Source organism: Pseudonocardia cypriaca (assembly GCF_006717045.1).
GTDB classification, from domain to species: Bacteria; Actinomycetota; Actinomycetes; order Mycobacteriales; family Pseudonocardiaceae; genus Pseudonocardia; species Pseudonocardia cypriaca.
The window spans coordinates 2,057,535-2,114,342 of sequence record NZ_VFPH01000002.1; the positions used below are offsets into that span (position 1 = coordinate 2,057,535).

A 56,808-nucleotide genomic window follows, 5' to 3' on the forward strand; every position below is an offset into this window, starting at 1 on the left:
TACGACCTGACCGCGTTCACCGCCGGCACCGCTTCGGTGGGCAAGGCCCTCGCCGGGTCCGCCGCCCGCCACACGGTCGTCGTGCGCTCCACCGTTCCCCCGGGCACCACCGAGGGCCTCGTCAAGGAGACCCTGGAGGAGAACTCCGGGATGGTGGCCAACGAGGGCTTCGGCCTGGCGTCCAACCCCGAGTTCCTGCGCGCCGTCTCGGCCGCCGAGGACTTCGCCAACCCGTGGATGACGATCATCGCCAGCCGCGACCCGCAGAACGTCGAGCGGCTGCGCGAGGTGCTCGCGCCGTTCGGTGGCGAGCTGCGCACCTTCTCGAACCCGGCCGAGGCCGAGTTCATCAAGTGCGCGCACAACATCTTCAACGCCACCAAGATCAGCTTCTGGAACGAGATGTGGCTCGTCGCGCAGAAGCTCGGTGTCGACCTCGACCCGATCGCCGCCACCGTGGCGCGCTCGGCCGAGGGTTCGATCAACCCCGAGTACGGCATCCGCGGTGGCGCCCCCTACGGCGGCGTCTGCCTCCCCAAGGACACCTGCGGCTTCCTCGGCTTCGCGGCCAACATCGACGTCGACATGCCGCTGCTCTCCGCGGTGGTTGAAACGAACGACCGCCTTGCCGCGATCGTTTCAGAAGAGGTCGACACCGCGACCCACGCCGCGTCGCACGCCCAGCTGCGCCAGGCTGCCAGTGGAAAGGAGACGGCTGCTGCAGTGGTGAACGGACAGCAGCAGCACGAGCCGGCATGAACCTACCTGCGTACTACTACGTGCTGGGCACCCCGCTCGGGGTGCTCGGCCTGATCCGGTGGGCCACTTGGCTGGTCCGCCGGATCCCGGCAGTGCTCTACAAACCGGTGGTCAACAACTACCGGCTTCCGATGAGCATCGTGGTCCCCACCTACCAGGAGGACCCGGAGATCTTCGCGATGGCGATCGAGTCATGGCTCGCCAACCGGGTCGCGGAAGTGATCCTCGTCATCGACGCCTCGGACACGACCTGCCAGGAGATCGCACGCAGGTACCCGGTCCGGATCGTCATCACCGACGTCCCGGGCAAGCGGGACGCGTTGCGCCGCGGTTGGCGCGCCGCCCGCACCGAGCTCGTCGCGCTCGTCGACTCCGACACCATCTGGGCCCCCGACGTGGCCGCCGAGGTGTGCAAGCCGTTCGCCGACCCCCGCATCGGCGGGGTCGGCACCCGGCAGTGCGTCTACGGCACCAAGGGGTTCCTGGCGCGGATCACCGACATGTTCCTCGACAACCGGTACTTCGACGAGAACGCCAGCCAGACCCTGCTGGGTCAGGCGGTGGCGTGCCTGTCGGGTCGTACCGCGATCTACCGGCGCAGCCTGCTGCTGGAGATCGAGGCCGAGTTCATGGAAGAGAAGTTCTGGGGCATCCCCTGCCTGTCGGGCGACGACAAGCGCCTCACCACGCTCACGCTCGAGCACGGCTACCTCACCTACATGCAGCGCACTGCGGTGGTGTGGTCGACGTTCCCGGACAAGTGGAGCATCTTCTTCAAGCAGCGGGTGCGCTGGGCGCGCAACACGTGGCGCTCGGACATGCGGGCGCTGTCGAAGCCCTGGATCTGGAAGCACCCGTTCCTCGCCTACACGATGATCGACAAGGCGCTGTCGGGCTTCACGGTGCTGCTCGGTCCGATCTTCCTGGTCACGGCGTTGATCGCGCAGGAGTGGATCGTCGCCGCGATCCTCGTGTCCTGGTGGCAGATCAGCCGCGCCGCGAAGTTCCTGCCCCACATCGTGCGACGGCCTTCGAGTTTCTTCTTCGTGCTGGGCTACGTGGTCGTCTCCTGGCTCATGGCGCTCATCAAGATCCGCGCCCTGATGACGATCCGCTACCAGAAGTGGGGCACCCGCCAGGTCGCCGTCGAGAACGGTCAGGTCGTACGCACAGCGGGCGCTGGCGGCGGCATCGAGGACGACGCGACCATCCCGATGCGGGTGGTCGGTGTGGGGAGGGCCGCATGACCAGCTCCCGGACGCGCAGGCAGGGCATCGCCAGGATCATCCTGGCGAGCCTCGCCATCAGCGCGCTCGCTCTTCCCGCCACGGCCGCATCGGCCGCGGCGGCAGCGCCTGCGCCTGGTGGCGTGGCGATGGTCCAGTCCTCTCCGCCTGCAGGCGACGGCGGCAGCAGCGACCCGGGCGGTGGTGGCGGCGGCGCCAGCGAGCCCGAGCCCGAGCCCGAACCGGAGCCCGAGCCCGAACCGGAGCCCGACCCCCAGCCGGACCCCGACCCCGCCCCGGCCCCGCGGCCCAGCGGCCCCTCCCAGGCCGAGCTCGAGGAGAAGCGTCGGGCGGAGCAGGAGCGCAAGGCGGCGGAGAAGGCGGAGAAGGAAGCGGCCGAAGCGGCCGCGAAGGCCGCCGAGAAGGCCCGCAAGGCCGAGGAGCGCGCCCGCAGGGAGGCCGCCGAGCGCGCCGAGCAGGCCGCGAAGGCCCGCTCCTCGTGGGACGAGCGCGGCAGGCCCCGCCAGATGGTCACCGTGCGCGTCGACCGCGTCGAGGTGGTCGACAACGGGCGGCTCACCACCCTCGTCCCCCGGCGTCCCGGCGTGCTGTCGCTCAAGGAACTCGACCGGATGCTGCCGGCCGACTGGGTCACCATCGACGGCGACACGGCCACGGTGAACATGGCCATCGTCCTGACGCCCGGCGTCAACTTCGAGATCGCCGACATCCCCACCGTGAAGGTGCTCGGCGGCCCCGAAACGCCGGATGCCTGTCCGATCTACACCGGCAGCGGCCGGCTGACGCTGAAGAACACCACGCTCTCGGGCGTCGACCGCGGCGGGCAGCCGCTGCCGATGGAGGCGGCCGGCCGGCCGTTCCTCGAGGCGGCGACCGGCGGTGAGATCCACGCCACCGACGTCACCATCACCGACATGGGCGTCCCCGAGCACGGCCAGGTGACCGCGGAGCCCGCCGTGGGCTTCAACCCGAACAGCACCGGGTCGCTCGTGCGCACCACGCTGCAGCGCAACAACATCGGCGTGGAGGTCTCGCGGGCCCAGAACGTGAACCTCGACGGGGTCACGGTCACCGAGTCGCAGACCGACGGCATCGTCCTCAACGCCGACAAGGGCACCCGCATGGCCAACCTGCGCGCCGAGAACAACGGTGGCAACGGGATGTTCGTCGGTGGGGCGAACTCCAACCGATCGGTCAGCGGGCTCACCACGAAGAACAACGCGCTCTACGGCCTGGTCGTCACCCAGCAGGACGGCGCCAAGGTCAGCGGCATCGCCACCGAGGCCGACAAGGCGGGCGGGCTGCGGCTGAACCAGGTGAAGAACATCGAGATCACCGACTACACGGCAACCGACCAGCCGATCGGCATCTTCACCCACGTCGGCAGCACCGGCATCGTGCTCGACAACATCCGCACGAGCGGAGGCCGCCGGGGCGTGGTGATCGAGAAGAGCACCCTGAACCTCGAGCTGAAGAACTCGACGATCGAGGGTTCCCGCGTCGCCGGTGTCAACGTCGGTGGCAAGGAGGTCCGCATCAACGGCGTGCAGATCACCGACGCCAAGGCGGGCGTTCGCCTCGAGCGCGGGGCCGCGCACGTCCAGCTCACCGGCATGACGATCGACGGCGGCCGAGACGGGGTCGTCAGCTCGGCCGGTGCGGCGGACGTCACCATCACCGACCTCACGGCGAACAACGTCTCGGACGGTGCGATCCGGCTCGCCACTCCGAACGCCGTCGTCAACGGCGGCACGATCACCGGCGGTTCCACGGGCATCCAGGTCACCGCCCCGGCCACGATCAGCGCGGTGGCGATCAACGGGCCCAGCGCGGGCATGCGGGTCCGCTCACCCGAGATGGTGCGCGCCGAGAACGTCGCGATCGAGGCCACCAGCCTGGGCCTGGACGTCGCGCCCGGTAGCCAGCTCGTCCTCGCCAACTCGAGCGTGCACGCGCTGGAGGCGGTCCGGGGGGTGTTCGTCCCGGAGGGCGTGAACAACATCAGCCTCCCGCCGCTCAACCTGCTGGCCGCCATGGGCGTGCCGCTGATCCTGCTGGCCATCGTGCTTGAGCAGGTGCACTCCTTCCGGCAGCGCAAGGTGGGCGGCAACAAGAAGCGCCTGCCCCCGGCGATCCCGGTGGGAGCCGGCTAGCCGGACCGATGTCCCAGTCCACGTCCCGGTGCTCCGCCTCCGCGCTGCGGCGGCGGGGCACCGTCCTCGGAAGAGGAGCCCGCCGCCCCGGGCGCCACGGGCGCATCACGACGACCGGCCGCGACGCCGGTGCCGACCCGAGGATGACCCAGACGATGTCTCGACAGATCGCTTCCCGTGCTGCCCACCCCCGCGGCCGGACCGCCGCGCTCGGGGTCCTCCTGGCCGTCTCCGCACTGCTGGCGAGCGCCTGCGCCAACCCGACGCCCGAGCCGGTCGCGAAGAAGGAGGCCCCGCCTTCCGAGAAGGTGGACCCCGCCGCGCCGTGCTCCAGGGAGCCGTGGACGGGAGGCGAAGGCGGTGGCGGCGGCGGCGCCCCCACCGTGCGCATGGACCCACCGGCGAGCCCCGGCGGTCCGCCGACGATCACGCTGTCGGCCGGCGAGAACGTGCCCCTCCCGGCGCTGGCCCCGCGGTCGGGCGGCAACCTCCGCGAGGTCGGTGACGGCGTGTGGGAGCTGCGCGCCGACATCTCCATCGTCCCGGGGGCGTCGCTGCGGATCGCGGCGCCCGAGGTGAAGTGGCTCAGGCTGATCAGCGAGAACGGCAAGATCGCCGCGGTGAAGGCGTCCGGCGGTGGCCTCGACGTAGTCGGCAGCTGCATCACCACGTGGGACCCCGGCGCGAACACCGCGGACACCAACCTCGACGACGGCCGCGGCTACCTGCTCGCCCGCGACGGCGCGCGGATGGAGATCGACCACGCCGAGCTCCGGTTCCTCGGCAACGGCACCGTCGAGTCCTACGGGATCTCCTGGCGCACCGAGGGCACGACCGGGAAGATGACCAACAGCGTCTCGTCCCACAACTACTTCGGCATGTACAGCTACGAGGTGGCCGGGCTCGTCGTCACCAACAGCGAGTTCCACGACAACAAGCTGTACGGCATCGACCCGCACACCGGGTCACACGACATGCTCATCGAGGGCAACGTGGCCCACGACAACGGCAAGCACGGCATCATCCTCGCCGAGGACTGCACCGACAGCGTCATCCGGAACAACGTCGTCTACCGCAACGCGCACCACGGCATCGTGCTGTACCTGCGGTCCGACCGGAACACGATCGAGGGCAACGACAGCTTCGCGAACGCTTCGCAGGGCATCAACGTCAACGAGTCCAACGACAGCACGATCCGCAACAACCGGGTCTACGACAACAACGAGGCCGGGATCAGCGTCACGCAGACGTCGCGGAACATCGGCGTCGAGAACAACCAGGTCCGTGGGAACAAGCAGGACGGCGTGCGTGTCGTGAGCGAGTCGAGCGGCACGAAGGTGAGCGGCAACACCATCGGCGAGAACGGGCGGTACGGCGTCTACGTCGACATCGACGGCGACGACCTCGACATCTCGGACAACCTGATCTTCGCCAACCGTTCCGGGATCCTCCTGAAGGGATCAGCGGTCGTGCCCGACGGCAGCAACTCGATCTTCGAGAACCAGAACGGCGCGATCCTCAGCGACTGACATCCTCCGCGGGGAGCACCTCGCACCCGAACGAGCCACCCGAACGAGCCGCCCGACCGCGGGCGCAGCCGGCCCGGGCGCATCTGGTCTGATGCGCCCGGGCCGCTCTCGTTTCGCTCGATCGACGTCCGACCGGGGCTCTCGTGCCGCGCACCTCCCCCTGCTCGACGCGCTGGTCGGTAGAGCTCGCGGCCCCGAGCCGGACGCCGTTGCCGAGGCTGTCCGCTGCTCCCCGGAGGTCGAGCACTCTGGGTGAAGGCGACCGCCCGACGGAGCCGGTCGGCAAACGCCGCTCCCGCGCGGGGGATGCGCCCGTCCGAGCGGCAGGTCGCCGAACGGTCACACGCCGGGTAGGTTTTGCGCCGGGCGGCGCCCGAGGCCACCCGAACGGCTGTTTCCGGGATGGATACGGGTGCCCCGATAATTGCTCCGGATTCACCGGACCAGGTGCATTTCCCGGTGACCCACGTCACAAAGCTGGTTACGCAAAGTTGAACGACACAGGTCGGGCCTGCCGCGCGCGAAGCGGCTGTGACAGCCATATCGCACGGCTGAGCTGCCCGAACAGGCTACCGAGCCACCGATAGCCCACCGTGGCCGGATACGCCGTGTAATCAGCGCATACACGATCGTGGAGCCGCTGGATTGCGGAACCATCTCCCCTGACGCGACAGGTTCGACCGCCGAGAAATAGGGGAAGGTGCAATTCCATGCAGTCGTCGAGGATCTTCATCATGGGTTCGGGCGTCGTGGGAACGGCGACGGGTGAGGGCTTCCTGGCGGCCGGTCATGACGTCACGTTCATCGACATCGCGCCCGAGCGGGTGCGGGAGCTGCGGAAGCGCGGCCTGGACGTGCGCACCGAGATCGACCTGACCGGCGAGCCGGATTCCCTGATCTTCCTGACCCTGCCCACGCCCAACGACGGGCACCGCTACGACCTGTCGGCCTTCACCGCCGGTACCGCCGCAGTCGGACGCGCCATCGCGGCGGCGCCAGCGCACCACACCGTGGTCGTGCGCTCCACGGTGCCGCCGGGCACCACGGAGAGCCTGGTCCGCACGGTGCTCGAGGAGCAGTCCGGCCGCACCGTCGGCGAGGGCTTCGGCCTCGCGTCCAACCCGGAGTTCCTGCGCGCCGTGTCGGCGGCGGAGGACTTCGCGCACCCGTGGATGACGGTGATCGCCAGCCGCGACCCGCAGACGGTGGAGCGGCTGCGCACCCTGCTCTCGCCCTTCGGTGGGGAGCTGCGCACCTTCGCCGACCCGGCCGAGGCCGAGTTCGTCAAGTGCGCCCACAACATCTACAACGCCACCAAGATCAGCTTCTGGAACGAGATGTGGCTCGTCGCCCAGAAGCTCGGCGTGGACCTCGACCCGATCGCCGCCACCGTGGCCCGCTCGGCCGAGGGCTCCATCAACCCGCAGTACGGCATCCGCGGCGGCGCCCCGTACGGCGGCGTCTGCCTGCCCAAGGACACCTGCGGGTTCCTCGGCTTCGCCGACACCATCGGGGTGGATATGCCGCTGCTCTCCGCGGTGGTGGAGACCAACGACCGCCTCGCCGCGATCGTCTCGGACGAGGTCGACACCGCCACCCACGCAGCAGACGCCGACCAGCTGCGCGCTCGCGCCATGGCGGGCACCCACCGGCAGCAGCACGGGCCGGCATGAACCTTCCCCTCTACTACTACGTGCTGGGCACCCCGCTGGGGATGCTCGGCCTGTTCCGCTGGGGCTGTTGGCTCGTGCGGCGCATCCCGGCGGTGCTCTACCGGCCCGTCCTGGACGAGCACCGCCTGTCGATGAGCCTGGTCGTGCCGGTCTACCAGGAGGACCCGCACGTCTTCGCCGCGGCAATCGAGTCGTGGCTCGCCAACGACGTCGACGAGGTCATCCTCGTCATCGACGCCTCCGACCGGGTCTGCCAGGAGATCGCCCGCCGCTATCCGGTGACGGTCGTGGTCACCACCGTTCCCGGCAAGCGGGACGCACTGCGTCGGGGCTGGCGCAAGGCGACGACCGACCTCGTGGCGCTGGTCGACTCGGACACCGTGTGGGCGGCCGATGTCGCGTCCGAGGTGTGCAAGCCGTTCGCGGACCCGCGCATCGGTGGCGTGGGCACCCGGCAGTCCGTCTACGGGGCCCGCGGGTTCCTCGCCCGGATCACGGACATGTTCCTCGACCACCGCTACTTCGACGAGAACGCCAGCCAGACCTACCTGGGCAAGGCCGTCTCGTGCCTCTCCGGCCGGACCGCGATCTACCGCCGCGAGCTGCTGCTGGAGATCGAGGACGACTTCATGGACGAGGCGTTCTGGGGCGTGCCCTGCCTCTCGGGCGACGACAAGCGCCTCACCACGCTCGTCCTCGAACGCGGCTACCTGACCTACATGCAGCGCACCGCGGAGGTCTGGTCGACCTTCCCGGACCAGTGGCGGATCTTCTTCCGCCAGCGGCTGCGCTGGGCGCGCAACACCTGGCGGTCCGACCTGCGGGCGCTGTCGCGGCCATGGGTGTGGAAGCACCCGTTCCTCGCCTACACGATGGTCGACAAGGCGGTCAGCGGTTTCACGCTCCTGCTGGGCCCGATCTTCATGGTGGTCGCCCTCGTCAACCACAACTGGATCTTCGCGGTCGTGCTCGCGTTGTGGTGGCAGATCAGCCGCTCGGCCAAGCTGCTGCCGCACATCCGGCGCAGGCCGTCGAGCTTCTTCCTCGTACCCGGCTACGTGTTCGTCTCCTGGGTCATGGCGCTGATCAAGATCCAGGCACTGCTCACGATCCGCCGCCAGCGCTGGCTCACCCGCCAGGTCGCCGTCGAGAACGGCGAGGTGGTGCGCACGTCCGGAGCCGGGACGCAGCTGGAGCCGGAGCAGCAACCCGAGGCACCACCGGAGGCGGCAGCCGTGGACGAGGAAGAGGCAGCGGCCGACGCCCCCACCGAGACCGTGAAGTTGAAGACCCCGAGCGAGCCACGCACGGAGGCACCGGTATGAGCCGCCGAGCCTGGTTCAGCAGGCTCGCCGCCGCGGGCGCGGTGCTCGGGACGGTCGGCGTCCTGCTGAGCGGCGAGCTCTTCGGAGGGGTCGCGTACGCGGCCCCGGCGGTCGTCGCCCCGACTGCCGCGACGCAGCCGGTCCAGGTGCCCGATCCGAACCCGGAAGGGCCGTCGGCCGCAGAGCGGGCGGCCGCGCAGGCGCGTGCCGAGGCCGCCCGGCGGGCCGCCCGGGCGGCCGCCAAGCGCGCGGAGGCTGCGCGGAAGGTCCGCATCACGTGGGAGAAGCGGGGCAGGCCGCACCGGATGGCCGTCGTGCGTTCGAACCGGATCGACGTGGTGACCGACGGCCGCCTCACCCGCCAGGTCGGCGGGGGTGGCACGGTCACGATCAACACCCTCGATCGGGCGCTGCCCAGCAACTGGCTCGCGACGTCCGACGGCACCGCCACGCTGAGCGCGGCGATCGTGCTCACCCCCGGCACCGCGCTGGAGGTCGGGAACCCGATCAAGCGGCTCGAGCTGATCGGCGGGCCCACCCCGCAGGACGCGACGGCGATCTACACCGGCAGCGGCCGGGTGTCGCTGAACGGCGTCACGGTCACGTCGGCCGATCCGACCACGCGCCAGGCCGTCGCCCCCACGTCGCCCGGCCGGCCGTTCTTCGCCGTCTCCGCCCGCGGCAGGTTCGAGGCCGTCGACTCGACGATCAGCGACCTCGGCACCCCGTCGACCGGGATCGACGGCGGGCGCGCCGGCGTGACGTTCAACCAGGGCGCCACCGGTTCCCTGGTGCGCACCACGGTGCAGCGCAACACCACCGGCGTGGAGCTGTCCCGCTCCGACGGCGTGCACCTCGAGGACGTCACGTTCACCGGGTCCGTCGGTGACGGGCTCGTCCTCACCGGAGACCGCGGAACGACCATGAAGGGGATCCGGGCCCTCGGCAACGGCGACAACGGGGTGGTGGTCGCAGGCGAGAGCACCGACCGCCCGGTCACCGGCATCACGACGAAGGGCAACGGCGGCTACGGCGTGGTGGTGGTCGGGCAGACGCGCGGCCAGCTCGCCGACATCGACACCACCGGCGACCAGTCCGGCGGTCTGCGGATCAACCGCTCGACCGACGTGCACGTCACCGACCTCACCGCCACCGACCAGCCCGCCGGCGTGTACGTCCACGTCAGCAGTGCGCGGATCGTGCTCGACCACCTCCGGACGTCCGGCGGCCGGCGCGGTGTCGTGATCGAGAAGAGCACGGACGGGCTCGAGCTGCGGGACTCGAAGATCGACGGAGCCCGCGTGGCCGGCGTCGGGATCGGTGGCAAGCACGTGCTGCTGAGCGGCGTGCAGGTCAGCGACTCGCGCGCCGCCGTGCGCGTCGAGCGCGGCGCGGAGGGCATCCGCCTGGCGGGGCTGGTGCTCGACGGCGGGCGCGACGGCGTCGTGGCGACGGCGGGCACGACCGGCGTGGTGATCGCGGACCTGTTGGCCCGCAACGTCGCCTCGGACGCCGTGCGGAGCGCCAGCGCCGACGCGGAGATCATCGGCGGCCGCATCACCGGCGGCGCCACCGGCATCGACGTCGCCGCAGCCACCACGATCTCCGGCGTCACGATCGACGGTGCGGCCGAGGGCATCCACTCGCGCTCATCGGACCTCGTGCGCGCCGACGAGGTGAGCGTCGACGCGCTCAACCTGGGCGTCAACGCGCTGCCGGGAAGCCGGTTCCACCTGACCGGGTCCAGCGTGCACGCGCTCGAGGCGCTGCGCGGGCCGATCCAGCAGCACGGCACCAACGACCTCAGCCTGCCACCGCTCAACCTGCTCAGCGCGATCGGCGTGCCGCTGATCCTGCTGGCCATCGTGCTCGAGCAGGTGCACGCCACGCGGCAGCGGCGGGCGGGCATCCGCAGGCGCCGGCTACCGCCGGTGCCCGTCGGCGCGACCGGCTGACCGCGCGCCGCCGCCCGAGGAGAACCATGAACACCTCACAGATCCCCGCCCGGGCCGCCCTCCTCGTGGCGACGCTCGGGGTACTCGGCAGCGCGGTCGCGCTCGCCGTGATCGGGAGCATCCCGCCGGAGCCGCAGCAGCTCGTGCGGCACGAGGCCGTTGCCGCGGTCCAGATCGACCCGGCGCACCCCTGCACCCGGGAGGCGCCCGAGGGGCCTGCGTCCCCACCGCCTGCCGGCGTCCAGGCCCAGTTCGACCCCGCTCAGAACGCCGTGGTGCTCTCGGCCGGGCAGGGCGTGACCCTGCCGGCGCTGGCGCAGGCACTGGGCAACCCGGACCTGCTGCGGGAGGAGGCGCCGGGCGAGTGGCTGCTCGGCGCGGACCTCGCGGTGCTGCCCGGGACGTCCGTGCAGATCGCCGCCCCGGCCACCCGCTGGCTCAAGCTGCTGAGCACCGCCGGCCGGTACGCCTCGGTGAAGGCGTTCGGGGGCGGGATCGACGTGAGCGGCGCCTGCATCACGTCATGGGACCCGGCCAAGGGCACCGTCGACACCGACCCCGCGGACGGCCGCGGCTACCTGCTCGCCCGGGACGGGGCCCAGATGGCCATCGACCGCGCCGAGCTCCGCTACCTCGGCCACGGCGAGGTCGAGTCCTACGGCCTCTCGTGGCGCACAGAGGGCACCGGCGGGAAGATCACCAACAGCCTGGTGTCGCACAACTACTTCGGGCTGTACACCTATGAGGTGGGCGGGCTCGTCGTGGCCGACAACGAGTTCCACGACAACATCCTCTACGGCATCGACCCGCACACCGCGTCGCACAACCTGACCATCGAACGCAACATCGTCCACGACAACGGCAAGCACGGCATCATCCTCGCCGAGGACTGCGTCGACAGCGTGATCCGCGACAACATCGTCTACCGCAACAACCACCACGGAATCGTGGTCTACCTGCGGTCCAGCGGGAACACGATCGAGGGCAACGACAGCTTCGCCAACGCGGCGCAGGGCATCAACCTCAACGAGTCCAACGACAACGTCATCCGGAACAACCGCGTGTACGACAACAACGAGTCCGGCATCGGGATCACCCAGACGTCCCAGAACAACCTCGTCGAGAACAACCAGAGCCGCGGCAACAAGCAGGACGGGATCCGCGTAGTCAGCGAGGCGGCCCTGACCACGCTGCGCACCAACACGCTCGGCGAGAACGGGCGCTACGGCGTCTACGTCGACATCGACGGCGACGTGCAGATCGCCGGGAACCTCATCTTCGCCAACCGGTCCGGAATCATGCTGAAGGGCTCGGCGATCGTTCCCGACGGCGACAACGCGATATTCGACAACCGCGAAGCGGCGATCATCGCGGGGTAGCCGGCGCCCGTCGCGAGCGGGGGGGTGTTGTTGTGTGCCCCAGAGGCCCTCCGTAGGGTTGAACAGCGGCCCGAGGACAGACCGCACCCCGAGTCCACGACACCCACATCGAGGAGCCGGTGCGCATGAGCGGCGACATCCCCGCCGATCACGGGACCCCCGAAGAGAGCGACGACATCGGCGAGGTCATCCGGTTCGACGTCGTCAGCCACGGTCCGGACGCCCGGGTCGTGCACGTCGTCGGGGAGATCGACACCCTCACCGCACCGGTGTTGCGCACCCGCCTCGACGAGCAGGTCGCGGCCGTGCCGCTGCTGGTCCTCGACCTCACCGACGTCACGTTCCTCGGCTCGGCGGGCCTCGCCGTGCTCGTCGCGGCCAAGGACGAGGCCGACCGCAGGCGGCACACGCTGCGCCTCGTGCCCGGCTCCCGGATCGTCACCCGCGCACTGGAGGCCACCGGCCTGCTGGGGATCTTCGACATCGCCGAGGGCGTGCCGCAGGCGCTCGAGCACGCCGGCTGACCGTCCCCGCCAGGTAGGTTTCAGCGGCTGATCACCGGGGAACCGGGCCGCGTGGGTGTGCGCCGATGGCTCGAGCTCTGGCCCGTCGTCCGGCAGGCGACCGGGCCGGACCACACCGCGCGCGGCGAGGCCGTCCGATCTCCCCGTACCGACGCGCTGCGCCCGCGCCTCGCCGACGCCGACCGCGTCGTGCCGTCGATCTGCCCGTTCTGCGCGGTGGGCTGCGGGCAGCGCGTCTTCGTGCGGGACGGCGAGGTCACCCAGATCGAGGGTGACCCCGACTCCCCCATCTCGCTCGGCAAGCTCTGCCCGAAAGGCGCGGCCTCCAAGCAGCTCGTGACCCGGCCGGACCGGCTCACGAAGGTCCGCTACCGGCGCCCTGGCGGCACCGAGTGGGAGGACCTCGACCTCGAGACGGCGATGCAGATGATCGCCGACCGCGTCCTGGACACCCGCCGTCGGACCTGGCAGGACACGGACGAGAACGGCCGGCCGCTGCGTCGCACGATGGGCATCGCCCACCTCGGGGGCGCCACGCTGGACAACGAGGAGAACTACCTCATCAAGAAGCTGTACACGGCTCTCGGCGCGATCCAGGTCGAGAACCAGGCCCGCCTTTGACACAGCTCAACGGTTCCCGGTCTGGGAGCCTCCTTCGGTCGCGGCGGCGCCACGACGTTCCAGCAGGACCTCGCCAAGAGCGACTGCATCGTGATCCAGGGCTCGAACTTCGCCGAGTGCCACCCCGTCGGGTTCCAGTTCGTCATGGACGCGAAGCTGCGCGGGGCGAAGATCATCCACGTCGACCCCCGCTACACCCGCACCAGCGCCCTGGCCGACCTGCACGTCCCGATCCGGGCCGGCACCGACATCGCGCTGCTCGGAGGCCTCATCAACCACGTGCTCTCGGAAGGACTCGAGTTCCGGGAGTACGTCGTCGCCTACACGAACGCAGCGGCGATCATCTCCGAGGACTACCTCGACACCGAGGACCTCGACGGGCTGTTCAGCGGCTGGGACGAGGACGAGCACGCCTACGACCCGTCGTCGTGGACGTACGAGCCCGGCTCGGACGACAGCGACGAGGAGGACGCCCACGGGGGCGAGCACCAGCGCGAGACCGCGGGCGGTGACAAGTACGGCAGCGGCGGCGCGTCCGTGCCGCACAAGCCGCACCGCGACCCCACGCTGCGGCACCCGCGTTGCGTGTTCAAGATCCTCAAGCGGCACTACGCGCGCTACACACCGGAGTTCGTCGAGGACGTCTGCGGCATCCCGCAGGAGACCTTCCTCGAGCTCGCCCGCGCCATCACCGAGAACAGCGGCCGGGACCGCACCACCAACTGGTCCTACGCCGTCGGCTGGACCCAGCACAGCGTCGGCGTGCAGTACATCCGCGCCGCGTCGATCCTGCAGACGCTGCTGGGCAACATCGGCCGCCCGGGTGGCGGGATCCTCGCGCTGCGCGGCCACGCGTCGATCCAGGGCTCCACGGACATCCCGACGCTGTTCAACCTGCTGCCCGGGTACCTGCCGATGCCGGCGGGCGAGCGGGGCGGTTCCCTGGCCGACTACGTCGAGCCGGACGCCGGCAAGGCCGGTTTCTGGGGCGACATGCCCAACTACGTGGTGAGCCTGCTGAAGGCGTGGTTCGGCGACGCGGCCACCGCGGAGAACGACTACGGCTTCGACTGGCTGCCGCGCCTGTCCGGCGACCACAACAACTACGCCACCGTGCTCGACATGCTCGAGGGCAACGTGCCCGGCTACATCGTGGCGGGCGAGAACCCCGCCGTCGGCGGAGCCAACGCCCGGCTGCAGCGCCTGGCACTGGCGAAGGCGGAGTGGGTGGTCGTGCGGGACATGTCCTGCGTGGAGACCGCCACGTTCTGGAAGAACTCCCCCGAGGTCGAGAGCGGCGAGCTGCGCACCGAGGACATCGCCACCGAGGTGTTCCTCATGCCCGCCGCCTCGCACGTGGAGAAGGACGGCACGTTCACCAACACCCAGCGGCTGCTGCAGTACCGGCACAAGGCCGTGGAGCCGCCCGGGGACGCCCGCAGCGACCTGTGGTTCTTCTACCACCTCGGACGCATCGTCAAGGAGCGCCTGCGCGACTCCGACGACCCCAGCGACGCCCCGGTGAAGGCCCTCACGTGGGACTACGAGACCCACGGGCCGAAGGCGGAGCCGTCCGCCGACCACGTGTTGCGCGAGATCAACGGCTACGGCCCCGACGGCGAGCTGCTCAGCGCCTACACCCAGCTCACCGACGACGGCTCCACCCGCTGCGGATGCTGGATCTACTGCGGCGTGTACGCGGACGGGGTCAACCAGGCGGCGCGGCGCAAGCCAGCCCGGGAGCAGGACTGGGTGGCCGCGGAATGGGGCTGGGCGTGGCCGGCCAACCGGCGCCAGCTCTACAACCGCGCCTCCGCCGACCCGGACGGGAAGCCGTGGAGCGAGCGGAAGGCGCTCGTGTGGTGGGACGGCGAGCGCTGGACCGGCCGCGACGTCCCGGACTTCCCGCCCGACACCGCCCCGGACTACGAGCCGCCGCTGGACGCCAAGGCCGGTGAGGCGCTGGCGGGCACCGACCCCTTCATCATGCAGACCGACGGGAAGGCCTGGCTCTTCGCGCCGAGCGGACTGGTGGACGGGCCGCTGCCCACCCACTACGAGCCGATCGAGACGCCCTACCGCAACACGCTGCACCCGCACCACAACGGCAACCCGGCGGTGAAGCTCTACGAGGACCCGGAGAACCGCCACCACCCCGTTGGATCGGACGTGTTCCCGTTCGTGCTCACCACCTACCGGCTCACCGAGCACCACACCGGCGGCGGCATGACCCGGTTCGTGCCCTACCTCGCCGAGCTGCAGCCGGAGGCGTTCTGCGAGGTCTCCCCCGAGCTCGCGCGGGAGCGAGGGCTCACGCACAACGGCTGGGCCACGGTCGTGACGGCGCGGAGCGCGATCGAGCTCAAGGTGCTCGTCACCGACAGGATGAAACCGCTGCGGGTGGAGGGTCACGAGACCCACCAGATCGGCGTGCCGTGGCACTACGGCCACAACGGGCTGGCCACCGGCGACAGCGCGAACGACCTGCTGTCGATCACTCTCGACCCCAACGTCCACATCCAGGAGTCCAAGGTGCTCACCTGCGACATCCGTCCCGGACGGCGCCCGCACGGCCCCGAGCTGCGCGCACTCGTCGAGGACTACCGGCAGAGGGCGGGGCTGGCATGAGTGACCACCCGGGGCACCCGGTCGACCGGGCCGAGGCGGACGCCGGCACCGTCGCGGACCCGACCGCGGGGTTCAGCAGCAACGTCGGCACCGCGATCACCACGCCGACGAGCGGGCAGACCGACCGGGCCACGTGGATCGGGATGCCGGATGAGCGCCCCCCGCGGCTGGGCTTCTTCACCGACACGTCGGTGTGCATTGGTTGCAAGGCCTGCGAGGTGGCCTGCAAGGAGTGGAACCTCGTCCCGGCCGACGCGGGACCGACCGGCAGCGGCTCGACGCGGATGGCCGACCTCGACCTGCTCGGCATGTCCTACGACAACACCGGGCACCTCGGCGCCAGCACCTGGCGCCACGTCGCCTTCGTCGAGTCCCACCACAGCAGCGGGCCCCAGAAGGGCGACGTGCGCTGGCTCATGGCCTCCGACGTCTGCAAGCACTGCACCCACGCCGCGTGTCTCGACGTCTGCCCCACGGGCGCGCTGATGCGCACCGAGTTCGACACCGTCTACGTGCAGCCCGACGTCTGCAACGGCTGTGGCTACTGCGTGCCGGCCTGCCCGTACGGGGTGATCGACATCCGGCCGGACGACGGCCGCGCGTTCAAGTGCACGCTCTGCTACGACCGCACCAAGGACGGCCTCACACCGGCGTGCGCCCAGGCATGTCCCACCGAGTCCATCCAGTTCGGCCCGCTGGACGAGCTGCGCGAGCGCGCCGACCGGCGGCTGGAGCAGCTGCACGTCGCGGGCGTCGCCGAAGCGCAGCTGTACGGGCGCGACCCGGACGACGGCGTCGGCGGGGACGGCGCGTTCTTCCTGCTGCTCGACGAGCCCGAGGTGTACGGGCTCCCGCCGGACCCCGTCGTCACCACGCGGGACCTGCCGGCGATGTGGAAGCGCGCCGCGCTCGCCGCCGCCGGGCTCGCGGCCGCGGTCGCCGCGTCGTTCCTCGGGAGGAGCTGATGGGCCGCCGTACCCGCGTGCGGGGCTCGATGGTGCCGGAGGCGGAGTTCAGCTCCTACTACGGCCGCCCGATCCTCAAGAAGCCGACGTGGAAGAACCCGGACGTGCCGCTCTACCTGTGGGTGGGCGGCATGGCGGGCGCCTCGTCGGTGGTCGCCGCCCTGGCCGACGCGACCGGTCGGCCGGTGCTGCGGCGGGGCGGCCGGCTCGTCGCCGCAGGCGGGGCGGCCGTCGGCACCGTCGCGCTGGTTCACGACCTCGGCCGGCCGGCCCGGTTCCTCAACATGCTGCGGGTGTTCAAGCCGACATCGCCGCTGTCGGTGGGCTCGTGGATCCTGAGCCCGTTCGCCGCGGCCGCGTCCGCCGCGGCGGCGTCGGAGATCACCGGCATCGCGCCCGCGCTCGGCCGGCTCGCCGGCTGGGGCGCCGCGGCGTTCGGACCCCCGCTCGCCAGCTACACCGGCGTGCTGTTCGCCGACACCGCCGTCCCGGCGTGGCACGAGGCCCACGGCGAGCTACCGGTGCTGTTCGCGGCGAGCGGCGCGGCGGCGGGCGCAGGCGCCCAGCTCGTCGTCACCGGGCTCGCCGGGGCCGCGCGCCGCGAGCGCATGCCCGTCGTGCGCCTCGCCGTGGCCGGCGCCGCAGCCGAGCTCGCCGCAGGAGAACTGCTCGAACGCCGGCTGGAGCGCGTCCCCGGCGGTGTGGTGGACGCCTGGCGCACCGGTAAGGCCGGCCGCTGGAACCGGCTCGCCCGCGTCCTGACCGCGGCCGGCGGCATCGGGGCCCTGCTCGCCGGCCTGCGCGGGCGGCCGGGCCGGGTGGCGGCCGTCGCGTCCGGTGCGGCGCTGGCCGCGGGGTCGCTCGCCACCAGGTTCGCCGCGTTCGAGGCCGGCCTCGCTTCCGCCGCCGACCCCGGGCACGTGGTCGCGCCCCAGCGAGCCCGCCTCGCCGCGGAAGGCCCCGCGAGCGCCGACGGCTCGTGGCTCGCGGGAGAGCGCGCCACCCGCCCGGTGCCGCGCAGCTGACACCCCCCGACCGGGGGTCTGCCCGGCGGGTCCTCCCCATGATCAGCGCTTTTGCTGCCATGGTTGGGAGATGGACGCCCTCGACCTGACCGGGCTCACCGCAGCAGAGATCGTGTCGCGAGTGCGTGACGGGCGCAGCAGCGCGGTCGACGTCGCCCGCGCCCACCTGGCCAGGATCGCCGAGCACGACCCGGAGGTCGGCGCCTTCGCCGAGCACGACCCGGACCGGGTGCTCGCCGAGGCAGGCGGTGTCGACGCACGTGCCGACCGCTTCGCGCTCCCCCTCGCCGGGGTGCCGGTGGCCGTACCGGACGACGTCGACGTCGCGGGCTACCCCACCCGCCACGGGTCGAGCGCCACGTCCCCCGACCCCGCCCGCCGCGACGACGAGCTGGTGAAGCGGCTGCGCGCCGCGGGCGCCGTCGTCGTCGGGAAGGTGCGGATGCCGGAGCTGGCCGCGTGGGCGTTCACCCAGGCCACGCAGGCGGCGCCGCGCAACCCCCTCGACCTCTCCCTCGACCCGGGCGGCTCCGGCGCCGCCGCGGCCGTCGCCGCCCGGATGGCGGTGCTGGCCATGGCCACCGACGGCGGCGGCGCGGCCCGCGTGCCCGCGGCCTGCTGCGGCCTCGTCGGGCTCAAGCCCGGCCCGCACGTGGTGCCGCTGCCCCGCGGCGCCGACGAGCACTGGTGCGGGCTCGGCGCCACCGGCCCCATCGCCCGCACCGCCGAGGACGCAGCGCTGATGCTGAGCGTGCTCGCGGGTGACGCGATGGACCTGGACGTTCCGGGGCCGCGCCGCATCGCGCTCTCGCTGCGCGGACCGTGGCCGTCCCGCGGCCTCCACCCCGACCACCGGGCCGCCGCGATCGGGGCGGCCGCCCGGCTGCGCGCCGGCCCGGGCGGTGCCATCGTCACCTTCGCCGACCCGCCCTACCCCCGCGGGCTCGCCACCCAGTGGATGCGCCGGTGGCAGGCGGGCGTCGCCCTGGAGGCCGACGCGCTCGACCTCGACCTGGGCTCCGCGGAGCGGTGCACCGCCACCGTCGTGCGGAAGGGCCGCCGCGTCCTGCGCCTCACGCCGCCCCGGCCCGACACCGCCGCCGCGTGGCGCGAGCGCGTGCTCGGCTGGATGGACGAGGGCGAGTACGACGTGCTGCTCGGCCCGGCCACCGCCCAGCCGCCGCTGCGTGCGGGCGAGATGCTCGGGCACGGCTACACCTCGAGCCTCCTCACCACGGCCACCAGGCTCTCCTGCGCACCCGCCTGGAACCTCGCAGGCCTGCCCGCCGTGGTGGCACCGGTCCTGATCGGCGGCCGCCCGGTGGGCGTGCAGCTGGTCGGCCGCCCGGGCGCGGAGGCAGAGCTGCTCGCGGCAGCGGCGAAGCTGGAGCGCCGCGCGGTGCCGGTGGCGCGCGCGGCGGCACCGAGGGTCTACGCCTAGCGAAGATCGCTCCGAGATCCGGTGCATCGCCCTGGCGAGGACGAAAACCGGGGTTCGGGATCGATCGATCGTTCCGACCTACATGTGAGCGCCCTCTGAGGGGCGCTCGGGCGCATTTCGGAAAGATCACACTGCTGGGAGCCCTTGCTCCTGCGCCGCGCGGTGCAAAGCGTCGCGCACCGTCGAGGCGATCCACCACGGCCGTCCGAGCACCACCGCCGCCCGGAACCTCATCACCAACCAACCGCAGCGGCCCAGATAGGTGGCGCGGTGCAGGTCGCGAAGGGCCCGGTCGGGGTCCAGGTGGTCGCGGCCGTCGTACTCCACGGCCACCATCAGCTCCGGATACGCCATGTCGAGCCGGTACGGGCCCACCGGGTGCTGCAGCACCGGCGGTGGGAGACCGGCGAAGTGCAGCGCCAGCCTGATCCGGGTCTCCATCGGCGACTCGGCGAACGGGTTCGAGAGCGCCACCACCTCCGGGAGCTGCGCGGTGCCGCGGCTACCCAGCCGACGCCGGGCCATCAGCAGCATGTCGGCCGGCACGATCCCCTGGGCGAACGCCAGCGCGTCCACCGCGACGACCGCCTCGACCAGCGGCAACCGGCGCGCGAGGTCGTAGGCGGTGCGCAGCGGGCCCGTGACGGCGCACCCGACCACCTCGGTGACCTCGACGGACGCGAACTCGTCGCGCCGCACCAGCAGCCCGCGCCGCGATGTCATGCCCCCGCGAGCCACGACGACCTCGGCGGGAGCGCCGAGCGGCGCGCACGACGCCCCGAGCAGCTCAGCAGCGGAGAACCCGCCGAGCACGCCGCGGCCGTCGAGGAGGAGGTGGGCGGCACGGGAGCGCACCTCCAAGGTGATCTGGACGTCAGCTCGGATGTAGATCCCGGTGAAGAGGCGGCGGAAGCCCGGGCCTCTCAGCACCTTGGGCGTAACGAGCCCGGCGACGACGGCGGCGGTCCCCCGGAACGGCTGGCACAGATCGATCGGCATGGCCGGCACTGACGGTGGCGGGCACGAGTCGGTTCCATCGACGCCATGATCGTTCCGATATCCACTTCAACGCCCCGAGCGGGGCGGAAACCGTGCAATCGGATCGATCGATCTATCCGAGTCGTCCGGATTCACACTTCGGAAGGCGCTCGATCGGATCTCGGGACGATCATGCGGTCGCCGGCGGCACCCACTCCCCCGTCACGAAGAACCGCTCCAGCGTCGCCGTGTACGGCGCGAGGTCGATCCCCTGCCGCTGCAGCCAGCCGGCGTCGTAGTAGCTGTGCTGGTACCGGTCGCCGCCGTCGCAGATCAGCGTCACCACGCTGCCCCGCACCCCGGCCGCCAGCATCCGCGCGACCAGCTGCCAGACGCCCCACAGGTTGGTGCCGGTCGACCCACCTGCCCACCGGCCGGTCACCTCGCGGAGGTGGCGGACGGCGGCGATGCTCGCGGCGTCCGGCACCGGGATCATCAGGTCGATCACGGTGGGCACGAAGCTCGGCTCCATCCGTGGGCGCCCGATCCCCTCGATCCGCGAGGGCATGCCGGTGGCGTAGTCCGGCGCGCCGGTCGTCCAGCCCGGGAAGAACGCGGAGTTCTCCGGGTCGACGACGGCGAGGCGGGTGGGGTGGCGGCGGTAGCGCAGGTAGCGCCCGATCGTCGCCGACGTCCCGCCGGTGCCTGCGCCCACGACGATCCACTCCGGCACCGCGAAGCGCTCCATCGCGAGCTGCTCGAAGATCGACTCGGCGATGTTGTTATTGCCCCGCCAGTCGGTGGCCCGCTCGGCGTAGGTGAACTGGTCGATGTAGTGCCCGCCGCACTCGTCGGCCAGCCGCTGGGCCTCCGAGTACATGTCCGGCGCCTTGTCGACGAAGTGGCACCGTCCGCCGTAGCGCTCGATCAGCGCGATCTTCTCCGGGCTCGTGCTGCGGGGCACGACCGTCACGAACGGCACCCCGATCAGCTGCGCGAAGTAGGCCTCCGACACGGCCGTCGAGCCGGAGCTCGCCTCGACCACCGTGGTGCCCTCCACGATCCAGCCGCTCGTCAGCGCGTAGAGGAAGAGCGAGCGGGCGAGGCGGTGCTTGAGGCTGCCGGTGGGGTGCACCGACTCGTCCTTGAGGTACACGTCGATGCCCCACCCGGGCGGCAGGGGGAAGACGTGCAGGTGGGTGTCCGCGGAGCGGTTGGCGTCGGCCTCGACGCGCCGGATGGCCTCCGTGACCCAGGCGCGGGTGCGGTCGCAGGAGCGGTCGACGGGTTCGGACCCGGTGCCGGTCAACACCGCGCCAGTCAACCCCACGGACCGGTGATGGCGAACATCGTGCCCGGCACCTGCAGGTTGGCGAACAGCACCCGGCCGTCCGCGCTGAAGACGGGGCCGGTGAACTCGCTGCCGCGCTCGCCGCGGGCGAGCCGGAACGTCGAGCCGTCCTCGGACGCCCCGACGAGGTGGTTGGTCCCGTCACCGTCCTCGGCGATGATCACGCCGCCGTGCGGCGAGACGCTGATGTTGTCCGGGCCGTCGCCGCCGTCGTCCTGGCCCGTGAACAGGAGTCGCAGTGTGAACGTCGACCGCCACGGGTCGTAGAACCACACCTGCCCGCGATGGCTGGTGGAGAAGCTCGACACGATGTACGCGCCGCCGTCGCCCCACCAGGCCCCTTCCAGCTTGTGCGCGCGGGTGACGCGGCCGTCGTCGAGCTGCCTGCGCACGGACTGCTCCCGGCCGTCCCGGTCGGGCACCTCCACCCACTCCACGGCGTAGGTGGTTCCCGCGGACGACGCCCGCGACAGGTCGTCGACGTGCGCGCCGCCCTCGTCGGTGCAGCGCATCGCCGCCAGCACCCCGTCGGTGTCGCCGAGCCCGCGCAGCACCCCACGGCCGGGCCGCACGCCCTGCGGTGGCACCCAGCGGTAGACGAGCCCGTTCGGTGCGGCCGCGTCCTCGGTGAGGTAGATCTCGCCGGTGGCGGGGTCGACCGCGAGCGCCTCGTGTGAGTAGCGGCCGAGCGCCTTCACCGGACGCGGATCGCGGATCGCGGCCCGGTCGAACGGGTCCACCTCGAAGACGTAGCCGTGGTCGCGCTCGTACCCGCGGTCACCGGCCCGTGCCTCCGTCTCCTCGCACGTCAGCCAGGTTCCCCATGGCGTCACTCCACCCGCGCAGTTCGTCGACGTGCCGGCGACACCGACGCGCTCGGACACCCGCCGCCCCGCGGCGTCGGTCGTGACGATCGTGCACCCGCCGGCCGCGCCCGGGTCGTAGACCAGCCCGTCGAGGTGCGGCACGGCCAGCTCCGTGCCCGCCCCCTCGCGGATCTCGTGGTTGAGCACGAGCACGGTTCCGCCGCCGGCGACGGCGAACGCGCCGGTGCCGTCGTGGTTGCGCGGAGTGGGCTCGCCGGTGTCCAGCCTCGTGGCGCCGGCCTCGCTGACGACCGCGTAGGTGAACCCCTCCGGTAGCGCGAGCCGCCCAGCGGGGTCGTCGACGAGGGGCCCGTACCCGGCCGGTGGGGCCGCGACCCGCAGGAGGTCCGTGCTCCCGGCCAGGAGGATCCCGGCCGCCGACCGCCGGAGGAACGCACGCCGTGACAGCCCCATGGGACCGATGAAATCGGACGGACCGCCGAGGTGGTGGGACGCCGGCCCCGAAGTCGCTCGCCCGCGTGACCGCCCCTCCTACCGTGACCGTCATGACCGAGGGAGGGCTGCGCGAGCAGTGGCGCCGGGACGCGCTCCTGCTCGGTGCGATCGGCCACCGGTTCGAGGACGTGGAGTTACCTACAGTGATCACTTGATTACCGAACGAACTCGCCGAGCGTGCCGCGGCGGCATGGGACCGGGGAGGACGTCGGCCCGCTCGCGCGCGAGGACCGCCGGGCGGGCGATGACGTGGTGGTCGAGCTGGGCGTGGGCTGATCGCGCAGGCACTGGACGCCGCCGAGAACGCCGCCGAGGACGTCGCCGACCAGGCCTGAGCTGCGCGGGCCGCAGGCCGCGGCCCGGCGACCGCACGTCCCGCAAGCCCGTGCGCTGCGGCAATGCGCTACACCGTCGACCGCAGAGAGACCCCCGCCCGCCGACGCCGAATGGAGGAACACCGGTTCGAGCGAACACACTACCGGGCGTGACGATCAGCACCCCCCAGAACTCCGTCCACAACAGTGGGGGCGTCCCGTCCCCCGCCGGAGCGTCGTTCGACATCGTCCGCCGCGGCTACGACCGCGACCAGGTCGATGCGCAGATGCGCGACCTCCGTGACCGCGTCAACGCCGCCGAGACCCAGCGCAAGGCGGCCGAGCAGCACGCTCGCGCCCTCGAGGGCGAACTGCGCAACGCCCGTTCCCAACAAGCCGACGGCCCGATCTCGCAGGACAGCTTCGGGTTCCGCGCGGAGAAGATCCTGCGGCTCGCCGAGCACGAGGCGGCCGACGTCCGCAGCCGGGCCGCCAACGAGGCCACCGCGCTCGTCGAGCAGGCCCGTGCCGACGCCGAGCGGCACCGCCACGAGGTCGAGCAGAAGCTCATCGCGCGCTCCGCCGAGCTCGACCAGGAGGCTGCGCAGCGCAACGTGGCCATCCAGGAGCGGGAGCAGCAGGCGGCCGCCATGCTCGCAGCCGCCCGCGAGGACGCCAGCCGCATCACCGACGACGCGCGCGCCGCCGCCGACAAGGTCCTCTCCGAGGCGCAGGCCCGCGCCAAGGAGGTGCTCAACCGCAGCGACCAGGACCTCAAGCGCCGCCGGGAGGCCGCCGAGCAGGAGCTGCGCCGCATCGGCTCGCTCCACGAGGGCGTGCGGAACGAGATGGCCCGGCTGCACAAGCTCCTCGGCACCGAGCTCGGCGAGAGCCTCACGCGGACCAACAACAACAGCACCAAGGACTCCGCGGACCGCAACGGCGTCACCGCTCGCGCATAGCCGCGACCGCTGATCGTCCGTTCCGATCCGCACCTCCCCCGCGGGCGGCCTGGACGGGTCCCTCTGCCGACCCGTTCGGGCCGCCCGCCGCTCCAGGTGGCACGCGAGGCCCCGGAGCCTTACGGTTGCGTCCGATGTCCGAGACGCGCGAGAACCTGCAGGCGGACCCCTCGTCAACGCGACGCGGGGGTGACACCGACGACCAGATCACGCTGACGACCACCCGCCCGGCTACCGGGCAGGTCGTCATCAAGGTCGGCGGTGAGGTCGACATGCTCACCTCCCCACAGCTGCGCTTCGCGGTGCTCGACCAGTTCGAGCCCGACGCCGGGGTGGAGCTCGTCGTGCTCGACCTCGACGGAGTCACCTTCCTCGGCACCAGCGGCCTGGCGGTGCTCATCGAGGTGCGCGAGGCCGCCCACACGGCCGGCGTGGAGCTGCGGCTGGCGTGCACCGCACGTCGCGTGCTCCGGCCGCTCACGATCGCCGGCCTGATCCCCCTCTTCGACATCCACGACTCGGTGGAGCGGGCACTCGCCGCGACCTGACGAGTAGCGAACCGCCTCAGATGTGAGCTGGCTCACATCTGAGTAGTCCGCGCCCTCACGCGTTTGGTCGCCCATGCGCCTGGGAAGAAGCACCTCGATCGCCCGGAACGTCGGGCACGAACGACAAGAGGTGACGATGAGCGACGTTTCGCGGCTCCCCGGCCCCATGGACCACGCGTGGCAGTGGCAGCGTCTCGGAGCATGCCGGGGTATGGACAGCGGCGTCTTCTTCCACCCTGACGGAGAGCGCAACCCCTCGCGCGCACGGCGCACCGCACAGGCCAAGGAAGTCTGCCGGCGCTGCCCGGTGATCGAGCAGTGCCGCGAGTTCGCGCTCCAGACCAGGGAGCCGTTCGGAGTCTGGGGTGGCCTCGCGGAAGCCGAGCGACGGGTGATCCTCGAGCAGCGCGGCATCGCGATGGCGAGCTGAAGGTTCGAACGAGAAGGGCGGGTCCGGGAGGACCCGCCCTTCCTCCGTCAGTTGACGACGGCCAGCTCCAGGCCGCGGTAGCGCAGGAGCGGGATCCCGTACACCCGGGCGATCCGCTGCACCGCGCGCTCGACGACGCTGCGGGCCGGGTCGGCAGGCGCCGGGGCCAGGCAGTAGAGGCCCGGCTCCGGGTCGAAGCCCACCAGCTCGCTCAACGCGGCCACCAGGTCGCCCTCCGCGGTGGCGGGCAACGGGTTGGGCATGCCGAGCCGGTGCAACGCGAGGCCGGGCAGCTCGAGCCGGGCGGCGCTCGCGCGCAGCTCCTCACCCAGATCGTCGAGGTCGTCGTCCGTGTCGGACTGGGTGTCGTCGGCCGCCACGAGCAGCTCGACCTGTGCGAAGCCCGCGATGAGCTCGGCCAGGTGCGACTCGGGCCGCAACAGCTCCATCGGACTGACGGTGACCGCGACGGCACGGGACGCGGGAACGACCGAGCCGACCGTGGCGGGTACCACCATCGGCTCGGAGACCGGCATCTCCGGAACCGCGACCATCTGCAACATGTCCCCCTCGACTGGTCGCCACCCCGCCCCCCGGGACGGACGATCCGCTACAGAGTCAACTCCCACCCGAGCCCCCGGTACGGGGGTACCGCGGGTACGTACGCCGAGCGGCGGCGCGTGATCCGTGAGTGGCGCCTTACCCAGGGGTAGCCGGTGGAGCGGTCGGCGAGCGCCGTTCGGCGCTCTCACCTGCGCAGACTTCGCGTCCTCGATCCAGAAGGGCCGCCGGGTGGGTCCCGCACGCAGAGTAGGAGAAGGGTCACGCAGGCGCACCCGTCACGGTCGGGTCACCCCCTCTATGGTGGATGGATGCGCCCCGGGCGAGCTGACGTGGTGGCCGAGCAGCTGCTCGACCTCGTGCTCGACGGCACGTTCCCCATCGGCGGGCCATTGCCCAGCGAGTCCGAGCTCGCCGCCCGGTTCGGCGTCAGCCGGCTCACGGTGCGCGAGGCCATCCGCTCGCTGGTTCCCACCCGGGTGCTCGACGTGCAGCAGGGCCGCTCGACGCTCGTGAACCCGGCCGGCATGTGGTCCCCGCTGGACGGCAGGCTGCTCCTGGCGCGCAGCCGCACCGAAGGTGACCCGCTGCTGCTGCTGCGCAGGCTCCTGGAAGCCCGCCGGGCCGTCGAGGTCGCGATCGTCGAGCTCGCCGCCGTCCGCCGCGACGATTCCCACCTCGAGCGGCTGCGCACCTTGCACCAGAAGATGCTCGACGGCCACGCGCGCGGCGACGTCGCGGCCACAGCAGAGGCGGACCTGGCCTTCCACACCGCACTGTTCGAGGCCGCCGACAACGTCTTCCTCGATGCGCTGTTCGAGCCGCTCAGCTCGGTGCTGCGCGCGATGCGGGAGGAGACCTCGGCCGTGCCGGACTTCCGCAGCCACGCGCTCGACCGGCACGCCGCGATCCTGCGTGCGGTCGAGGCGGGCGACCCGGTGCGGGCGAGGGCCGCGATGGAGGCCCACCTGCAGCAGACCGAGGAGGACGTCGAGCGCTACCTCGACCCCGCGGCGCTGGGCGCTAGATGAACCCGATGACGTCCGCCAGCGAGTAGGCGCCGAGCAGCGCGATCGCGGTGCTGCTCACGGCGAGGCACACCGCGAAGGCCCGCCCGCCGTGCAGGCGTGGGTCCGTCTCGTTCCGCCGCAGCCAGTACACCGCCCACACCACTCCGATGAGGAAGATCCCGGTCATCACGCCCGCGATCTGCACCATGATCACCGGCGACTGGATCGTCAGGTAGATCACGGCCCACAGCAGGGGCAGCGCGACGGTGAAGATGCGGATCCACTTCAGCCGGGCGACGGGGTCCTGCCAGTCCAGCACGCCGAACGTGGCCAGCAGGTTGGTGTACATCCGCGCCCAGCTGGGGATCGCGGCCCACATCGTCGACCCGAGCACCGCGATCGCGCCGAGCAGGAAGACGACGCTCGCCCACTCGCCGAGGGTGTCGGTGTACATCCGGGACAGCGTGGTGATCATCGTGTTGCCCTGGGGGGCGAGACCCTGCGGGTGCAGCACTGCCGCACCCATCAGGTAGAACGCGATCGTCCCGAAGGTGTAGATCACCCAGGACACCATCGCGTCCTTGTACATCACCCGGATCCAGCCGTTCGCCCGCCGGACCCACGCCTCGCTGCCGTCGTTCGGGCCGACCCAGCGCGCGTAGCCCTTCTCCACGCACCAGTACGTGTAGAAGGTGATCTCGTCCGCGCCGACGCCGGTGATGCCGAACATCGCCAGGGCCGCACCGAGCGCGCCGGCCGGGATCAGGAACGCCAGACCGCTGCCGAGGTCGTCGAGCCCGTATGCGAACGGGGTGGCCGGAAGGCCGAGCGCGATGAGCACCGTGATGGCCGTGAACGTCACGACGAGCAGCGCTGCGCCGCGCTCGATCAGCGAGTAGCGGTTGGAGTAGAGCAGCGCGATGCTGGCGATGGCGAGGACCGTGGTCCAGAACAGCAGGGAGACGAACGCGAGCGGGTCGCCGCCGATCGGCAGCAGGATGCTGAACGCGACGGCCGTGCCGCCGATGATGCCGCCGAGCTGCAACAGCTTGGACAGGGCCAGCACCGCCCACAGCAGGTTCACCCAGCCGACCCCGAACAGCTTCGGGGGGACCTTGGCGTAGCCGGTGAGCGCGGGCTGACCGGTGGCGATCGTCCACCGCGCCAGCTCGATCTGCACCGCCACCTTCACCAGCGTGCTGACGATCACCAGCCAGAGCAGCACGAACCCGGCCTGCGCCCCCAGGGCCGTGGTCGCGATCAGCTCGCCGGACCCGACGATCGAGGCGCTGAGGATCAGGCCGGGGCCGAAGTAGCGCATGCTCGCCCGCCATCCGACGGGCGGCTCCTTGATGCCGTCCGCGGTGAGCGTGTACGGATCGGTTACGGCCGACCTCTCGATGCTCTCGGACATCGTCGTCCTCTCGGGCTCACTCATCAGATGTCTGGGGGATCGTCGTACCCATCACCCGGAAGCGTCAACCGCTGACCGTCGCCGCAGCAGGCCGCGCAGCACCGGGTAGAGCAGCACCAACACGGTCAGGACGAGCAGCGCCGCACTGATCGGCCTGGTCAGGAACTGGGTGAGGTCCCAGTCCGTCTTGATCACACTCTGCATGAAGTTCTTCTCGACGATCGGGCCCAGCACGAGCCCGAGCACCACCGGTGCCAGTGGGAAGCCCGAGCGCTCCAGCAGGTAGCCGAGCACCCCGAGCACCAGCATGATCACGATCTCGAGGTAGCCGTTGTTGATCGAGAAGGAGCCGACGACGCAGAACGCCACGATCACCGGCATCAGCACCGTCGACGGCACCCGCAGGAGCCACGCGCTGCCCCGGATCGCGAGGTACCCGAGCGGGATCAGCAGGAGGTTCGCCAGGATGAAGATCAGGTAGATGCCGTAGAGCAGCGGGGCGTCGTTCTCGAAGAGGACCGGCCCGGGCTGCACGCCCTTCACGAGCAGCACCCCGAGCAGGATCGCGGTGATCGTGTCGCCGGGGATGCCGAACACGAGCGTCGGGACGTACGCCGATGCGAGCGCTGCGTTGTTGGCCGAACCCGCCGACACGATCGGCGCGACGTGCCCCTCCCCCTTGCCGAAGAGGTGCCCCTCCTTCGAGGCGTTCTTCGTGGCGGCGTAGGAGACCCAGGCGGCGATGTCGCCGCCGGCGCCGGGCAGCGCCCCGATCACGCTGCCGATGGCGTTGCCGCTGACCATCCCGCGCCAGTACCGCCGGAGGGTGTGCACGGTCTCGCGGAACATGCCCTGCGTGCGCAGCCGCGCCACGTGCACCGGCCCGCCCGGCCGCAGCACGCCGCGCAGCACCTCGGACAGGCCGAAAAGGCCGATCATCGCCGGGATGAAGCTGATCCCCTGCAGCAGATCGGTGCTGCCGAACGTGAACCGGGCGTAGCCCAGCGCGATGTCGATCCCGACGGTGGCGAGGATCAACCCGATGAGCAGCGAGATCGCGCCTTTGACCTGGGAGCCCGCGGAGATGATCACCGAGGCGGTGAGTCCGAGCACCGCGATCCAGAAGTACTCGTACGAGGTGAACTGCAACGCGAACTCGGCGAGGAGCGGTGCCGCCACCATGAGCACCACCGCGCCTGCGATCCCGCCGATCACCGACCCGACCAGCGCCACCCCGAGCGCCCTCGCCCCGTGGCCGGCCCGGGTCTGCAGGTAGGCGTCCTCCGTGTAGGCGGCGCTCGCGGGGGTGCCGGGCATGCGCACGAGCGCCGAGGGCAGGTCGCCCGCGAAGATCGCCATCGCCGACATCGTGATGACCGCCGCGATCGCAGGCAGCGGGTCGAGGAAGAACACGAACGGCACCAGCAGGGCCGTGGCGAGGGTCGCCGAGAGCCCGGGGATGGCCCCGATGAACAGGCCGTACACCGCCGAGGCGAGCACCACGAGGATGAGGGTGGGGTCGGCGAGCATCCCCAGCGCCGTCGCGAGATCACCCATCGCCGGCTACCCGAACAGGCCCTGCGGCAGCGGGACGAGCAGCAGCTCCTCGAACACCAGCAGGATGAACCCGGTGGTGGCTGCTGCGGCGAGCACCGCCACCAGCGGACGCGCCCCGAGCAGCCACATCAGCAGGAACAGCAGCACTCCCATCGTCAGGAGGAACCCGAGCGTCTCGGCCAGCAGGACGTAGCCGACGACGAGCCCGAGCACCGCGAGCGCGCGCAGCCGCCCCCGCCCGGTGATGCCCGCGTCCGGGTCGGCCGCAGGCTCACCTCTGGCCAGCACCGCACGCACCACGAGCACCAGCCCGAACAACACCAGCAGCCCACCGACGATGCTCGGGAAGAGCGCGGGACCGGGCTGGCCGTCCGGGAGCTCCGGGAACGTGCGGACGTGCAGCACGACCGCTGCGCCGAGAACGGCGGCGAGCAGACCGCTGACCAGGTCGTGGCGCCACGGGATGCCGGTGGGCGCGGCGGTGGGATCGGCGGTCACCCCGTCAGCCCGGCGGCGCGCATGATCTCGCCCTTCTCGGCGTCCTGCTGGGCGAGGTATGCCCCGAAGTCCTGCGGCCCGCGCCAGACGATGCCGAAGCCCGCCGTGCGCATGAACTCCTCGTACGCGGGGCTGTGCACGATCCCGTCGAGGTGGCAGCCGAGCTCGCCGACCACGTCCTCGGGCAGGCCCTCCGGTCCGGCGATGCCCCGCCAGGCCGCCATCGTGAAGTCGATGCCCTGCTCGCGCAGCGTGGGCACGTCCGGGAAGTTCGGCAGGCGCTCCTCGGCCATCACGGCGAGGGCCTTCGCGCGCCCGGCCTCGATCATCGTGCGGTTCTCCACCAGGCTCGCCGTCGAGACGTGGACGCCGCCCGCCACCAGCTCCTGCAGCGCAGGCGCCGCACCCTCGCTCGGCACCCACCGGATCGCGTCGGGGGGCAGCGCCACCTCGAGCAGCATGCCGGCGCGCGCGAGGTCCCAGATCCCGCCCCGCCCGGTGCCGGACGCCGTGGTCGCCCCCGGCTGCGTCTTCGCCTCGGCGAGCAGCTGCTGGACGTCCGCCCACGGTGCGTCGGTCCGCACCGTGACGCCGGCCGGGTCGGAGTTCACCAGCCCGATCGGGGTGAGCTGCTCGAAGGTGAGGTCCGTCAGCCCCTGCCAGTGCATCATCGTTATCTCGACGGTGGCCATCCCGATCGTCGTGCCGTCGGGCCGGGCCGTGGCGATGGCACTGTGGCCGACCACCCCGCCCCCACCCGTCCGGTTGACGACGTTGACCTGCGTGTCGAGCCGCTCGGCCAGCTGCGTGCCGACGAAGCGCGCGACGCTGTCGGTGCCACCGCCCGCCGCCCACGGCACGATCAGCTCGATCGGGCGGCTCGGGAAGTCCTCGGAGGTGTCGCACGGTGACGCGGGGGCGCTGCTGTTGCTCGCCCCTCCCCCGCAGGCCGCCAGGACCATGCTGAGCGCGACCGGTAGAACGGCGAGACGGATGCGGCGGGTCAGCGGCATGGGTGACAGCTCCAGTCGACGATGACGGTGCGTGTCGATGATGTGCACCGACCGGAAACCGGTCAATCCCGTTCTTGAGCTACCAGTATTCGCGATGCGGATAATTCGGCCCCGGTGCCGCGCCCACCAGCGGCGTTTAGCAGAGTTGCCGTATGAGCCGTCCGACCGTCCTGATGCCAGTCCCCATGCACGACGTGGTCGTCGAGGGCTGCGAGGAACGTTTCGAGCTGCTGCGGCTGTGGGAAGCCGCCGACCCCGACGCGCTGCTCGCCGAACGCGGTGCGGACGTTCGGGGTCTCGCCGTCGGAGGCCATCGGCGCATCGACGCCACCCTCTTCGATCGGCTTCCCAACCTGCAGATCGTGGCGAACTTCGGCGTCGGGTACGACAGCGTGGACGTGGACGCCGCCAGTGAGCGGGGGGTGATCGTCACCAACACCCCCGGAGTGCTGGACGACGAGGTCGCCGACACCGCCGTCGCACTGCTCCTGATGACCGTCCGGGAGCTGGCGCAGGCCGAGCGGTACCTGCGCGCGGGCCGGTGGGCGGCCGAGGGCACCTACCCGCTCACGGACCTGACCGTCACCGGCCGCAGGCTGGGCATCCTCGGCCTCGGCCGGATCGGCGAGGCGATCGCGCGGCGCGCCGAGCCCTTCGGGATGACGGTTGGCTACCACAACCGCAGCGAGAAGGACGTCCCGTACCGCTACTACCCGTCGCTCCTGGAGATGGCGCGCGACGTCGACACGCTGATGGTCGTCGTGCCCGGCAACGCCGCCACCCGCCACCTCGTCGACGCCGAGGTGCTGGAGGCGCTCGGCCCCGACGGCGTGCTCGTCAACATCGGGCGCGGCACGGTGGTCGACGAGGTCGCCCTCATCGGGGCGCTGAAGACGCGCACGATCCGCGCGGCGGGCCTCGACGTGTACGAGGACGAGCCGAACGTCCCGCAGGAGCTGATCGACCTCGACAACGCCGTGCTGCTCCCCCACGTCGGGTCGGCGAGCAAGCCCACGCGGCGGGCCATGGGGCAGCTGGTGGTCGACAACCTGACGAGCTGGTTCACCGAGGGCCGAGCCCTCACCCCGGTCAACGGCTGAACTCGATCGTGCGGCCGGGCGGCCGCACTACGGGCCGCCACGCCCCTGCTGCTCGACGCACCTCCTCACGCTGGGGTCGTAGACGAAGCCGTCGTCACACACCGGTCGAGTGCCCGCTGGGGCGGGCCTGGTCCTGCCCTGCTCCTGCTTGGCCCGCTCGGCCTTCTCCCGCGCGGCCTGCTCGGCCTTCTCCCGCTTCGCCGCCTCGGCCTTCTCGGCCTTCTCCCGCGCGGCCTGCTCGGCCTTCTCCCGCTTCGCCGCTTCAGCCTTCTCCCGCGCGGCCTGCTCGGCCTTCTCCCGCTTCGCCGCTTCAGCCTTCTCCCGCGCGGCCTGCTCGGCCTTCTCCCGCTTCGCCGCCTCTGCCTTCTCCCGCGCGGCCTGCTCGGCCTTCTCCCGCTTCGCCGCCTCTGCCTTCTCCCGCGCGGCCTGCTCGGCCTTCTCCCGCTTCGCCGCCTCGGCCTTCTCCCGCGCGGCCTGCTCGGCCTTCTCCCGCTTCGCCGCCTCAGCCTTCTCCCGCTCCGCCGCCTCAGCCCTCTCCCGCGCGGCCGCCTCAGCCCTCTCCCGCTCCGCCGCCGCAGCCCTCTCCCGCTCGGCCTGCTCGGCCTTCTCCCGCTCGGCCGCCTCGGCCTTCTCCCGCTCGGCCCGCTCGGCCCTCTCCCGCTCGGCCCGCTCGGCCTTCTCCCGCTCCGCCGCCTCAGCCTTCTCCCGCTCCGCCGCCTCAGCCTTCTCCCGCTCCGCCGCCTCAGCCTTCTCCCGCTCCGCCGCCTCGGCCTTCTCCCGCTCGGCCCGCTCAGCCCTCTCCCGCGCGGCCACCGCAGCCTTCTCCCGCTCGGCCGCCTCAGCCCTCTCCCGCTCGGCCACCGCAGCCTTCTCCCGCGCGGCCCGCTCAGCCCTCTCCCGCTTGGCCTGCTCCCGCTCCGCCGCCTCGGCCTTCTCCCGCTCGGCCCGCTCAGCCCTCTCCCGCTGGGCCGCCTCGGCCTTCTCCCGCTCGGCCGCCTCAGCCTTCTCCCGCTCCGCCGCCTCGGCCTTCTCCCGCTCGGCCCGCTCAGCCCTCTCCCGCGCGGCCACCGCAGCCTTCTCCCGCTCGGCCCGCTCAGCCCTCTCCCGCTTGGCCTGCTCCCGCTCGGCGACCTCCTCGGCCCGGGCGCAGCCGCTGCCGTTGTCGGTTGACAGACTGATCCAAACCATGCCGTTCGGGCAGGAATCCGCTTCGCTCTCGTTCTCGGGCGACGCGGGGCTCTGCTCGGTTTCGGTGTTCTGCCCGAGCGACGGTCCTGCCGGATCCTCGCGCGGATGATCCTGGGAGTCCTCGGCGTCGACTACCCGATCGTTCGGTAGATACGGCTCGGCCGCTGCAGCGACGGGCGGGTTGAGGTCCTGCTCGGGGCGTGGGGTCTCCAGGAAGGATGCGATCACCACACCACTGCTACAAGCGACAGCGACGCCGACGAGGGTGGCCATGACCCGACGGCCGGTCTTCGTGCCGCGCCCCGTTGCCCAGCTCAGCAAGTGCTGGTGCCGCCGATGCCTAGACCCTCTGTGCATCACGCCTCCCCGAGGTCACGCTGGTCGACGACGTGTCCGGGAGGACAACGAGGGACCGACCGTTGGGTGCACCCCTCCCAGGGAATTCGAGCCATGCCCCTCCCGCACGACGCGACCGTGCCGCCGGCTTCCAGTCTGCGACAGGCAACGCACGGATGTCACGAACCGAGTGGCGCTGCTCTGCCCGCCACCCGCACACGTCTCGGGCACACACGCCAGACGTGTTTCCGGAATCGCGGTCGTGTGTGCGGGCCACCGCACTCGATTCAGCCCCCTCCGCCCTGCGGCCCGGCTCGGCGCACGCCCCCACCCTGGGCGGGCGGTACGACCTGATTCTCGGTTCCCGACCCGCCGGTGACCGTGGTCGGTGCGTTCCCGCCGCCGACGGCACGCTGGGTCAGGACGCCGCCGGCGAACCCGAGCACGACCAGCAGCGCGGCCACCAACGCGAGGGTGAGCCTGCTGGTCTGCTTCGATCGGTCCCAGCCCGCTTCGAACAGATCGTCGTACGGATCGTCACGAGGCTCGTCGTGTGGCAGGGACTCCATCGGCTCCATCGACTTCATTCGTATCGGAGGGCGGTGATCGGTTTCATGGCCGCGGCCTTGTTCGCGGGGTAGAAGCCGAAGAACAGCCCGATCGCCACGGACGCGGCGAAGGCGAGCACCACCGAGAACGGGGCGACGATCAGCTGGAAACCGCCGATCGACAGCGAACCGACCGCAACTCCGATGCCGATTCCGAGCAGGCCGCCTGCCACGGAGAGCATCGTGGCCTCGAGCAGGAACTGACCGACGATGTCGGCCTTCTGCGCACCGACCGCTTTCCGGATGCCGATCTCGCGCGTCCGTTCCGTCACGGTGACGAGCATGATGTTCATGACCCCGATCCCGCCCACCAGGAGTGAGATGCCGGCCACCGCTCCGAGCAGCAACGTGAAGGTCGCGTTGACCTGCGAGACCGCCTCGAGGATGGACGTGGGGCTGGAGATCGAGAAGTCCGGGACCTTCGTGCCGTGGCGCGCGTTCAGGATGGCGGTGACCTCCGCGGTGGCCACCGGCACTCCCTCCGCGGCCGCGGCCTTCACCGAGATGCTGGAGAGCGGCCCGTAGCCGGTGAGGGTGTCCTGCACCGCCGTCATCGGCGCGAGCACGCGGTCGTCCTGGTCCTGCGGTCCGCTGCTGCCCTTCGCGGTCAGCAGGCCGACCACCTGGAACGTCACACCGTTCAGCTGGATCGGCCGCCCCACGATCGCGCGCTCGTCACCGCCGGCCAGCGCGGTGGCGACGGTGGCCCCGACCAGCGCAACGCGGTTGCGCGCGAGGTAGTCGGAGTCGGTGAACACCTCGCCTTCCCGCACCGTGTCGTCGTGGTTGACGAGGTAGCTCGGGGTGGTGCCGGTCAGGGTGCCGACCTCGTGCGACGCACCCTCGTAGGTGGCGGTCACCGCGCTCGCCGTCACCACCGGCGCCACCGACGCGACGGTCGGCGCCAACTCGGGGTCCACGAGCGCCTCGGCGTCCCCGAGGGTCAGCTGCGGGGCGCGGATCTCGGTGCCGCGGTCGGTCTCCGTCGGTTGCGCGGCTCCTCCCTGCGGCGCGGCGGGACGCGGTCCACCACCCACGAACACGCCTCCGCCGATCCGCATACCGCCGCGGCCGCCGGAACCCTGGCCCGTCTCGGGCGTGATGGTCAGCGTGTTGCTGCCCAGCGCGCTGATCGACGCCGTGGTGGCGGCGCTCGCCCCGGTGCCGGCGGCCACGAGGATGATCACCGCGGCAACGCCGATGACGATGCCCGACATCGTCAGCGCCGAGCGCAGCTTGTTCGCCAGCACCCCGGCCACGGCGAACTGCAGGCTCTGCCCGATGTTCACGACGCCACCGCCGGGGTCACCCGCTCGTCCGAGACGATCCGGCCGTCGCGCATGTGGAGCACCCGCCTGGCACGCTGCGCGACCTGCTCCTCGTGGGTGATCACCACGAGGGTCCGGCCGTCCGCGTTGAGGTCCTCGAAGAGCGCCAGCACCTCGTCCGTGCTGCGGCTGTCGAGGGCCCCCGTCGGCTCGTCGGCCAGCAGCAGGACCGGATCGGTCGCGATCGCGCGGGCGATCGCCACCCGCTGCTGTTGCCCACCGGACAGCTCGGACGGGCGGTGGTGCACCCGCTCGGCGAGCCCCACCTGCTCCAGCGCCCGCAACGCCCGACGTCGCCGCTCCGGTTTGCGGACGCGCGCGTAGGCCATCGGCAGCTCGACGTTGCGCAGGGCGGTGGTGCGCGGGATCAGGTTGAACGACTGGAAGACGAACCCGATCTTCCGGTTGCGGATCAGGGCCTGCTGGCGCTCGTCGAGCCGGCGGGTGTCCACGCCGTCGAGGGCGTAGCGGCCCCGGGTCGGGGAGTCGAGGCAGCCGATGATGTTCATCAGCGTCGACTTCCCGGAGCCCGACGCCCCCATCACCGCGACGTAGTCGCCGCGCTCCACCACGAGGTCGACCCCGTCCACCGCACGAACCACCGTGTCGTCGCTGCCGTAGATCTTCGCGACTCCCCGCAGCTCGATGACCGGCCGCATCACCGGCCACCCGTCCTGGGGAAGCCGGCGCCGGAGCCACCGGTCACGACGTTCGGCGTCGGCAGCACCAGGACGTCGCCCTCCGAGACCCCGCTGACGATCTCGGTCTCGGCCGGGCCCGACACCCCGATCCGGACGGGTACGACGCTGTCGACGCCGTTGCGGCGCACCGTCACCGTGCTCCGGTTGCCGGTCGTCGTGATCGCCTGCGTCGGCGCCTTCAGCACGCGGGTTGCGGTGCCGGTCGTGATCGACACGTTGGCGGTGGCCCCGACCCCGACGCCGGGCGGAGCGGACGTCAGCGAGATCGTGACCGGGTAGAGCACGACGTCGTTCGACACGGTGCTCTGCGGATCCTTCCGGGTGACCGTGCCGGTCGCGGTCGTCTCGTTCGCCGGGAACGAGATCGTCGCCTGCTGGCCGAGCTCGAGCTTCGCCGCGTCGGCCTCCGGGATCTCCGCGGTCACGGCGAGCTCGCTGAGGTTGGCGATCACGATGAACCCGTCGCCCGCCGAGGCCGCCGCATCCGAGGCCGCCGAGTCGCTGTCACCGCCGCTGTCACCGCCGGATCCGGAGTCGTCAGAGCCCTGCCCGTTGGTGAACTCGCCCGCCTCGCCGTTGACGGCGAGCACGACCCCGCCCTGCGGCGCCTTCAGCGCGGTCTCGTCGACGGCCCGGCGCGCGGTGTCGACGTCGACCTGCGCGCTGTCCACCGTGGCCTGCGCCTGTGCGATCTCCTCCGGCGTCTGCGGGTGCGCGTTCTTCTCCGCGGTCAGCTTCGCCGCGGTGACGTCACCCTCGGCCTTCGTCACCGCCTGCTTGTTGGTCTCGATCGTCGTCCCGCCCTTCAGCAGGGTGTCCGCCCTGGCCTGTTCCGCCTCCGTGACGGCCTGCCGGTCCTGGTCGAGGGTCGACTCCCGGGTCTGCTCGGCCGTCGTCACCGCCTGCTCGTCGGCCAGCAGCACCGCGTCGCGGGTGTTCTCGGCGTTCTTGGTGGCGAGCTGCGCCGACGCGCAGCTGCTGGAGTCCTCGTCGTCGGCCTCCGTGATCGAGCTCCCGCTGCCGCACGCCGCCCGCTCCTGCGCCTCGGCCTGCGCGACGAGGGTCTTCTGGGTCTTGGTGTCGGCCTCGAGCTTGTCCTCGGCGTTCTCGATGGCCATGGCGGTCGACTCGTCGTCGTTCGCCAGCCGGGTCTTGGCGTTGTCGATCGCCGACTGCGTCGCGGCGCGATCGAGCTGGAGCTGCTTCTCCGCAGCCGTGACGGCCGCGCGGGCGTTGTCGAGGGCCTGCTCGGCCTGGGTGATCGCGAGCTTGTCCTGCTGGGTCTGCACACCCGTGGGCCCGGCCCGCGCCTGGTCGAGGGCGGCGTGCGCGCCCGCGAGCTGGGCCTCCGCGGTACGCAGCTCCGCCTGGGCGTCGGCGTCGTCGATCGTGGCCAACGTCTGGCCGAGCGTGACCGTGTCACCGGGCTCGACCTGCACCGACGTGACGGTGCCCGACCCCTTGAAACCGACCGGCGTGCGCAACGACGACTCGGCGTTGCCGCTTCCTGTGACGAGCGCCGTCACGTCACCACGCGTGACCGCCGCCGTGCGGACGACCGGAGCGTCCCCGCCCGGGTTCGTGATCACCAGGACCGTCGCCACGATCGCCACGACCAGCAGCAGGAGCAGCCCGAGGTTCAACCAGCGCGCACGCGCCCACTCCCACGCCGCCGAGAGTTTCCCGTCACCCGCTCTCGCCATGATGTCCTTTCGCGCATTTATGGGAATGCGCTTTGAAGGAGCTGTGAGAACGCTATGAAAGCCCCCCTGATGCGCATTTCAGCAATACGGGACGATAGCTGGGAGAAATTGCGACCGATAGCGGGGGGTCATTCACGCTGTGCGGCGGGTGCCGTCCGCGCAGAGCCCGATCAGCGAGCAGAACGGCCCACGGCCGGCGCACTGTCCGGTTCATTCATGACGGCGCCCGCCCACCTGGCCTAGGGTCCGGCCATGGCAGCGTTGACATCGGCAGTCGTCCAGATCTTCGCCAAGGACGTCCGGCGCTCGATCGAGTTCTACCGCCTGCTGGGCCTGGCGGTTCCGGAGCCGGGTGCCCCCGACCCGCACGTCGACGTGGAGCTCCCCGGCGGCAACCGGCTGTCCTTCGACGCCGAGGAGACGATCACCGGCATGCACCCGGAGTGGAGCCCTCCCGACACCGCCGGTCGGGTCGCGCTCGCCTTCGGGCTCGGCTCACCCACCGAGGTGGACGCGATGTTCGAACGCCTCACGACGGCCGGGCACCCCGGCCCGCTGCCGCCCTACGACGCGCCATGGGGGCAGCGCTACGCCACCGTCCTCGACCCGGACGGCAACATCGTGGACCTGTTCGCCCCGCTCGACGGCTGAACCCGGCTGAGACACCACTCCACGGGCTCGCCTGGCCGGCGGCGCCGAGCCGCTCGTGCGGCTGCTCAGCCGCAAGTTCGGACCACTGCCCGCCGGTGTGCGAAAGCGGATCGATGCCGCATCGTCGGACCGGCTCGAAGTCTGGTCGGACCGGATGCTCGACGCCCCGACGCTGGACGAGGTGTTCGACTGAGCAGGTCGTGAGTGGATACGCGCGCTGTGGCGCACGTATCCACTCGCGAGACGGTCAGTGGTTGTCGCGCGGCAGCCCCTTCGACGCCACCCGCTGGTAGGCCACCGCCGGCTTGAGCACCATGCCGCCCGACAGCTGGTCGACCATGCCGCGCTGGATCTCCTGCCACGGCGTCTGCGACGCGGGGATCGGGTATCCGCCGCCGTCCTCCAGCCGCTTGCGGCGTTCGGCCAGCTCCTCGTCGGGCACGAGCATGTCGGCGGTGCCGGCGTTCAGGTCGATGCGCACCCGGTCGCCGGTCTGCAGGATCGCCAGGCCGCCGCCCGCTGCCGCCTCGGGGGAGGCGTTGAGGATCGACGGCGAGCCGGACGTGCCCGACTGGCGGCCGTCGCCGATGCACGGCAGCGCGTGCACCCCACGCTTGATCAGCTCGGCGGGTGGCTGCATGTTCACGACCTCGGCCGCGCCCGGGTAGCCGAGCGGGCCCGCGCCGCGCATGAACAGCAGGCAGTCCTCGTCGATCTTGAGGTCGGGGTCCTCGATGCGGTGGTGGTAGTCCTCGGGGCCGTCGAAGACGACCGCGCGGCCCTCCAGGACGTTCGGGTGCTCCGGGTCGGACAGGTAGCGCTCCCGGAACTCCTGCGAGATCACGCTCGTCTTCATGATCGCGCAGTCGAAGAGGTTGCCCTTCAGCACGAGGAACCCGGCGTCGCCCTGGAGCGCGTTGTCGAACGTGCGGATCACGTCGCGGTCGGTGGCCACCGAGTCGCGGCAGTTCTCGCCGATCGTCCGCCCGTTGACGGTGGGCGCGCCCTCCCGGATGAGGCCGTGCTGCATCAGCTCGTGGACGACCGCGGGCACGCCGCCCGCCCGGTAGAACTCCTCACCGAGGTACTTGCCGGCCGGCTGCAGGTCGACGATCAGCGGGACGGTGAGCCCCAGCCGCTGCCATTCGTCCATCGGCAGGTCGACGCCCATGTGCCGGGCGACGGCCGTGATGTGGATCGGCGCGTTGGTGGAGCCGCCGATCGCCGAGTTGACGATGATCGCGTTCTCGAACGCCTCCCGCGTCATCACGTCGGACGGCTTGAGGTCCTCGTGCACCATCTCCACGATCCGCCGCCCGGTGAGGTAGGCGTTGCGGGCGCGGTCGCGGTGCGGGGCGGGGATCGCCGACGAGCCGGGCAGGCTCATCCCGAGCGTCTCGGCGAGCGCGTTCATCGTGGACGCGGTGCCCATCGTGTTGCAGTGGCCGGGCGAGGGCGCCGACGAGGCCACCATCTCCACGAACTCGGCCTGGTCGATCTCCTCGGCGGCCAGCATCTCGCGGGCCTTCCAAACGATCGTGCCGGAGCCCGTGCGCTCGCCGTTGTACCAGCCGTTGAGCATCGGGCCGCCGGACAGCACGATCGCCGGGATGTCGACGGTGGCCGCGGCCATCAGGCAGGCCGGGGTGGTCTTGTCGCAGCCGGTGGTGAGCACCACGCCGTCGAGCGGGTAGCCGTGCAGCACCTCGACCAGGCCGAGGTAGGCGAGGTTGCGGTCGATGGCCGCGGTGGGGCGCTTGCCCGTCTCCTGGATCGGGTGCACCGGGAACTCGAACGCGATCGCGCCCATCTCCCGGATGCCCTCGCGCACGCGGTCGGCGAGCACCAGGTGGTGGCGGTTGCACGGCGAGAGGTCCGAGCCGGTCTGCGCGATCCCGATGATCGGCTTGCCGGACTGCAGCTCGTCGCGGGTCAGGCCCCAGTTCATGTACCGCTCGATGTAGAGCGCGGTCATTCCGGGGTTCTCGGGGTTGTCGAACCACGCCTGGCTGCGCAGGCGGCGACCCCCGTCGGTGGTGTCGGAGTTCTGTGTCATGGGGTGAGCTGACCGCCGTTGATCTCGATGACCTGTCCGGTGACGTACCCGCTCATGGCGGGCGATGCGAGGTAGAGGACCGTGCCGACGCACTCCTCGGGAGTGCCGGCGCGGCCCATGGGGATGGTGGCCACCATCCCGTCCATCTGCTGCTGCGAGGTGTGCCGGTCGTGGAACGGGGTGACGATGATGCCCGGCGCGACCCCGTTGACCCGGATCCCGTCGCGGGCGAGCTCCTTGGCCAGCCCGCGGGTGAACGTGCTGACCGCGCCCTTGCTCGTCGCGTACGCAACCGACCCGCCCGCCCCGCCGGTGCGGGCCGCGATCGAGGTGATGTTCACGATCGACCCGCCGCCATTACTCCGCATGACCGGGATGACCTGGCGGGAGGCGGCGAACACCGACGTGATGTTGAGGTCCATGACGCGGGCGAAGTGCTCGTCGGTCATCTCCGCGATCGGGGTGCGGCCGAGCAGGTCCCCCGCGTTGTTGACGAGCACGTCGATCCGCCCGTGGGCGGCCGCGACCTCGTCGACGAGCCGCGTGGCACCCGCCGCGGACGACAGGTCGGCGGAGACGACCGACGCGGCGCCGCCCGCCTCGTGGATGGCGCCCGCGGTCTTCTCCGCGCCCTCGCGGTTGTGCCCGTAGTGCACGACGACGTGCGCACCGTGGCGGCCGAAGCCTTCCGCGACGGCCGCGCCGATCCCGCTGCCCGCTCCCGTGACCAGGACGACCTGCCCGGTGAAGTCCAGCACCGTCACATCACCGCCCCGAGCTGCCACGGCACGAACTCCTCCTGGCCGAATCCCAGCTCCTCGCTGAACGTCTTGCGCCCGGACGCGGTGTCGAGGATGAACTGGAACAGCCGCTCCCCCACCGCCTCGACCGACTCGCCTTCGGAGAGGATCACGCCGCAGTTGACGTCCATGTCGCCGGACATCCGCTCGTACATCTCGGTGTTCGTGGCGAGCTTGATGCTCGGCGTCGGCTTGGTGCCCAGCACGGAGCCGCGCCCGGTGGTGAAGCACATGACGGTGGCGCCACCGGCCACGATCCCGGTGACGGACACCGGGTCGTAGCCGGGCGTGTCCATGAACGTGAAGCCCTTGGCGGTGACCCGCTCCGCGTACTTGTAGACGCCCGTGAGGTTCGTCGTGCCGCCCTTGGCGACGGCGCCGAGCGACTTCTCCAGGATCGTGGTGAGCCCGCCCGCCTTGTTGCCGGGCGACGGGTTGTTGTCCATCGACCCGTTGTTCTTCGCGGTGTACTCCTCCCACCACTTGATCCGCTCGACGAGCTTCTCGGCGATCTCCGGGCTGACCGCGCGGCGGGTGAGCAGGTGCTCGGCGCCGTAGATCTCCGGGGTCTCGCCGAGCACGGCGGTGCCGCCGTGGCGCACGAGGATGTCGACGGCCGCACCCAGCGCGGGGTTGGCGGTGATGCCGGAGTAGGCGTCGGAGCCGCCGCAGTTGAGGCCGAGCACGAGCTCGCTCACCGGGACGGTCTGGCGGGTGACCTCGTTGGCCTGCGGCAGCATCGCCTTGAGGGCCTCGACGCCCGCGCGGACGGTTGCGACGGTGCCGCCCTGCTCCTGGATGGTCATGGTGGCGACCGGCCGGGACGGGTCGAGCCGCCAGCCCTCGGACACGCCGCGGATCTGGTTGACCTCGCAGCCCAGCCCCAGCATGAGGAACCCGGCGAAGTTGGGGTGCTCGGCGTAGCCGGCGAGGGTGCGGCGCAGCACCGCGATGCCCTCGCCGTCGTCGGCCATCCCGCAGCCGGTGCCGTGGGTGAGCGCGACGACGCCGTCGACGTTCGGGAACTCGTCGAGCAGGCCGGGCCTGCGGAACTGGTCGGCGATCATCTTCGCCGCCGTGGCGGAGCAGTTGACCGACGTCAGGATGCCCAGGTAGTTGCGCGTGGCGACCTTGCCGTCCGGCCGCACGATGCCCTGGAACGTGGCGCGCTCGGACTCGGGCACGAACCGCGTCTCGGTGACGTCGGCGCCCACGGCGTAGTCGCGCTCGAACGCCCGGAACTCGACGTTGTGGGTGTGCACGTGGTCGCCTGGCTCGATCGGCCGGGTGGCGAACCCGATGATCTGGTTGTACTTGCGGACCGGCTCACCCTCCGCGATGGCTGCGACGGCGACCTTGTGTCCGCGCGGGATGGCACGTCGTGCGGGCACACCGCCCACCACCGTGCCCTCGGGTATCTCGCTTGCGGCCACCACCACGTTGTCGGCGGCGTGCAGGCGCACGCCGAGATCGTCTGTGGACGGTGCGGTCATCAGTACTCCCATGTGGTGGATGAGGGCGTCAGTCCCACTTCAACAGCTCTCCGTCCGCGCCGAACTCCATCGGGACGGCATCGCCGGTGATCTCGACGTCCGGGTGCTCGTCGACGGTGTGGCGCAGCGACTCGGACACCAGCAGGTGCTCGAGGTCGAGCGTGTTGCGCATGCGGACGAGGGTGACGGCACCTGCGTCGGCCACCCCGCAGGTGGCGATGGCGGCGGCGATCGTGTCGCGGTCGGTGGCGAACGCCATCGGGATCTGCGCGCGCTGCGGGCCGCCGAGGCCCGAGGTCATCGCGTTGATGTAGACGCTGCGCAGGTCGATCCGCTCCAGCAGCCGGAACGGCACGAAGTCGGCCAGCCCGAGCCCGACGGCGTTGCCGTGGGATGCGTCGCTGACGTCCAGCACCGCGATGTTGCGGATGCGCGGGCCCTCGAACTCGGCGCTGCCGCGGATCATCATCCGGCCGATGACGTTGGTGTCCATCCCGGCGCCGGAGAAGTTCTTGCCCATCTCGTCGATCACGGCCACGTCGATGTCGTCGAACGGGATCCGGGCCATGCGGCGCTTGGCGTCGACGAGCAGCGCGGCCTCGGCGGGCCCGGCGATCTCGGCCGCGTCGAGCAGCTCGATGCGGGCAGCGCGGTCGTAGGCGTTCTCGACGATCGCCAGTCCCCCAAGGATCTTGCCGGTGTCGACGATCCGGCGCGCCACCTTCGGGATCCAGTCCGCGAGGTTGGCCGGGCCGAACCGGTGGATGCCTTCGGCGCCGCGCTGCTTGCCCAGCCCGATCGCCACGATCTTGGCGATGCCGCTCTCGACGTCGCCCTGGAAGTCGGTGTGGGCCTTGACCCGGTTGATCGCGAGGATGCCGTCGGCCTTCGCGGCGTTGGCGTCGAGGTGCACGGCCGGGCCGTCGGGCAGGCGGTCCAGCTCGACGGTCTCCATCGTCGCGCGGATCGGCATGCCCACGGTCTGCTCGGTGATCCCGAGGTCGCCGAGCAGCTCCACCTGACCCTCGGCGGTGGCGCCGCCGTGCGAGCCCATCGCGGGCACCACGAACGGCTCGGCGCCCGCCGCGCGCAGCCATTCGCCGGCGGCCCGCACCACCGCGGGCTTGTCGTGGATGCCGCGGCTGCCCGCGGTGATCGCCACCGTCATGCCGGGGCGGATCCGGGCCCGCAGCGGCTCGAGGGCGTGCGCGGTGGCAGCTGCGACGTCCGCCACCTGCTCCGGATCGAAGCGCTGCCGCACCGGCAGTAGGCGCGGGAACGGCACGTCGTAGGTCAGGCTCCGGACGGCCTCGAACGGCCCGAGGTGTGTGCTCACGACGACGTACCCCCTTGTGCGCGGCCTGTTACCCGAGGCTATGTGGGTGCCCGGGGCCGGTCAACGGAACTCGTCTGATATGTGAGCAGCCAAACGTCCGATGTCTAGCGCGCGGCCCGCGACGTCCCGCAGCGGGAGATCGAGAGCCGCCGCTGCTGCGACGACGTCGTCGTGCTCGGGCTTCGCACCCCACGGGCCGTGCTTGAGCCGGATCGGGTGACCCTCGACGTCCACCGTGGTCGTGTGCCGGGGCAGGGCGGCGCGGTCGACGTGCGTGCGACGCAGGCCGAGGCTTCCGGTCTCGGCGAGCACGACCCGCTCGCAGGCCGCCGCGCGCTCGGGCGTCACCAGCACGTGGACGGTGTGGGCCGGCCTGCCCTTCTTCATGACGATCGGCGAGAGCCACGCGTCCGCGGCGCCGGCGTCGAGCAGCCTGCCGACGAGGTGGCCGAGCACCTCGCCCGTGACGTCGTCGACGTTCGTCTCCAGCAGCAGCATCCGCTCGTCCTGGCCGGCGGTTGCGCCGAGCAGTGCCTGGAGCACGTTGGCCCGGCCGGCCGGGTCGCGCCCGCCCGCGCCGTAGCCGACGCCCTGCAGCGCCATCGCCGGCAGCGGGCCGAACCGCGCCCCGGCGGCGAGCAGCAGGGCCGCCCCGGTTGGTGTCACCGTCTCGCCCTCCCCCGCGCCGACGACCGGCGCACCGGCCCGCGCCAGGAGCGCCGCGGTGGCCGGCGCGGGCACCGGCAGCACGCCGTGGCGGGTCCGGACGGTGCCCGAGCCCAGCGTGAGCGCCCCGCAGTGCACCTCGGCGACGCCGAGGAGCTCGAGGGCGGCGGCCACACCGACCGTGTCGACGACGGTGTCCAGCCCGCCGATCTCGTGCAGGTGCACCCGGGCCGGGTCGATGCCGTGGATCCCGGCCTCCACCTCGGCGATCTCCCGCACGGCACGCGCCGCGACCGGCACGTCGGCGACGCGGTCGAGCAGCTCGGCCGCATGCCGTTCGGTGGCGGTGTCGGTGACCTCGACGACGGCCCGCGTGGCGCCGATCCCGCCGCGCGTGACGCGCTCGGCGCGCAGCTCCCAGCCGTCCAGTCCCGTGCGGGCCACCGCGGCCCGCACCCCGTCGAGCGGGGCACCGAGGTCCAGCAGCGCTCCCAGCAGCATGTCGCCGGAGATCCCGCTGAACGGGTTGAGCCAGAGGATCACCGGGCGACCCGCTGGGCCGTCATGCGCAGCGCCATCCGGTGTGCCGCGATCGCCGCGCCGAACCCGGAGTCGATGTTCACCACCACCACCCCTGCGGCACACGAGCTGAGCATCGCCAGCAGCGGCGTGACGCCCTCGAACACCGCCCCGTACCCGACGGAGGTCGGCACCGCGATCACCGGGCAACCCACCAGCCCACCCACGACGCTGGGCAGCGCGCCCTCCATGCCGGCCACGCAGATCACCGCATCGGCCGCGGCGAGCCGCTCGGTCTCGGCGAGCAGCCGGTGCACGCCGGCCACCCCCACGTCGCGCACCTCGTCCACCTGCAGCCCGATCGCGGTGGCGACCGCCGCCGCCTCGGCCGCCACCGGCCAGTCAGACGTGCCGGCCGACGCCACCACCACCCGGAACGGCCGTGGTGCCGCGGGGCGCCAGACCAGCAGCCGGGCAACGGGGTCGTAGCTCCCGCCCTCGACGGCGGCGCCCACCTCGGCTGCGTCGTCGGCGGCGATCCGGCTGACCAGCACCGGGCCCTCGTTGCCGGCCAGCAGCGACCGCACCACGCCGACGACCTGCTCGACCGTCTTCCCGGGGCCGTACACGACCTCCGGGAGGCCGAGCCGCGCCTCCCGGTCCGTGTCGGGCCGGGCGAACCCGAGGTCGTCGAAGCCACCGCTCAATTGCCTCCGCTCCGCTCCGGCGTGCTCGCGGGCCCTCGAGGCGCCGCCCCGCTCCTCCGGTGCTCGGTCGCTCGTTCCTCGCTCCCTGCGCGCCTCCCCCGCCGGGCGGCGCCGGCCCGCGAGCGGCGGTTCATGCTCAGCCATCATCGGGAGGTCGGCATGCCGAGCAGCACGTTCATCCGCCCGCTCGCGAAGCCCTGCAGGTCGAGCGCGCAGAACTCGAAACCGGCGCCGCGGACGGCCGCGTCCAGCTCGGACCGGAGCTCCGCGGCCCGGGGCACGTCGTCGGCCGGCACCTCGACGCGGGCCACCGCCCCGCCGCCGTGTGCCCGCACCCGGCAGACCGGGAAGCCCAGCCCGCGCACCGCCTCCTCGGCCAGCTCGATGCGATGCAGCACCTCGGGCGTGACCGGGTCGCCGTACGCGACGCGAGAGGCGAGGCACGCGGCCGCCGGCTTCTCGGCCGTTACGAGGCCGAGCGCCGCGCTGACCCGCCGCACGTCGGACTTGCCGAACCCGGCGTCGAGCAGCGGCGCGATCGCCCCGCGCGCGACCGCCGCCGCCTGGCCGGGCCGGTGGTCGCCGAGGTCGTCGGTGTTGGTGCCGAGCGCGATCCGTGCGCCGGAGAGCGCGGCCAGTGGGGCGAGCGCGTCGAAGAGCGCGGACTTGCAGTGGTAGCAGCGGTCCCCGCTGTTGGCGACGTACTCGGGCCGGTCGAGCTCGTCGGTGGCGACCTCCACGTGCGCGATCCCGTGGGCCGTGGCGAACGCCCTGGCGGCCGCCCGCTCGCTGCGCGGCAGGCTCGCCGACACGGCCGTGACGGCCACGGCCCGCTCCCCGAGCTCCTGCGCCGCGACGGCCGCGACGAGCGCCGAGTCGACCCCGCCGGAGTAGGCGACCAGCAGCCGCGGCTCGGCGCGCACCCGCTCCCGGAGCGCCGCCAGCTTCACCTCATCAGACGTCTCGGCCACGCACCGCACTCTAAGCGGGTGATGCGCCTCTTGGCAGCGGATGTGCGCGGTAGGGTCGGCCGTCCGAGGGCGGAGGTGAGAGATGGGCGAAGCGGGCCTGCCATGCCCGGGATTCCTCGACGCATCGCTGACCCGGCCGTTCCCGGACACCGCCGTACTCGCGGTGCGGGGTGAGATCGACACGCTCACCGCGCCCGCGTTCACGGCAGCCACCGACGATCTGCTCAGCGCATCGGGCGATATTCTCGTGATGGACCTCACGGAGGTCCGGTTCCTCGCCTCCAGTGGCCTCGCCGTCCTGATCAAAGCGGCGCACCGGGCCGAGGACCGCGGCATCCGGCTACAGCTGGTCATCTCGAGTCGCGCGGTGCGGCGCCCGCTCGAGATCACCGGAACGGCCGCGCTCTTCGACCTGCACCCCGATCCGGAGTCCGCATACGGGGGGCGCGATTGAGGCCGCGAACATCAGGTAGCAAGATATGCCCGCCGGTGCGGTGACCGCACCCGACTGACCGGAAGGAGACCCGGCAGCGTGACCGACCTGGACTCCCCCTCGCCCGCCGACGCGCTCGACGGGGCATCGACCGTGGAGGTCCGGACGTCGGCGAGCGCCGCGCTGATCCCGACGATCCGCGCGGTCGCCTCCGACCTGGCCGCGCGGGCCGACTTCGACCTCGACGCCATCTCCGACCTGCGGATGGCCGTGGACGAGGCCTGCGCCACGCTTGTCGACGTCGCCGCCCCCACCTCCTGGCTGCGCTGCACGTTCCTGGTGCGTCCGGAACGCATCGAGGTGCACGCGCAGGTGCAGACGAAGCACGCCGAGGCGGTGGTCTCCACGGACACCTTCGGCTGGCGCGTGTTGCAGACCCTCGCCGACGAGGTCACCGTGCACCACGATCCCGGCCGCGACGGCCCCGGGCCCACCGTGGGAATCCGGTTGGACAAGCGCTCCGGCGACGTGATGCGGTGACCCGAGCAGACCCCGAGTACGGTCACCTGTCGCCCCTCCTCGAACGCTACGCCTCACTGCCGGCCGATCATCCGGACCGGGAGAAGCTGCGTGACGACCTCGTGCGGGGGTTCCTCCCGGTGGCCCAGCACATCGCTCGCCGCTTCTCCAACCGCGGCGAGCCACTCGACGACCTCGTGCAGGTCGCCACGGTCGGGTTGATCAACGCGATCGACCGCTACTCCCCCGACCGCGGCACCGACTTCTTCTCGTTCGCCGTGCCCACCATCAGCGGCGAGGTCCGGCGCCACTTCCGCGACCTCGGCTGGTCGATGCGGGTCCCGCGGCGGCTCAAGGACCTCCACGTCTCGATCAACGGCGCGGTGTCCGAGCTGTCGCAGAGCCTGGGCCGCGCACCCAAACCCACCGAGATCGCCGAGCGGCTCGGGGTGCCCGTGTCCGAGGTGCTGGAGGGCCTGGAGGCGTCCGAGGCGTACCGCAGCTCGTCCCTCGACGAGATGCTCTCCTCGGAGCAGGGCAGCGCCACCGTCGGTGAGCTGGTGGGCGCGGCCGACGCCGAGCTCGACCGCGTCGACTTCCGGCAGGCGTTGCGCCCGGTCCTCGCCGAGCTCGCCGAGCGCGAGCGCACGATCGTGCTGCTGCGGTTCTTCGGCAACATGACCCAGACCCAGATCGCCGACCGGGTCGGCATCTCCCAGATGCACGTGTCCCGGTTGCTGGCCCAGACCCTCGACCGGCTGCGCAGCCGGCTGGACCCCGAGACCCGCGTCGGCTGACCCCTGCGACACAATCCGGGGCGCTGGAGGGGGACATCATGACCGGTCAGCCGGAGCACGTGGTGATCGTCGGCGCCGGGCTGGGTGGGCTGCGCACGGCACAGCAGCTGCGCTCGGCCGGGCTGCAGGGCCGGGTCAGCATCGTCGGTGCCGAGCCGCGCCTGCCCTACGACCGGCCGCCGCTGTCGAAACAGCTGCTCACGGGCGAGTGGGACGCGGAGCGCACCGGGCTGGCCGGTCAGGACGCGTTCGACGAGCTCGGCGTCCGCGCCCATCTCGGCAACCCCGCGGTGGCCCTGCGCCCCGGCGACCGGACCCACGAGCTGGAGCTGGCCGACGGGGCCGCACTGCACGCCGACGCGGTGGTGATCGCCACCGGGCTCGTCGCAAGGGAGCTCCCGGACCAGCCCGCGCATGTGCACACCCTGCGCACCCTCGACGACGCGCTTGCCCTGCGGGCCGCGCTGGAGACCGCCGACTCGCTGCTCGTCGTCGGAGCCGGGTTCATCGGGGCCGAGGTGGCGAGCTCCGCCCGCACCCGCGGGGTCGCCGTCACCGTCGTGGAGGCGCTCGACGTGCCCGCGGTCCACGCGCTCGGGCCGCAGCTGGGGCCGCTCGCCGGCCGGCTGCTCACCGAGGGCGGTGTCGAGCTGCACACCGGCGCCAAGATCACCCGGTTCGGGGACGCGCCGCACGGGGTCGCGGTCGAGCTCGCCGACGGCAGGCAGCTCGCCGCGGACGTCGCGCTCGTCGGGATCGGCGCCGTGCCGCGCCTGGACTGGCTGGCCGGCACCGGCCTCGACACGTCCGCCGGGATCGCGTGCGGTCCGACGGGACGCGTGCACGGCATGGACGGCGTGTGGGCCCTCGGCGACGTCGCGGCCTGGCACGACCCGGCGCACGGCGGGCGGCACCGCCACGAGCACTGGACGAGCGCAGGCGACCAGGCCGCCGTCGTGGCCCGGGACGTCCTGGCCGCTCCACCCCCGCCGCCCGCGGTGCCCTACTGCTGGTCCGACCAGTTCGGGCTCAAGATCCAGATCCTGGGGCGGCCGGAGCTGGGCGAGGAGGTCGTGCCGCTGCACGGCACCGGCCTCGACGGCGGTCCGGTGCGCGGCACGGTGGCGGCCTACGTCGCGGGCGACCGGGTGGTGGCCGTGGCGGGCTTCGGCGCCGCCCGCCTGGTGGCCCGGTACCGCCCGCTGGTGGCCGCGGGCGCCCCCGTATCCGAGGCACGCGCCACGGCAGCTGCTCTCTCCTGAGCTCCGCCCCGTTCCGACGAACGGCGCGTTCGTCGGATAGGTACCGACGAAGGCGCCGCTCGTCGGAAGCGGATCGCGTCAGCGGAAGAGTTTGCGGAGCAGGGCGAAGACCAGGAGCGCGCCGATGGCCATCAGGCCGTAGCGGATCCGCGGGTCGGCGAGGCGGTCCTGCACGTTCTCCCTACCGGCCGCCACCAGGTGCTTCGGGTGGGCGCGCTCCGAGAGCTCGTCGAGGCTGTCCGCGAGCGCTTCCCTCGCCTGTTCGATCTCGCGCTGGATGGTGTCCGGGTCGCGGGGCAAGACGCCTCCTGGTGGTGCGTTCGACTTCACTTGCGGAGGGTGCCACCGTAGATCAGCGGCTGGAGTGCCAGTATCGCGGCATGACGACCCGTCTGGCCCCCGGCGACACGGCTCCCGACTTCACTCTCCCCGATGCGGACGGCAAGCCCGTGTCCCTGTCGGACTACCGCGGCCGCCGGGTGATCGTCTACTTCTACCCGGCCGCGAGCACACCCGGCTGCACCAAGCAGGCCTGCGACTTCCGCGACAACCTCGCCGAGCTCGGCGACGCCGGCCTCGACGTCATCGGGGTCTCGCCGGACAAGCAGGCGAAGCTCGCGAAGTTCCGCGACGCGGAGGGCCTGACGTTCCCGCTGCTCTCCGACGTCGACAAGGAGGTGCTCACGGCATGGGGCGCCTTCGGCGAGAAGCAGATGTACGGCAAGACCGTCACCGGCGTGATCCGGTCGACGTTCGTGGTCGACCCGGAGGGGAAGATCGAGCAGGCGCTCTACAACGTCCGCGCCACCGGTCACGTCGCGAAGCTGCGGAAGGACCTCAAGGTCTGATCATCGGGGCCGGGCCCGCACCGCCTGCAGCAGGTTCTCGGCGACCGAGGGGTCCCGCGACGCCTGCCGGAGGATCTCCGCGACGTCTCGTGCCTCCGCCGTGTCCGGATGAGCGGTGCCGAGCGTGCGGGACAGGCTGCCGACGTTGCGCTCGGCCACCAGATGGGCCTCGTCGAAGCGTTCCAGGCGCACGAGCACGGACATCAGCGCGCGGCGGCGCGTGACGGTCCTCGGGTCGTCGAACCCGGGGTGCCACTCGTCGTAGTCCACCAGCTTGCGGGCGACCGGGGCGAGCTCCTCCCATCGGCCGGCCCGCAGGTACCGCCGGGCCCGGGCGTGCAGGCTGACGACCCGAACGACGGCGACGCCGGCCTGCACGCTCCCGTAGGCGAACCCCCCGCCGATGGTGGCGAGGACGAAGACGAACGTGATCGGGTCGGCGCCGATGGCGTCCAGGGCCATCAGCCCCAGCCCCATCAACCCGACGGCGACCCCGAACCCGAGCAGTCCTCCGACGATGCCCTCGATGGCCTTCCGCCGTCGCTCCCCCACCGTTGCCTCCTCGTCCGTCACCCACCGGTGAGGACGACCCGCTGGAGGCGGCCGGGGTTGGGGTTATCCCAGGATCTCGGCGATACCCGGGAGCTGCCTGCGGTAGCCGTCGAGGAGCCGCTGCGCCACGCCGACCGAGTCGACCAGCGGGTGCTGGGCGAACGCGCGCAGCGCCAGTACGTCCGACCCCGTGGCGGCGGCCTCGATCGTGTCCTGCTCCACCGCCTTGACCTGCTGCAGCAGGCCCAGCATCGCGCCGGGCAGCGGGGCGGTTGCCAGTGGCGTGACGCCGTGCGCGCCCACCAGGCAGGGCACCTCCACCACCGCGTCGGCGGGTAGCCCGGGAACCGCGGCGCCGTTGCGGACGTCGAGGATCATCGTGCGTGGCACTCCGCCCGACAGCGCCGCCATCAGCTCGAGCGCCACCTGCTGGTAGCCACCGCCTGCGACGTCCTCGGCCGCGCGCTCCCCGGCGCCGCTCGCCTCCCGGCTCTCGGCCATGTAGCTGGCGTCGCGCTCCGCGCGCACCCGCGTCCAGCGCTCCAGTGCGCGGGCCGGGTCGGCCGCGGTGTCGGCGTAGAACCGCTCCTGCTGGGCGAGCAGGTACTCCCCGCGGGTGCTCTCCGCCGCGCCGATCGCCGCGACCGCCTCCCGGTTCCGGTAGAAGTAGTAGAGGTACTCGTTGGGCAGGGCCCCGATCGCGCGCACCCAGTCGGCGCCGACCAGCCGCACCTCCTCGATGGAGGCGAGCGCGGCGTCGTCGGCCAGCAGGTCAGGAAGCCGGTCCACCCCGTTCACCCGCAGGCCGCGCAGCCAGCCCAGGTGGTTGAGCCCCACGTACTCCACCACCGGCTCGGCGGGCACCTCGATCCCGAGCCCGGTCAGCGCCCGCGCGGCCCGCTGCGCGAGCCCGATCGGCGAGTCGCAGATGCCCACCACGCGCTCGCCCAGCACCCGCTGCATGGCCTCGGTGATCATCCCGGCCGGGTTGGTGAAGTTGATGACCCATGCGTCCGGCGCCACCGCGGCCACCCGCTCGGCGACGTGCAGCGCGACCGGCACCGTCCGCAGCCCGTACGCGATCCCGCCCGGACCGGTGGTCTCCTGGCCGAGCACGCCGCAGCCGAGGGCCACCCGCTCGTCCACGGTGCGCCCGGCGAGCCCGTCCACGCGGATCGCGGAGAACACGAACCGCGCACCGGCGAGGGCGTCGTCCAGGTCGGTGGTGGCGCGCACCGACGGGCCGCCGCCGGACTGCTCGAGCACCGCCTGGATCGCGGCGAGCCGATCGGGGGCGACGTCGTGCAGGACCACCTCGCTGATCGGGGACGAGTCCCCGAGCGCGCGGTAGACGAGCGGCACGCGGAACCCGCCTCCGCCGAGGATCGTGAGTTTCATGCCAGCAGGATCTCCGTGCCTGCCGCGGAGCACGCGGCGAGCGTGCCTGCGTCGGCGCCCTCGTTGGTGACGATCACGTCGACCCGCTCGGGCCCGCACACGCTGAGCAGCCCGGTGCCGGGGAACTTGCCGCGGTCGGCCACCACCACGGTCTGCTCGGCCGCGTCGATCATCGCCCGCTTCACCGGGACCTCCACGAGCGTCGAGTCGCGCACCTGGCCGTTGCGGGCGATGCCGCTCGTGCCGAGGAACAGCCGGTGAGCGCGCACCTCGCGCAACGCCTGCTCGGTGAGCATGCCGACGAGCGAGTGGTAGTTGCGCCGCAGGATGCCGCCGAGCACGAGCAGCTCGACGGCCGGGTCGTCGCGCAGCTCGTCAACGACCGCGAGGCTGCTCGTGATCACCGTGATCCGCCTGCTCCGCAGCGCCCGCGCGAGCCGAGCGGTCGTGGTGCCGATGTCGATCAGCACCACGTCGCCGTCGCAGACCAGCTCGGCCGCGGCCCGTGCGACGCGTTCCTTGTCGTCGGCGGCCACCGTGGCCACCTGCGCGAACGGCACCGGGTCGTCGTCCGGGACGCATCCGGCACCGCCCCGGACGCGCCGCAACGCACCTTCGGCGTCGAGCGACTGCAGGTCGCGCCGGATCGTCGAGGGGCTCACGCCGAGGTTCTCGGCCAGCGCCTCCACCGAGACCACACCGGAGGACCGGACCAGGCGCAGGATCTCGCCGTGACGGCTCGCCGGAAGCACCCGCTCACCGTAACGCAGCGGTGCGCAACCGAACAGCCCGCAATGAGCATCTCTGCGCAAATCTGAGCACAAATGGTTGCCATCTGCGCACCTCACCGGCAGGATCCCGAGCAGGCGAGCCGATGACAGGTGGTGCAGGCAGTGACCGGCGCGATCGTGGAGACCCCTCACGAGCCCATGTGGTGGGACCCGCTCGCCGACCTGCGCGACGCCGACTCCCCCGCCATCGACGTCTTCATGTCCGGCACCGTGTTCCTCGACATCGTGTTCACCGGGCTGCCGAACGCGCCCGCCGCGGGCACCGAGGTGTGGGCCGAGGGCATGGCGTCCTGCCCCGGCGGCATCGCCAACCTCGCCGTGGCCACCGCGCGGCTGGGCCTGCGCACGAGCCTCGCGGCCGGCTTCGGCGACGACGTCTACGCCGACTTCCTCTGGCAGACCCTCGCCGACCAGGAACGCGTCGACCTCTCCCGGTCGCGGCGGTTCACCGAGTGGCACTCCCCCGTCACCGTGTCCATGGCCGTGCAGCGCGACCGCAGCATGGTCACCCACGGCCACGAGATGCCGATCAGCGCCGACGAGCTCATCGGCGTCCCGCCGCGGTGCCGCGCGGTGATCACCAGCATCGGCGAGGGCGCAGGCGTCCCCGTCCTGCCCTCCTGGGTGGCGCGGTCCCGCCAGGAGGGCGCGCTCGTCTTCGCCGACGCCGGCTGGGACCCAACCGGCGCATGGGACCGCACGCTGCTGCGCACGCTCGCCGGTTGCGACGCGTTCATGCCCAACGCCGTCGAGGCGATGCACTACACCCGCACCGACACCCCGCAGGCCGCGGTGCGCGCGCTCGCCGAGCACGTCCCGTTCGCGGTCGTCACGATGGGCGGCGACGGCGCGATCGCGATCGACGGCGTCACCGGTGAGACGGCCGAGGTGCCCGCGCTGCCGGTCGACGCGCTGGACCCCACCGGGGCGGGCGACGTCTTCGGCGCCGCGCTCGTGCTCGGCACCATCGCCGGTTGGCCCCTCGAACACCGGCTGCGGTTCGCCGGGGTCTCGGCGGCGCTGGCCGTCCACGAGTTCGGCGGCTCCCTCGCCGCCCCGGGATGGGGTGACATCGGTGACTGGTGGCGCCGCACCCGCAACTGCGCCGCCGAGGGGAACCCCCGGTCCCTCGAGCTCGCCGACCGCTACGGGTTCCTCGAGGACCTCGTGCCCCGCACCCACGTGTGCGGGGTGCGGCGGGCCGCTGCCACCATTGCCCGCCACTCCGACGTCACCCGCCCCTGAGGAGCCCCCATGACCAGCCGTCGCGTCGCCGTCGCCGCGCTTCTCGGAGCGCTGGGGCTCCTCGCCGCGGGGTGCACACCGGGGTCGGACAACACGGCCGCCCCGCCCCCCACCGACCGCGCGGTGCAGACCGACATCGCCGCACTCGGGCCGGTCACGCTCACCGTGTGGGACCAGGAGGTCCGCGGCGGGCAGAACGAGCAGATGGAGCGGCTCAACGCCGCGTTCCAGCAGCAGTACCCGAACATCACGATCAAGCGCGACTCGCGCTCATTCGACGACCTCGCCACCACCCTGCGCCTCGCCCTGTCCGGCAACGACGCACCGGACGTCGTGCAGGCCAACAACGGCCGTGCCGACATGGGCGCGTTCGTCGCGGCGGGCGAGCTGCTCCCGCTGGGGCCGTGGGCGCGGGCCTACGGCTGGGACCAGCGCTACCCGGACTCGGTGAGCCAGTACGTGAGCTACAGCCCCGACGGCAAGGTGTTCGGCGAGGGCGAGATGTACGGGCTGCCGCAGGTCGGCGAGGTCGTCGGCATCTACTACAACCCGGCAGAGCTCCAGCGGCTCGGCGTCGCCGTCCCCACCACGTGGGAGCAGTTCGAGGCCGCGCTCGCCGCCGTCAAGGCCGCTGGCACCACCCCCATCGCACTGGGCAACGTCGAGGGCTGGCCCGCCCTGCACGTGTTCGGCACGGTCCAGGACCAGCTGGTGCCCGCCGACCAGATCACCGACCTCGCGTTCGGCCGCAAGGGCGCGTCCTGGACCACCCCGGAGAACACGCAGGCGGCGCAGCGGGTCGCCGAGTGGGCGCGCGCCGGGTACTTCACCGAGGGCGTCAACGGCATCGACGACAACCAGGCGTGGCAGGCGTTCGCCCGCGGCGAGGCGGCGTTCCTCATCGGCGGCTCCTGGTACGCAGCCGACCTCGAGGCCGCGATGGGCCAGAACGTGCGTTTCATGCCGCCCCCGCCGCCCGCCGGGCTCCCCGTCTCCGCCACCGGCGGCACCGGGCTGCCGTTCGCCATAACCAGCGCGAGCGACGCACCCGACGCCGCAGCGGCCTACCTCGACTTCATCACCAGCTCGGACGCGATGCAGGTGCTCACCGAGACCGGCAACCTGCCCGTCGTCGACACCGCGGCGCAGACCCCGCCCGCCGGCCTGTCCCGGGACGTCTTCGCCGCGTTCGCGGCCGTCGCCGACGGCGGCCGGCTGCTGCCCTACCTCGACTACGCCACCCCGACCATGGGCGACACCATGGGTGCCGCGCTGCAGGACCTGCTCTCCGGCGCCCAGCCGCCCGAGGCGGCCCTGTCCAAGGTGGAGGCCGACTACGCAGCCTTCGTCGAGAAGAATGGCTGACACGCTCGTCGCCGAGCCGGCCACCACCGCCCCGGCCCGCCGGGGACGCCTCGGCCCTTCGCCGTGGCACGCGCTGGCCTACGTGGCGCCCGCGCTCGTCGTGTACGCGACGTTCGTGCTCTACCCGCTCGGCCGGGCCGTGCACCTGTCGCTCTTCGAGTGGGACGGGCTGACGCTCGCCACGTTCGTCGGCCTCGGGAACTACGTCGAGGTCCTGACCGACGCCGACCTGCGGGCGGCCTTCGGGCACACG

The 56,808-nt window shown here is 72.0% G+C and carries 52 protein-coding genes (2 of these 52 running past the window's edge); 28 read left to right on the forward strand and 24 right to left on the reverse strand.

Going from position 1 to position 56,808, the window contains the following annotated elements; genetic code table 11:
• The 13 genes from FB388_RS27265 to FB388_RS27330 form a co-directional block, all read left to right on the forward strand.
• Positions 1-759, forward strand: partial view of a 2-dehydropantoate 2-reductase N-terminal domain-containing protein gene (locus FB388_RS27265; protein ID WP_142104986.1) — the 3' portion only. It extends 225 nt beyond the left edge of the window; the window shows 759 of its 984 coding nt (coding positions 226-984); the start codon falls outside the window, past its left edge; its stop codon occupies positions 757-759.
• Positions 756-2,006: a glycosyltransferase gene (locus FB388_RS27270; protein WP_142104987.1), complete on the forward strand. Its 1,251-nt coding sequence runs from the start codon at positions 756-758 to the stop codon at positions 2,004-2,006. The genes FB388_RS27265 and FB388_RS27270 overlap by 4 nt, the downstream gene beginning before the upstream one ends.
• Positions 2,003-4,159 carry a right-handed parallel beta-helix repeat-containing protein gene (locus FB388_RS27275; protein WP_142104988.1) on the forward strand — a complete coding sequence of 719 codons (2,157 nt, stop codon included), beginning with the start codon at positions 2,003-2,005 and terminating at the stop codon, positions 4,157-4,159. The genes FB388_RS27270 and FB388_RS27275 overlap by 4 nt, the downstream gene beginning before the upstream one ends.
• 155 nt (positions 4,160-4,314) lie before the next feature.
• The gene (locus tag FB388_RS27280) at positions 4,315-5,688 is read left to right on the forward strand and encodes a right-handed parallel beta-helix repeat-containing protein (protein WP_170225852.1); all 1,374 of its coding nucleotides are present in this window, start codon (positions 4,315-4,317) and stop codon (positions 5,686-5,688) included.
• A 710-nt stretch (positions 5,689-6,398) separates the two neighbouring features.
• Positions 6,399-7,361: a 2-dehydropantoate 2-reductase N-terminal domain-containing protein gene (locus FB388_RS27285; protein WP_142104990.1), complete on the forward strand. Its 963-nt coding sequence runs from the start codon at positions 6,399-6,401 to the stop codon at positions 7,359-7,361.
• Positions 7,358-8,686 carry a glycosyltransferase gene (locus tag FB388_RS27290; protein WP_142104991.1) on the forward strand — a complete coding sequence of 443 codons (1,329 nt, stop codon included), beginning with the start codon at positions 7,358-7,360 and terminating at the stop codon, positions 8,684-8,686. The genes FB388_RS27285 and FB388_RS27290 overlap by 4 nt, the downstream gene beginning before the upstream one ends.
• Positions 8,683-10,641, forward strand: a complete 1,959-nt coding sequence (locus FB388_RS27295; RefSeq protein WP_142104992.1) for a right-handed parallel beta-helix repeat-containing protein — start codon at positions 8,683-8,685, stop codon at positions 10,639-10,641. Before FB388_RS27290 ends, FB388_RS27295 begins: the two co-directional genes overlap by 4 nt.
• 26 nt (positions 10,642-10,667) lie before the next feature.
• Positions 10,668-12,020, forward strand: a complete 1,353-nt coding sequence (locus tag FB388_RS27300) for a right-handed parallel beta-helix repeat-containing protein (protein ID WP_142104993.1) — start codon at positions 10,668-10,670, stop codon at positions 12,018-12,020.
• A gap of 125 nt (positions 12,021-12,145) precedes the next feature.
• Positions 12,146-12,544: an STAS domain-containing protein gene (locus FB388_RS27305; protein WP_142104994.1), complete on the forward strand. Its 399-nt coding sequence runs from the start codon at positions 12,146-12,148 to the stop codon at positions 12,542-12,544.
• A gap of 51 nt (positions 12,545-12,595) precedes the next feature.
• Positions 12,596-15,793, forward strand: coding sequence for a formate dehydrogenase (fdh, locus tag FB388_RS27315; protein WP_246122450.1), 3,198 nt, complete (start codon positions 12,596-12,598; stop codon positions 15,791-15,793).
• Between the two features lie 143 nt (positions 15,794-15,936).
• On the forward strand, positions 15,937-16,758 hold the full coding sequence (locus FB388_RS27320; RefSeq protein ID WP_246122602.1) for a 4Fe-4S dicluster domain-containing protein: 822 nt from the start codon (positions 15,937-15,939) through the stop codon (positions 16,756-16,758).
• Positions 16,758-17,783, forward strand: a complete 1,026-nt coding sequence (gene nrfD / locus FB388_RS27325) for an NrfD/PsrC family molybdoenzyme membrane anchor subunit (protein WP_142104998.1) — start codon at positions 16,758-16,760, stop codon at positions 17,781-17,783. Before FB388_RS27320 ends, nrfD begins: the two co-directional genes overlap by 1 nt.
• A 70-nt stretch (positions 17,784-17,853) precedes the next feature.
• Complete coding sequence (locus FB388_RS27330) at positions 17,854-19,224, forward strand: amidase (RefSeq protein ID WP_142104999.1); 1,371 nt, start codon at positions 17,854-17,856, stop codon at positions 19,222-19,224.
• Between the two features lie 126 nt (positions 19,225-19,350).
• On the opposite strand, the gene FB388_RS27335 is transcribed toward FB388_RS27330, so the two are convergent.
• The 3 genes from FB388_RS27335 to FB388_RS27345 all read right to left on the reverse strand — a co-directional run bounded on the left by FB388_RS27335 (position 19,351) and on the right by FB388_RS27345 (position 22,833).
• Complete coding sequence (locus tag FB388_RS27335; protein WP_142105000.1) at positions 19,351-20,223, reverse strand: endonuclease domain-containing protein; 873 nt, start codon at positions 20,221-20,223, stop codon at positions 19,351-19,353.
• A gap of 169 nt (positions 20,224-20,392) precedes the next feature.
• The gene (gene cds1, locus FB388_RS27340; RefSeq protein ID WP_281290479.1) at positions 20,393-21,514 is read right to left on the reverse strand and encodes an L-cysteine desulfhydrase Cds1; all 1,122 of its coding nucleotides are present in this window, start codon (positions 21,512-21,514) and stop codon (positions 20,393-20,395) included.
• 8 nt (positions 21,515-21,522) lie between these two features.
• A complete protein-coding gene (locus FB388_RS27345) occupies positions 21,523-22,833 on the reverse strand; it encodes an alkaline phosphatase PhoX (RefSeq protein ID WP_142105001.1) in 1,311 nt (436 codons plus the stop codon).
• Positions 22,834-23,359: 526 nt separating this feature from the next.
• Here FB388_RS27345 and FB388_RS27350 point away from each other — a divergent pair.
• The 3 genes from FB388_RS27350 (at position 23,360) to FB388_RS27360 (ending at position 25,129) form a co-directional block, all read left to right on the forward strand.
• Positions 23,360-24,151: a coiled-coil domain-containing protein gene (locus tag FB388_RS27350; RefSeq protein ID WP_142105002.1), complete on the forward strand. Its 792-nt coding sequence runs from the start codon at positions 23,360-23,362 to the stop codon at positions 24,149-24,151.
• Between the two features lie 134 nt (positions 24,152-24,285).
• Positions 24,286-24,699, forward strand: a complete 414-nt coding sequence (locus tag FB388_RS27355; protein ID WP_142105003.1) for an STAS domain-containing protein — start codon at positions 24,286-24,288, stop codon at positions 24,697-24,699.
• A 136-nt stretch (positions 24,700-24,835) separates the two neighbouring features.
• Positions 24,836-25,129: a WhiB family transcriptional regulator gene (locus FB388_RS27360; RefSeq protein WP_142105004.1), complete on the forward strand. Its 294-nt coding sequence runs from the start codon at positions 24,836-24,838 to the stop codon at positions 25,127-25,129.
• A 47-nt stretch (positions 25,130-25,176) separates the two neighbouring features.
• Here FB388_RS27360 and FB388_RS27365 read toward each other — a convergent pair whose 3' ends face one another.
• The gene (locus tag FB388_RS27365; protein WP_142105005.1) at positions 25,177-25,692 is read right to left on the reverse strand and encodes a hypothetical protein; all 516 of its coding nucleotides are present in this window, start codon (positions 25,690-25,692) and stop codon (positions 25,177-25,179) included.
• Between the two features lie 309 nt (positions 25,693-26,001).
• Between FB388_RS27365 and FB388_RS27370 the strand changes: the two genes are divergently transcribed.
• On the forward strand, positions 26,002-26,721 hold the full coding sequence (locus FB388_RS27370) for a FadR/GntR family transcriptional regulator (RefSeq protein ID WP_142105006.1): 720 nt from the start codon (positions 26,002-26,004) through the stop codon (positions 26,719-26,721).
• Here FB388_RS27370 and FB388_RS27375 read toward each other — a convergent pair.
• From FB388_RS27375 to FB388_RS27390, 4 genes are read right to left on the reverse strand one after another with little or no spacing between them, the layout of a single operon-like run.
• Positions 26,714-28,114, reverse strand: a complete 1,401-nt coding sequence (locus FB388_RS27375) for an Nramp family divalent metal transporter (RefSeq protein ID WP_142106327.1) — start codon at positions 28,112-28,114, stop codon at positions 26,714-26,716. The two genes, FB388_RS27370 and FB388_RS27375, sit on opposite strands and share 8 nt — an antisense overlap.
• A 51-nt stretch (positions 28,115-28,165) precedes the next feature.
• Positions 28,166-29,671: a tripartite tricarboxylate transporter permease gene (locus FB388_RS27380; protein ID WP_142105007.1), complete on the reverse strand. Its 1,506-nt coding sequence runs from the start codon at positions 29,669-29,671 to the stop codon at positions 28,166-28,168.
• Between the two features lie 6 nt (positions 29,672-29,677).
• Positions 29,678-30,169: a tripartite tricarboxylate transporter TctB family protein gene (locus FB388_RS39645; protein WP_170225853.1), complete on the reverse strand. Its 492-nt coding sequence runs from the start codon at positions 30,167-30,169 to the stop codon at positions 29,678-29,680.
• Complete coding sequence (locus FB388_RS27390) at positions 30,166-31,182, reverse strand: tripartite tricarboxylate transporter substrate binding protein (protein ID WP_211362236.1); 1,017 nt, start codon at positions 31,180-31,182, stop codon at positions 30,166-30,168. Before FB388_RS27390 ends, FB388_RS39645 begins: the two co-directional genes overlap by 4 nt.
• Positions 31,183-31,355: 173 nt before the next feature.
• Between FB388_RS27390 and FB388_RS27395 the strand changes: the two genes are divergently transcribed.
• On the forward strand, positions 31,356-32,282 hold the full coding sequence (locus FB388_RS27395; RefSeq protein WP_211362237.1) for a 2-hydroxyacid dehydrogenase: 927 nt from the start codon (positions 31,356-31,358) through the stop codon (positions 32,280-32,282).
• Positions 32,283-32,309: 27 nt separating this feature from the next.
• Here FB388_RS27395 and FB388_RS40575 read toward each other — a convergent pair whose 3' ends face one another.
• The 5 genes from FB388_RS40575 to FB388_RS27420 all read right to left on the reverse strand — a co-directional run bounded on the left by FB388_RS40575 (position 32,310) and on the right by FB388_RS27420 (position 38,146).
• Positions 32,310-33,470, reverse strand: coding sequence for a hypothetical protein (locus FB388_RS40575; protein WP_246122453.1), 1,161 nt, complete (start codon positions 33,468-33,470; stop codon positions 32,310-32,312).
• A 623-nt stretch (positions 33,471-34,093) separates the two neighbouring features.
• Complete coding sequence (locus tag FB388_RS27405; protein WP_142105010.1) at positions 34,094-34,375, reverse strand: hypothetical protein; 282 nt, start codon at positions 34,373-34,375, stop codon at positions 34,094-34,096.
• 14 nt (positions 34,376-34,389) lie between these two features.
• Positions 34,390-35,703: an ABC transporter permease gene (locus FB388_RS27410; protein ID WP_142105011.1), complete on the reverse strand. Its 1,314-nt coding sequence runs from the start codon at positions 35,701-35,703 to the stop codon at positions 34,390-34,392.
• Positions 35,700-36,401, reverse strand: coding sequence for an ABC transporter ATP-binding protein (locus tag FB388_RS27415; protein WP_142106330.1), 702 nt, complete (start codon positions 36,399-36,401; stop codon positions 35,700-35,702). The genes FB388_RS27410 and FB388_RS27415 overlap by 4 nt, the downstream gene beginning before the upstream one ends.
• Positions 36,401-38,146, reverse strand: a complete 1,746-nt coding sequence (locus tag FB388_RS27420) for an HlyD family efflux transporter periplasmic adaptor subunit (protein ID WP_142105012.1) — start codon at positions 38,144-38,146, stop codon at positions 36,401-36,403. The genes FB388_RS27415 and FB388_RS27420 overlap by 1 nt, the downstream gene beginning before the upstream one ends.
• Positions 38,147-38,398: 252 nt before the next feature.
• Between FB388_RS27420 and FB388_RS27425 the strand changes: the two genes are divergently transcribed.
• Together FB388_RS27425 and FB388_RS27430 are read left to right on the forward strand one after the other, a co-directional pair.
• Positions 38,399-38,797, forward strand: coding sequence for a VOC family protein (locus FB388_RS27425; RefSeq protein WP_142105013.1), 399 nt, complete (start codon positions 38,399-38,401; stop codon positions 38,795-38,797).
• Between the two features lie 31 nt (positions 38,798-38,828).
• Complete coding sequence (locus tag FB388_RS27430; protein WP_142105014.1) at positions 38,829-38,990, forward strand: DUF4351 domain-containing protein; 162 nt, start codon at positions 38,829-38,831, stop codon at positions 38,988-38,990.
• A 54-nt stretch (positions 38,991-39,044) separates the two neighbouring features.
• On the opposite strand, the gene FB388_RS27435 is transcribed toward FB388_RS27430, so the two are convergent.
• From FB388_RS27435 to larE, 7 genes are all read right to left on the reverse strand, one after another.
• Complete coding sequence (locus FB388_RS27435) at positions 39,045-40,853, reverse strand: IlvD/Edd family dehydratase (protein WP_142105015.1); 1,809 nt, start codon at positions 40,851-40,853, stop codon at positions 39,045-39,047.
• Positions 40,850-41,638, reverse strand: coding sequence for an SDR family NAD(P)-dependent oxidoreductase (locus FB388_RS27440; protein WP_211362239.1), 789 nt, complete (start codon positions 41,636-41,638; stop codon positions 40,850-40,852). Before FB388_RS27440 ends, FB388_RS27435 begins: the two co-directional genes overlap by 4 nt.
• Positions 41,614-43,146: a UxaA family hydrolase gene (locus FB388_RS27445; protein WP_142105016.1), complete on the reverse strand. Its 1,533-nt coding sequence runs from the start codon at positions 43,144-43,146 to the stop codon at positions 41,614-41,616. Before FB388_RS27445 ends, FB388_RS27440 begins: the two co-directional genes overlap by 25 nt.
• 28 nt (positions 43,147-43,174) lie before the next feature.
• Entirely contained in the window at positions 43,175-44,482 is a 1,308-nt protein-coding gene (locus tag FB388_RS27450) for a nickel pincer cofactor-dependent isomerase, group 22 (protein WP_142105017.1), read from the reverse strand.
• Between the two features lie 60 nt (positions 44,483-44,542).
• Positions 44,543-45,691 (reverse strand): nickel pincer cofactor biosynthesis protein LarC, encoded by a 1,149-nt coding sequence (gene larC / locus FB388_RS27455; protein ID WP_142105018.1) that lies wholly within the window; start codon positions 45,689-45,691, stop codon positions 44,543-44,545.
• The gene (larB, locus tag FB388_RS27460) at positions 45,688-46,374 is read right to left on the reverse strand and encodes a nickel pincer cofactor biosynthesis protein LarB (protein ID WP_246122455.1); all 687 of its coding nucleotides are present in this window, start codon (positions 46,372-46,374) and stop codon (positions 45,688-45,690) included. Before larB ends, larC begins: the two co-directional genes overlap by 4 nt.
• A 143-nt stretch (positions 46,375-46,517) precedes the next feature.
• Entirely contained in the window at positions 46,518-47,345 is an 828-nt protein-coding gene (gene larE, locus FB388_RS27465) for an ATP-dependent sacrificial sulfur transferase LarE (RefSeq protein ID WP_246122457.1), read from the reverse strand.
• Between the two features lie 82 nt (positions 47,346-47,427).
• On the opposite strand from larE, the gene FB388_RS27470 reads away from it, so the two are divergent.
• The 4 genes from FB388_RS27470 (at position 47,428) to FB388_RS27485 (ending at position 50,356) form a co-directional block, all read left to right on the forward strand.
• The gene (locus tag FB388_RS27470) at positions 47,428-47,799 is read left to right on the forward strand and encodes an STAS domain-containing protein (protein ID WP_142105020.1); all 372 of its coding nucleotides are present in this window, start codon (positions 47,428-47,430) and stop codon (positions 47,797-47,799) included.
• A gap of 78 nt (positions 47,800-47,877) precedes the next feature.
• Positions 47,878-48,318 carry an ATP-binding protein gene (locus tag FB388_RS27475; RefSeq protein ID WP_142105021.1) on the forward strand — a complete coding sequence of 147 codons (441 nt, stop codon included), beginning with the start codon at positions 47,878-47,880 and terminating at the stop codon, positions 48,316-48,318.
• A complete protein-coding gene (locus tag FB388_RS27480; protein ID WP_142105022.1) occupies positions 48,315-49,094 on the forward strand; it encodes a SigB/SigF/SigG family RNA polymerase sigma factor in 780 nt (259 codons plus the stop codon). Before FB388_RS27475 ends, FB388_RS27480 begins: the two co-directional genes overlap by 4 nt.
• A 38-nt stretch (positions 49,095-49,132) precedes the next feature.
• Positions 49,133-50,356: an NAD(P)/FAD-dependent oxidoreductase gene (locus FB388_RS27485; protein ID WP_142105023.1), complete on the forward strand. Its 1,224-nt coding sequence runs from the start codon at positions 49,133-49,135 to the stop codon at positions 50,354-50,356.
• 78 nt (positions 50,357-50,434) lie between these two features.
• Here FB388_RS27485 and FB388_RS27490 read toward each other — a convergent pair whose 3' ends face one another.
• Positions 50,435-50,656, reverse strand: coding sequence for a DUF3618 domain-containing protein (locus tag FB388_RS27490; protein WP_142105024.1), 222 nt, complete (start codon positions 50,654-50,656; stop codon positions 50,435-50,437).
• 80 nt (positions 50,657-50,736) lie between these two features.
• On the opposite strand from FB388_RS27490, the gene bcp reads away from it, so the two are divergent.
• Entirely contained in the window at positions 50,737-51,204 is a 468-nt protein-coding gene (gene bcp, locus FB388_RS27495; protein WP_142105025.1) for a thioredoxin-dependent thiol peroxidase, read from the forward strand.
• On the opposite strand, the gene FB388_RS27500 is transcribed toward bcp, so the two are convergent.
• From FB388_RS27500 to FB388_RS27510, 3 genes are all read right to left on the reverse strand, one after another.
• Positions 51,205-51,756: a hypothetical protein gene (locus tag FB388_RS27500; protein WP_142105026.1), complete on the reverse strand. Its 552-nt coding sequence runs from the start codon at positions 51,754-51,756 to the stop codon at positions 51,205-51,207.
• A gap of 63 nt (positions 51,757-51,819) precedes the next feature.
• Positions 51,820-53,154, reverse strand: coding sequence for a 6-phospho-beta-glucosidase (locus FB388_RS27505; protein ID WP_142105027.1), 1,335 nt, complete (start codon positions 53,152-53,154; stop codon positions 51,820-51,822).
• Positions 53,151-53,906 (reverse strand): DeoR/GlpR family DNA-binding transcription regulator, encoded by a 756-nt coding sequence (locus tag FB388_RS27510; protein ID WP_142105028.1) that lies wholly within the window; start codon positions 53,904-53,906, stop codon positions 53,151-53,153. The genes FB388_RS27505 and FB388_RS27510 overlap by 4 nt, the downstream gene beginning before the upstream one ends.
• Before the next feature lie 141 nt (positions 53,907-54,047).
• On the opposite strand from FB388_RS27510, the gene FB388_RS27515 reads away from it, so the two are divergent.
• The 3 genes in view from FB388_RS27515 to FB388_RS27525 are tightly spaced (at most 9 nt apart) and all read left to right on the forward strand, a layout consistent with a single transcriptional unit that may run on beyond the window.
• Complete coding sequence (locus FB388_RS27515; protein ID WP_425468574.1) at positions 54,048-55,190, forward strand: carbohydrate kinase family protein; 1,143 nt, start codon at positions 54,048-54,050, stop codon at positions 55,188-55,190.
• Between the two features lie 9 nt (positions 55,191-55,199).
• Complete coding sequence (locus FB388_RS27520) at positions 55,200-56,555, forward strand: extracellular solute-binding protein (RefSeq protein WP_142105029.1); 1,356 nt, start codon at positions 55,200-55,202, stop codon at positions 56,553-56,555.
• Positions 56,548-56,808, forward strand: partial view of a carbohydrate ABC transporter permease gene (locus FB388_RS27525; protein WP_142105030.1) — the beginning only. It continues 657 nt past the right edge of the window; 261 of the gene's 918 nt are visible here — the first part of the coding sequence; it begins with the start codon at positions 56,548-56,550; the stop codon falls past the right edge of the window. Before FB388_RS27520 ends, FB388_RS27525 begins: the two co-directional genes overlap by 8 nt.

Excerpts from the sequence above, each read along its gene's own strand:
- FB388_RS27270 (WP_142104987.1), top strand. The coding sequence starts at position 756 with ATGAACCTACCTGCGTACTACTACGTGCTGGGCACCCCGCTCGGGGTG.
- FB388_RS27275 (WP_142104988.1), top strand. The coding sequence starts at position 2,003 with ATGACCAGCTCCCGGACGCGCAGGCAGGGCATCGCCAGGATCATCCTG.
- FB388_RS27280 (WP_170225852.1), top strand. The coding sequence starts at position 4,315 with ATGTCTCGACAGATCGCTTCCCGTGCTGCCCACCCCCGCGGCCGGACC.
- FB388_RS27285 (WP_142104990.1), top strand. The coding sequence starts at position 6,399 with ATGCAGTCGTCGAGGATCTTCATCATGGGTTCGGGCGTCGTGGGAACG.
- FB388_RS27290 (WP_142104991.1), top strand. The coding sequence starts at position 7,358 with ATGAACCTTCCCCTCTACTACTACGTGCTGGGCACCCCGCTGGGGATG.
- FB388_RS27295 (WP_142104992.1), top strand. The coding sequence starts at position 8,683 with ATGAGCCGCCGAGCCTGGTTCAGCAGGCTCGCCGCCGCGGGCGCGGTG.
- FB388_RS27300 (WP_142104993.1), top strand. The coding sequence starts at position 10,668 with ATGAACACCTCACAGATCCCCGCCCGGGCCGCCCTCCTCGTGGCGACG.
- FB388_RS27305 (WP_142104994.1), top strand. The coding sequence starts at position 12,146 with ATGAGCGGCGACATCCCCGCCGATCACGGGACCCCCGAAGAGAGCGAC.
- FB388_RS27320 (WP_246122602.1), top strand. The coding sequence starts at position 15,937 with ATGCCGGATGAGCGCCCCCCGCGGCTGGGCTTCTTCACCGACACGTCG.
- nrfD (WP_142104998.1), top strand. The coding sequence starts at position 16,758 with ATGGGCCGCCGTACCCGCGTGCGGGGCTCGATGGTGCCGGAGGCGGAG.
- FB388_RS27330 (WP_142104999.1), top strand. The coding sequence starts at position 17,854 with ATGGACGCCCTCGACCTGACCGGGCTCACCGCAGCAGAGATCGTGTCG.
- FB388_RS27335 (WP_142105000.1), bottom strand. The coding sequence starts at position 20,223 with ATGCCGATCGATCTGTGCCAGCCGTTCCGGGGGACCGCCGCCGTCGTC.
- FB388_RS27345 (WP_142105001.1), bottom strand. The coding sequence starts at position 22,833 with ATGGGGCTGTCACGGCGTGCGTTCCTCCGGCGGTCGGCGGCCGGGATC.
- FB388_RS27355 (WP_142105003.1), top strand. The coding sequence starts at position 24,286 with ATGTCCGAGACGCGCGAGAACCTGCAGGCGGACCCCTCGTCAACGCGA.
- FB388_RS27360 (WP_142105004.1), top strand. The coding sequence starts at position 24,836 with ATGAGCGACGTTTCGCGGCTCCCCGGCCCCATGGACCACGCGTGGCAG.
- FB388_RS27365 (WP_142105005.1), bottom strand. The coding sequence starts at position 25,692 with ATGTTGCAGATGGTCGCGGTTCCGGAGATGCCGGTCTCCGAGCCGATG.
- FB388_RS27370 (WP_142105006.1), top strand. The coding sequence starts at position 26,002 with ATGCGCCCCGGGCGAGCTGACGTGGTGGCCGAGCAGCTGCTCGACCTC.
- FB388_RS27375 (WP_142106327.1), bottom strand. The coding sequence starts at position 28,114 with ATGTCCGAGAGCATCGAGAGGTCGGCCGTAACCGATCCGTACACGCTC.
- FB388_RS27380 (WP_142105007.1), bottom strand. The coding sequence starts at position 29,671 with ATGGGTGATCTCGCGACGGCGCTGGGGATGCTCGCCGACCCCACCCTC.
- FB388_RS27390 (WP_211362236.1), bottom strand. The coding sequence starts at position 31,182 with ATGCCGCTGACCCGCCGCATCCGTCTCGCCGTTCTACCGGTCGCGCTC.
- FB388_RS27395 (WP_211362237.1), top strand. The coding sequence starts at position 31,356 with ATGCCAGTCCCCATGCACGACGTGGTCGTCGAGGGCTGCGAGGAACGT.
- FB388_RS40575 (WP_246122453.1), bottom strand. The coding sequence starts at position 33,470 with ATGGTTTGGATCAGTCTGTCAACCGACAACGGCAGCGGCTGCGCCCGG.
- FB388_RS27405 (WP_142105010.1), bottom strand. The coding sequence starts at position 34,375 with ATGGAGTCCCTGCCACACGACGAGCCTCGTGACGATCCGTACGACGAT.
- FB388_RS27415 (WP_142106330.1), bottom strand. The coding sequence starts at position 36,401 with ATGCGGCCGGTCATCGAGCTGCGGGGAGTCGCGAAGATCTACGGCAGC.
- FB388_RS27420 (WP_142105012.1), bottom strand. The coding sequence starts at position 38,146 with ATGGCGAGAGCGGGTGACGGGAAACTCTCGGCGGCGTGGGAGTGGGCG.
- FB388_RS27425 (WP_142105013.1), top strand. The coding sequence starts at position 38,399 with ATGGCAGCGTTGACATCGGCAGTCGTCCAGATCTTCGCCAAGGACGTC.
- FB388_RS27435 (WP_142105015.1), bottom strand. The coding sequence starts at position 40,853 with ATGACACAGAACTCCGACACCACCGACGGGGGTCGCCGCCTGCGCAGC.
- FB388_RS27445 (WP_142105016.1), bottom strand. The coding sequence starts at position 43,146 with ATGACCGCACCGTCCACAGACGATCTCGGCGTGCGCCTGCACGCCGCC.
- FB388_RS27470 (WP_142105020.1), top strand. The coding sequence starts at position 47,428 with ATGGGCGAAGCGGGCCTGCCATGCCCGGGATTCCTCGACGCATCGCTG.
- FB388_RS27485 (WP_142105023.1), top strand. The coding sequence starts at position 49,133 with ATGACCGGTCAGCCGGAGCACGTGGTGATCGTCGGCGCCGGGCTGGGT.
- bcp (WP_142105025.1), top strand. The coding sequence starts at position 50,737 with ATGACGACCCGTCTGGCCCCCGGCGACACGGCTCCCGACTTCACTCTC.
- FB388_RS27505 (WP_142105027.1), bottom strand. The coding sequence starts at position 53,154 with ATGAAACTCACGATCCTCGGCGGAGGCGGGTTCCGCGTGCCGCTCGTC.
- FB388_RS27520 (WP_142105029.1), top strand. The coding sequence starts at position 55,200 with ATGACCAGCCGTCGCGTCGCCGTCGCCGCGCTTCTCGGAGCGCTGGGG.